Annotated in this window: 49 protein-coding genes, 1 rRNA gene, 3 pseudogenes and 1 riboswitch (1 of these 54 only partly in view); of the genes and pseudogenes, 31 read left to right on the forward strand and 22 right to left on the reverse strand. The window is 68.9% G+C overall.

Features of this window, described 5'->3' with window-relative positions; all coding sequences use genetic code 11:
- From rrf to ABZ854_RS02190, 11 genes are all read left to right on the forward strand, one after another.
- A 5S ribosomal RNA gene (rrf, locus tag ABZ854_RS02140) occupies positions 1–95 on the forward strand; the annotation flags it as partial.
- 107 nt (positions 96–202) lie between these two features.
- A complete protein-coding gene (locus ABZ854_RS02145) occupies positions 203–811 on the forward strand; it encodes a CDP-alcohol phosphatidyltransferase family protein (protein ID WP_361202817.1) in 609 nt (202 codons plus the stop codon).
- A 114-nt stretch (positions 812–925) separates the two neighbouring features.
- Positions 926–3,421 (forward strand): mannose-1-phosphate guanyltransferase, encoded by a 2,496-nt coding sequence (locus ABZ854_RS02150; protein WP_361202820.1) that lies wholly within the window; start codon positions 926–928, stop codon positions 3,419–3,421.
- Positions 3,422–3,541: 120 nt separating this feature from the next.
- Positions 3,542–4,459, forward strand: coding sequence for a DUF881 domain-containing protein (locus ABZ854_RS02155; protein WP_361202823.1), 918 nt, complete (start codon positions 3,542–3,544; stop codon positions 4,457–4,459).
- Positions 4,456–4,788, forward strand: a complete 333-nt coding sequence (locus tag ABZ854_RS02160; RefSeq protein ID WP_003988855.1) for a small basic family protein — start codon at positions 4,456–4,458, stop codon at positions 4,786–4,788. The genes ABZ854_RS02155 and ABZ854_RS02160 overlap by 4 nt, the downstream gene beginning before the upstream one ends.
- Positions 4,789–4,793: 5 nt before the next feature.
- On the forward strand, positions 4,794–5,687 hold the full coding sequence (locus ABZ854_RS02165; protein ID WP_361202826.1) for a DUF881 domain-containing protein: 894 nt from the start codon (positions 4,794–4,796) through the stop codon (positions 5,685–5,687).
- Positions 5,688–5,877: 190 nt separating this feature from the next.
- Positions 5,878–6,708, forward strand: a complete 831-nt coding sequence (locus ABZ854_RS02170; protein WP_361202829.1) for an FHA domain-containing protein — start codon at positions 5,878–5,880, stop codon at positions 6,706–6,708.
- A 41-nt stretch (positions 6,709–6,749) separates the two neighbouring features.
- Complete coding sequence (locus ABZ854_RS02175; protein WP_361202832.1) at positions 6,750–7,496, forward strand: MerR family transcriptional regulator; 747 nt, start codon at positions 6,750–6,752, stop codon at positions 7,494–7,496.
- 99 nt (positions 7,497–7,595) lie between these two features.
- The gene (locus tag ABZ854_RS02180; RefSeq protein ID WP_026253112.1) at positions 7,596–8,069 is read left to right on the forward strand and encodes a bifunctional nuclease family protein; all 474 of its coding nucleotides are present in this window, start codon (positions 7,596–7,598) and stop codon (positions 8,067–8,069) included.
- A gap of 220 nt (positions 8,070–8,289) precedes the next feature.
- On the forward strand, positions 8,290–8,934 hold the full coding sequence (locus ABZ854_RS02185; RefSeq protein WP_361202835.1) for a MerR family transcriptional regulator: 645 nt from the start codon (positions 8,290–8,292) through the stop codon (positions 8,932–8,934).
- Between the two features lie 54 nt (positions 8,935–8,988).
- Positions 8,989–10,437, forward strand: coding sequence for a DNA polymerase IV (locus ABZ854_RS02190; RefSeq protein WP_361202838.1), 1,449 nt, complete (start codon positions 8,989–8,991; stop codon positions 10,435–10,437).
- A 37-nt stretch (positions 10,438–10,474) separates the two neighbouring features.
- Here the strand turns inward: ABZ854_RS02190 and ABZ854_RS02195 are convergent, their stop codons facing one another.
- Positions 10,475–10,846 (reverse strand): PRC-barrel domain-containing protein, encoded by a 372-nt coding sequence (locus ABZ854_RS02195; RefSeq protein ID WP_361202841.1) that lies wholly within the window; start codon positions 10,844–10,846, stop codon positions 10,475–10,477.
- Between the two features lie 119 nt (positions 10,847–10,965).
- A riboswitch (glycine riboswitch) is annotated at positions 10,966–11,060 on the forward strand.
- 174 nt (positions 11,061–11,234) lie between these two features.
- Here ABZ854_RS02195 and gcvP point away from each other — a divergent pair.
- Complete coding sequence (gene gcvP, locus ABZ854_RS02200; protein WP_361202844.1) at positions 11,235–14,120, forward strand: aminomethyl-transferring glycine dehydrogenase; 2,886 nt, start codon at positions 11,235–11,237, stop codon at positions 14,118–14,120.
- Between the two features lie 77 nt (positions 14,121–14,197).
- Here gcvP and ABZ854_RS02205 read toward each other — a convergent pair whose 3' ends face one another.
- The 9 genes from ABZ854_RS02205 to ABZ854_RS02245 form a co-directional block, all read right to left on the reverse strand.
- A complete protein-coding gene (locus ABZ854_RS02205; RefSeq protein ID WP_129310472.1) occupies positions 14,198–14,617 on the reverse strand; it encodes a TOBE domain-containing protein in 420 nt (139 codons plus the stop codon).
- A gap of 28 nt (positions 14,618–14,645) precedes the next feature.
- Positions 14,646–15,761 (reverse strand): ABC transporter ATP-binding protein, encoded by a 1,116-nt coding sequence (locus ABZ854_RS02210; RefSeq protein WP_361202848.1) that lies wholly within the window; start codon positions 15,759–15,761, stop codon positions 14,646–14,648.
- A 1-nt stretch (position 15,762) separates the two neighbouring features.
- A complete protein-coding gene (locus tag ABZ854_RS02215; RefSeq protein WP_361202850.1) occupies positions 15,763–16,620 on the reverse strand; it encodes an ABC transporter permease in 858 nt (285 codons plus the stop codon).
- Entirely contained in the window at positions 16,617–17,435 is an 819-nt protein-coding gene (modA, locus tag ABZ854_RS02220) for a molybdate ABC transporter substrate-binding protein (RefSeq protein ID WP_361202853.1), read from the reverse strand. The genes ABZ854_RS02215 and modA overlap by 4 nt, the downstream gene beginning before the upstream one ends.
- Before the next feature lie 190 nt (positions 17,436–17,625).
- Positions 17,626–18,021 carry a helix-turn-helix transcriptional regulator gene (locus ABZ854_RS02225; RefSeq protein ID WP_361202856.1) on the reverse strand — a complete coding sequence of 132 codons (396 nt, stop codon included), beginning with the start codon at positions 18,019–18,021 and terminating at the stop codon, positions 17,626–17,628.
- Positions 18,022–18,087: 66 nt separating this feature from the next.
- On the reverse strand, positions 18,088–20,040 hold the full coding sequence (locus ABZ854_RS02230) for an amino acid transporter (RefSeq protein ID WP_361202859.1): 1,953 nt from the start codon (positions 20,038–20,040) through the stop codon (positions 18,088–18,090).
- Between the two features lie 336 nt (positions 20,041–20,376).
- Positions 20,377–20,907, reverse strand: coding sequence for a universal stress protein (locus ABZ854_RS02235; protein WP_361202862.1), 531 nt, complete (start codon positions 20,905–20,907; stop codon positions 20,377–20,379).
- A gap of 259 nt (positions 20,908–21,166) precedes the next feature.
- Positions 21,167–21,370, reverse strand: coding sequence for a DUF5999 family protein (locus tag ABZ854_RS02240; RefSeq protein WP_129312157.1), 204 nt, complete (start codon positions 21,368–21,370; stop codon positions 21,167–21,169).
- Between the two features lie 280 nt (positions 21,371–21,650).
- Complete coding sequence (locus ABZ854_RS02245) at positions 21,651–22,235, reverse strand: hypothetical protein (RefSeq protein WP_361202865.1); 585 nt, start codon at positions 22,233–22,235, stop codon at positions 21,651–21,653.
- Positions 22,236–22,799: 564 nt separating this feature from the next.
- On the opposite strand from ABZ854_RS02245, the gene ABZ854_RS02250 reads away from it, so the two are divergent.
- Entirely contained in the window at positions 22,800–24,317 is a 1,518-nt protein-coding gene (locus tag ABZ854_RS02250) for a glutamate--cysteine ligase (RefSeq protein ID WP_361202868.1), read from the forward strand.
- 317 nt (positions 24,318–24,634) lie between these two features.
- Entirely contained in the window at positions 24,635–25,420 is a 786-nt protein-coding gene (locus tag ABZ854_RS02255) for a type II CAAX endopeptidase family protein (RefSeq protein ID WP_361202871.1), read from the forward strand.
- A gap of 37 nt (positions 25,421–25,457) precedes the next feature.
- Here ABZ854_RS02255 and ABZ854_RS02260 read toward each other — a convergent pair whose 3' ends face one another.
- Positions 25,458–26,270: a PhzF family phenazine biosynthesis protein gene (locus ABZ854_RS02260; RefSeq protein WP_361202874.1), complete on the reverse strand. Its 813-nt coding sequence runs from the start codon at positions 26,268–26,270 to the stop codon at positions 25,458–25,460.
- A 173-nt stretch (positions 26,271–26,443) separates the two neighbouring features.
- Here ABZ854_RS02260 and ABZ854_RS02265 point away from each other — a divergent pair, with 173 nt between their 5' ends.
- The 5 genes and pseudogenes from ABZ854_RS02265 to ABZ854_RS02285 all read left to right on the forward strand — a co-directional run.
- The gene (locus ABZ854_RS02265) at positions 26,444–27,205 is read left to right on the forward strand and encodes a TnsA-like heteromeric transposase endonuclease subunit (RefSeq protein ID WP_361202877.1); all 762 of its coding nucleotides are present in this window, start codon (positions 26,444–26,446) and stop codon (positions 27,203–27,205) included.
- Positions 27,193–29,274 (forward strand): Mu transposase C-terminal domain-containing protein, encoded by a 2,082-nt coding sequence (locus ABZ854_RS02270; protein ID WP_361202880.1) that lies wholly within the window; start codon positions 27,193–27,195, stop codon positions 29,272–29,274. The genes ABZ854_RS02265 and ABZ854_RS02270 overlap by 13 nt, the downstream gene beginning before the upstream one ends.
- Entirely contained in the window at positions 29,271–30,302 is a 1,032-nt protein-coding gene (locus ABZ854_RS02275) for an ATP-binding protein (RefSeq protein ID WP_361202883.1), read from the forward strand. The genes ABZ854_RS02270 and ABZ854_RS02275 overlap by 4 nt, the downstream gene beginning before the upstream one ends.
- A 1,185-nt stretch (positions 30,303–31,487) precedes the next feature.
- The gene (locus tag ABZ854_RS02280) at positions 31,488–32,033 is read left to right on the forward strand and encodes a hypothetical protein (protein WP_361202886.1); all 546 of its coding nucleotides are present in this window, start codon (positions 31,488–31,490) and stop codon (positions 32,031–32,033) included.
- 285 nt (positions 32,034–32,318) lie between these two features.
- Positions 32,319–34,190 (forward strand): annotated as a pseudogene (locus ABZ854_RS02285) (class I SAM-dependent DNA methyltransferase); the annotation flags it as partial.
- 1,486 nt (positions 34,191–35,676) lie between these two features.
- Here ABZ854_RS02285 and ABZ854_RS02290 read toward each other — a convergent pair.
- The 3 genes and pseudogenes from ABZ854_RS02290 to ABZ854_RS02300 all read right to left on the reverse strand — a co-directional run.
- A pseudogene (locus tag ABZ854_RS02290) lies at positions 35,677–36,441 on the reverse strand (transposase family protein); the annotation flags it as partial.
- A gap of 126 nt (positions 36,442–36,567) precedes the next feature.
- Positions 36,568–37,326, reverse strand: coding sequence for a hypothetical protein (locus ABZ854_RS02295; RefSeq protein WP_361202889.1), 759 nt, complete (start codon positions 37,324–37,326; stop codon positions 36,568–36,570).
- 35 nt (positions 37,327–37,361) lie between these two features.
- Positions 37,362–38,540, reverse strand: a complete 1,179-nt coding sequence (locus ABZ854_RS02300; RefSeq protein WP_361203539.1) for a hypothetical protein — start codon at positions 38,538–38,540, stop codon at positions 37,362–37,364.
- Positions 38,541–38,573: 33 nt separating this feature from the next.
- Here ABZ854_RS02300 and ABZ854_RS02305 point away from each other — a divergent pair.
- A pseudogene (locus ABZ854_RS02305) lies at positions 38,574–38,761 on the forward strand (ISAzo13 family transposase); the annotation flags it as partial.
- A gap of 48 nt (positions 38,762–38,809) precedes the next feature.
- Here the strand turns inward: ABZ854_RS02305 and ABZ854_RS02310 are convergent.
- Both ABZ854_RS02310 and ABZ854_RS02315 read right to left on the reverse strand, forming a co-directional pair.
- Positions 38,810–40,042: a hypothetical protein gene (locus tag ABZ854_RS02310; RefSeq protein WP_361202892.1), complete on the reverse strand. Its 1,233-nt coding sequence runs from the start codon at positions 40,040–40,042 to the stop codon at positions 38,810–38,812.
- A gap of 277 nt (positions 40,043–40,319) precedes the next feature.
- Positions 40,320–40,484, reverse strand: coding sequence for a hypothetical protein (locus ABZ854_RS02315; RefSeq protein WP_361202895.1), 165 nt, complete (start codon positions 40,482–40,484; stop codon positions 40,320–40,322).
- Between the two features lie 119 nt (positions 40,485–40,603).
- Between ABZ854_RS02315 and ABZ854_RS02320 the strand changes: the two genes are divergently transcribed.
- The 3 genes from ABZ854_RS02320 to ABZ854_RS02330 are packed head-to-tail and all read left to right on the forward strand — an operon-like array spanning position 40,604 to position 44,482.
- Positions 40,604–41,971, forward strand: a complete 1,368-nt coding sequence (locus tag ABZ854_RS02320; protein WP_361202898.1) for a dsDNA nuclease domain-containing protein — start codon at positions 40,604–40,606, stop codon at positions 41,969–41,971.
- Positions 41,968–42,540, forward strand: a complete 573-nt coding sequence (locus ABZ854_RS02325) for a hypothetical protein (RefSeq protein ID WP_319717987.1) — start codon at positions 41,968–41,970, stop codon at positions 42,538–42,540. The genes ABZ854_RS02320 and ABZ854_RS02325 overlap by 4 nt, the downstream gene beginning before the upstream one ends.
- 1 nt (position 42,541) lies before the next feature.
- Positions 42,542–44,482, forward strand: a complete 1,941-nt coding sequence (locus ABZ854_RS02330) for a hypothetical protein (RefSeq protein ID WP_361202901.1) — start codon at positions 42,542–42,544, stop codon at positions 44,480–44,482.
- Positions 44,483–44,951: 469 nt separating this feature from the next.
- Here the strand turns inward: ABZ854_RS02330 and ABZ854_RS02335 are convergent, their stop codons facing one another.
- Positions 44,952–45,530, reverse strand: coding sequence for a hypothetical protein (locus ABZ854_RS02335; protein WP_361202904.1), 579 nt, complete (start codon positions 45,528–45,530; stop codon positions 44,952–44,954).
- A gap of 484 nt (positions 45,531–46,014) precedes the next feature.
- Here ABZ854_RS02335 and ABZ854_RS02340 point away from each other — a divergent pair, with 484 nt between their 5' ends.
- A complete protein-coding gene (locus tag ABZ854_RS02340) occupies positions 46,015–46,650 on the forward strand; it encodes a PadR family transcriptional regulator (protein WP_361202907.1) in 636 nt (211 codons plus the stop codon).
- 101 nt (positions 46,651–46,751) lie between these two features.
- Here ABZ854_RS02340 and ABZ854_RS02345 read toward each other — a convergent pair whose 3' ends face one another.
- The gene (locus tag ABZ854_RS02345) at positions 46,752–47,180 is read right to left on the reverse strand and encodes an SRPBCC family protein (RefSeq protein WP_361202910.1); all 429 of its coding nucleotides are present in this window, start codon (positions 47,178–47,180) and stop codon (positions 46,752–46,754) included.
- A 302-nt stretch (positions 47,181–47,482) separates the two neighbouring features.
- On the opposite strand from ABZ854_RS02345, the gene ABZ854_RS02350 reads away from it, so the two are divergent.
- The 3 genes from ABZ854_RS02350 to ABZ854_RS02360 all read left to right on the forward strand — a co-directional run bounded on the left by ABZ854_RS02350 (position 47,483) and on the right by ABZ854_RS02360 (position 50,186).
- Positions 47,483–47,974 (forward strand): Clp protease N-terminal domain-containing protein, encoded by a 492-nt coding sequence (locus ABZ854_RS02350; protein ID WP_361203502.1) that lies wholly within the window; start codon positions 47,483–47,485, stop codon positions 47,972–47,974.
- Positions 47,975–48,043: 69 nt separating this feature from the next.
- On the forward strand, positions 48,044–49,048 hold the full coding sequence (locus ABZ854_RS02355; protein ID WP_361202913.1) for an EamA family transporter: 1,005 nt from the start codon (positions 48,044–48,046) through the stop codon (positions 49,046–49,048).
- Positions 49,049–49,244: 196 nt separating this feature from the next.
- Positions 49,245–50,186: an EamA family transporter gene (locus ABZ854_RS02360; protein WP_361202916.1), complete on the forward strand. Its 942-nt coding sequence runs from the start codon at positions 49,245–49,247 to the stop codon at positions 50,184–50,186.
- 71 nt (positions 50,187–50,257) lie between these two features.
- Here the strand turns inward: ABZ854_RS02360 and ABZ854_RS02365 are convergent, their stop codons facing one another.
- The gene (locus ABZ854_RS02365) at positions 50,258–50,983 is read right to left on the reverse strand and encodes a pyridoxamine 5'-phosphate oxidase family protein (RefSeq protein ID WP_361202919.1); all 726 of its coding nucleotides are present in this window, start codon (positions 50,981–50,983) and stop codon (positions 50,258–50,260) included.
- Between the two features lie 35 nt (positions 50,984–51,018).
- Between ABZ854_RS02365 and ABZ854_RS02370 the strand changes: the two genes are divergently transcribed.
- Positions 51,019–52,350, forward strand: coding sequence for an aminotransferase class I/II-fold pyridoxal phosphate-dependent enzyme (locus tag ABZ854_RS02370; protein ID WP_361202922.1), 1,332 nt, complete (start codon positions 51,019–51,021; stop codon positions 52,348–52,350).
- Between the two features lie 77 nt (positions 52,351–52,427).
- Here the strand turns inward: ABZ854_RS02370 and ABZ854_RS02375 are convergent, their stop codons facing one another.
- Positions 52,428–53,366: a DMT family transporter gene (locus ABZ854_RS02375; RefSeq protein WP_361202925.1), complete on the reverse strand. Its 939-nt coding sequence runs from the start codon at positions 53,364–53,366 to the stop codon at positions 52,428–52,430.
- 74 nt (positions 53,367–53,440) lie between these two features.
- Here ABZ854_RS02375 and ABZ854_RS02380 point away from each other — a divergent pair, with 74 nt between their 5' ends.
- Positions 53,441–54,343, forward strand: a complete 903-nt coding sequence (locus tag ABZ854_RS02380) for a LysR family transcriptional regulator (RefSeq protein WP_361202928.1) — start codon at positions 53,441–53,443, stop codon at positions 54,341–54,343.
- A 34-nt stretch (positions 54,344–54,377) separates the two neighbouring features.
- Here ABZ854_RS02380 and ABZ854_RS02385 read toward each other — a convergent pair whose 3' ends face one another.
- Positions 54,378–54,848 (reverse strand): pyridoxamine 5'-phosphate oxidase family protein, encoded by a 471-nt coding sequence (locus ABZ854_RS02385; RefSeq protein ID WP_361202931.1) that lies wholly within the window; start codon positions 54,846–54,848, stop codon positions 54,378–54,380.
- Positions 54,849–55,063: 215 nt separating this feature from the next.
- On the opposite strand from ABZ854_RS02385, the gene ABZ854_RS02390 reads away from it, so the two are divergent.
- Positions 55,064–55,702, forward strand: a complete 639-nt coding sequence (locus ABZ854_RS02390) for a cysteine hydrolase (RefSeq protein ID WP_361202934.1) — start codon at positions 55,064–55,066, stop codon at positions 55,700–55,702.
- A 4-nt stretch (positions 55,703–55,706) separates the two neighbouring features.
- Here the strand turns inward: ABZ854_RS02390 and ABZ854_RS02395 are convergent, their stop codons facing one another.
- Entirely contained in the window at positions 55,707–56,210 is a 504-nt protein-coding gene (locus tag ABZ854_RS02395; protein WP_361202937.1) for a Rieske (2Fe-2S) protein, read from the reverse strand.
- A gap of 114 nt (positions 56,211–56,324) precedes the next feature.
- On the opposite strand from ABZ854_RS02395, the gene ABZ854_RS02400 reads away from it, so the two are divergent.
- A protein-coding gene (locus ABZ854_RS02400; protein ID WP_361202940.1) for a HipA family kinase crosses the window boundary here: on the forward strand, positions 56,325–57,081 show its 5' portion. 8 nt of this gene lie beyond the right edge of the window; only the first 757 of its 765 coding nucleotides appear in the window; the start codon lies at positions 56,325–56,327; its stop codon lies off the right edge, out of view.

The following is a 57,081-nucleotide window of genomic DNA, read 5'->3' on the forward strand; positions in this document are numbered from 1 at the left end:
AAACGCCCGGTTACATTCCGAACCCGGAAGCTAAGCCTCACAGCGCCGATGGTACTGCAGGGGGGACCCTGTGGGAGAGTAGGACACCGCCGAACTCCTTTTGAAGCTCCGGCTCTTGGGCACTGCCCAGGGGCCGGAGCTTTTTTGCGTTGAGGTAGGGTCGGGGAGCATCGTTGGCTCGTTTCGCACAGGAGGCCCCCGGGTGGAGGTCCAGGAGACCCGTGTCCAGACGGACCGGGTCCTCACCATCCCCAACATCCTCAGCATGGCACGGCTCGTCGGCGTACCCGTCTTCCTGTGGCTGATTCTCCGGCCGGAGTTCGGTGGCCCCAAGAGCGACGGCTGGGCTCTCCTCGTGCTGGCGTTCAGCGGGGTCAGCGACTATCTGGACGGCAAGCTCGCGCGCCGCTGGAACCAGATCAGCAGCCTCGGCCGGCTCCTCGACCCCGCCGCCGACCGGCTGTACGTCCTCTCCACGCTGCTCGGGCTCACCTGGCGGGAGATCCTGCCGCTGTGGCTGACCGCCCTCCTGCTCGCGAGGGAGCTGATCCTCCTGGTGATGGTGGGCATCCTCCGCCGGCACGGCTACCCGCCGCCGCAGGTGAACTTCCTCGGCAAGGCGGCCACGTTCAACCTCATGTACGCCTTCCCGCTGCTGCTGCTCAGCGACGGCACGGGCTGGATCGCGTCAGTCGCCGCCGTTTTCGGATGGGCGTTCGCCGGATGGGGTACAACCCTCTATTGGTGGGCAGGAGTGCTCTACGTGGTACAAGTCCGCCGTCTCGTTCGTGCGGACGCCATGGCCGATTGAGCTCGGCGATTGTCCGGACGTATCTCTCCGATGGCCTGCCGCGGAAAAGTGCGCGACAATCTTGACGGGTGAAGTCGGCTAGACCGTCGTCTCTTGGAGGAGGACGCTTCCGACATGAAGGCCGTCGTGATGGCCGGAGGCGAAGGCACGCGCCTGCGCCCCATGACCTCGAGTATGCCCAAGCCGCTCCTGCCCGTGGCGAACCGCCCGATCATGGAGCATGTGCTACGGCTGCTCAAAAGGCATGGGCTCTCCGAGACCGTTGTCACCGTGCAGTTCCTGGCATCGCTCGTCAAGAACTATTTCGGTGACGGCGAGGAGCTCGGAATGGAGCTCACCTATGCCAATGAGGAGAAGCCACTCGGTACCGCCGGAAGCGTCAAGAACGCCGAAGAGGCGTTGAAGGACGACGCTTTCCTGGTGATCTCCGGTGATGCCCTCACGGACTTCGACCTCACGGACCTCATCAATTTCCACAAGGAGAAGGGCGCGCTGGTCACCGTCTGCCTGACCCGCGTGCCGAATCCGCTGGAGTTCGGCATCACCATTGTCGACGAGGAAGGCAAGGTCGAACGCTTCCTGGAGAAGCCGACCTGGGGTCAGGTCTTCTCCGACACCGTCAACACGGGCATCTACGTCATGGAGCCCGAGGTGTTCGACTACGTCGAGGCCGACGTGCCCGTCGACTGGTCCGGCGACGTCTTCCCGCAGCTGATGAAGGAAGGCAAGCCGATCTACGGCTATGTCGCCGAGGGCTACTGGGAGGACGTGGGCACCCACGAAAGCTATGTGAAGGCGCAGGCCGACGTCCTCGAAGGCAAGGTCAACGTCGACATCGACGGATTCGAGATCTCGCCGGGCGTCTGGGTGGCCGAGGGCGCCGAAGTGCATCCCGACGCGGTACTGCGGGGGCCGCTCTACATCGGTGACTACGCCAAGGTCGAGGCCGGCGCGGAAATCCGTGAGCACACCGTCGTCGGATCCAACGTGGTCGTCAAGAGCGGCGCCTTCCTGCACAAGGCCGTCGTCCACGACAACGTGTACGTCGGACAGCACAGCAATCTGCGCGGCTGCGTCGTCGGCAAGAACACCGACATCATGCGTGCCGCGCGGATCGAGGACGGCGCCGTCATCGGCGACGAGTGCCTCATCGGTGAAGAATCGATCGTTCAGGGCAACGTCCGGGTCTACCCGTTCAAGACGATCGAAGCCGGCGCCTTCGTCAACACGTCGGTCATCTGGGAGTCCAGGGGCCAGGCCAACCTGTTCGGGGCTCGCGGCGTCTCCGGCATCCTGAACGTGGAGATCACGCCCGAGCTGGCCGTACGGCTCGCCGGCGCGTACGCGACGACCCTGAAGAAGGGCTCCACGGTCACCACGGCCCGCGACCACTCCCGCGGTGCCCGTGCGCTGAAGCGGGCGGTGATCTCGGCGCTCCAGGCCAGTGCCATCGACGTACGGGACCTGGAGAACGTGCCGTTGCCCGTGGCGCGGCAGCAGACCGCGCGCGGCAGCGCCGGCGGGATCATGATCCGTACCTCGCCCGGCGTCCCGGACTCCGTCGACATCATGTTCTTCGACGGCAACGGGGCGGATCTCTCCCAGGGCAGTCAGCGCAAGCTCGACCGTGTGTTCGCGCGCCAGGAGTACCGGCGGGCGTTCCCCGGTGAGATCGGTGACCTCTACTTCCCGGCGAGCGTCTTCGACTCGTACACCGGATCGCTGCTGCGGAACGTCGACATCACGGGGATCGCGGACTCCGGTCTGAAGGTCGTCGTGGACGCCTCCAACGGCAGCGCCGGCCTGGTGCTGCCCAGTCTGCTCGGCAAGCTCGGGGTGGACTCGCTGACCATCAACCCCGGCCTGGACGAGTCCAGGCCCACCGAGACGGCCGAGGTGCGGCGCAAGGGCCTGGTGCGGCTCGGTGAGATCGTGGCGTCCTCCGGTGCCGCGTTCGGCGTGCGGTTCGACCCCGTGGGCGAGCGGCTGTCGCTCGTCGACGAGAAGGGCCGGATCATCGAGGACGACCGGGCCCTGCTGGTGATGCTCGACCTGGTCGCCGCCGAGCGGCGCAGCGGACGGGTGGCGCTCCCGGTGACCACGACCCGGATTGCCGAGCAGGTGGCCGCCTATCACGGCACCCAGGTCGAGTGGACCACCACCTCTCCCGACGACCTCACGCGCGTGGGAGGCGAAGAGGGCACCATCTTCGGCGGCGACGGCAAGGGCGGCTTCATCGTCCCGGAGTTCAGCAGTGTGTACGACGGCACGGCGGCCTTCGTACGGCTGATCGGGCTGGTGGCGCGGACGCAGCTCACGCTGAGCCAGATCGACGCCCGGATCCCGCGGGCACACGTCCTCAAGCGGGACTTGGCGACGCCGTGGGCCGTCAAGGGTCTGGTGATGCGGCGCGTCGTCGAGGCGGCCGGGGACCGCTCTGTCGACACGACGGACGGCGTACGGGTCGTGGAGACCGACGGACGCTGGGTGATGGTGCTGCCCGACCCGGCCGAGGCGGTCACCCACCTGTGGGCCGAAGGCCCGGACGACGCGTCCGCGCAGGCCCTGCTGGACGAGTGGTCGGCCGTCGTGGACAGCGCCGGACGGTAAGCCCCGCACGGCGGGACGCCGAAACGTCTTCCACGCGCGCGTGCCGGACAAGTGCCCCCAAGGGGGCCTGTCCGGCATGCGGGTGGGGCCGTTCGGAGGTACTCCCGGCGACATGCGACGATGTGCGGCATGCCGCAGCAACCCCCCGTTCGGAGCAGCCCCACCCGGCCGCGGCGTCCGGACGCCTCCATGTCGTTGATCACCAACGTCATGGACCACAGCCTGGACGACGGGTATGCCGAGGCTGCCGCCCGGAAGACGTCCGAGGGCGGAGGCGGTCTGCCGAAGACCCTCAGGGCGAAGCTGGGCTTGGCCGTCGGTCTCGTCCTCACGGCGCTCGTCGTCACCGTCGGGGCGGCACAGGCGCACCACGCCGCGCCCGTGGTGGCCAAGGAGCGGACGGAACTGATCGACCGCGTCGACAGCGAGACGGCGTCGGCGGACAAGCTGCAGACCACGGTCGACAAGCTGCGTGACGACGTCAGCGCACAGCAGCGGGCGGCCCTGAAGCAGAGCGGCGGCAGCGCCCAGGCGGACCTCGTGGGCCTGTTGTCGGGCGCCACGGCCGTGCACGGCCCCGGTGTGAAGCTCGTCGTGAACGACGCCAAGGAAGCCAGCACCGGTGGCGACGGCACCAACCCGCGCGAGACGTCCGGGTTCTCCGACACCGGGCGGGTGCGCGACCGGGACATGCAGCGGGTGGTCAACGGGCTGTGGGCCTCCGGCGCCGAGGCCGTCTCCATCAACGGCCAGCGGCTGACGTCCCTGTCCGCGATCAGGGCCGCGGGAGACGCGATACTGGTCGACAACAGGCCGCTGGTGCCGCCGTACACGGTGCTGGCGGTGGGGGACGGGGAACGGCTGAGCACCCGCTTCCAGGACAGTGCCGACGGCCTCTACCTGCACGCGCTGGAGCAGAACTACGGCATCCGGGCGACCATCTCCACCGAGGGCGACGTCCGCTTGCCCGCGGCACCGAGCGTGATCGTACGCACCGCGCAGCCGACCACCGAGAAGACTGAGAAGGGCACATCGTGATCGCCGTACTGGGCCTCGTCGTGGGAGTCGTGGCCGGACTGTTGGTCCGGCCCGAGGTTCCGGCGGTCGTCGAGCCTTATCTGCCGATCGCCGTCGTCGCGGCGCTGGACGCCGTGTTCGGCGGCCTGCGGGCCATGCTCGACGGCATCTTCGACGACAAGGTGTTCGTGGTGTCGTTCCTGTCGAACGTGGTGGTGGCCGCGCTGATCGTGTTCCTGGGCGACAAGCTGGGTGTCGGCGCCCAGCTGTCCACCGGGGTCGTGGTCGTGCTGGGCATCCGCATCTTCTCCAACGCCGCGGCGATCCGCCGGCACGTCTTCCGGGCGTGAGGCCGATGAGCGAGAAGGACGAGCAGCCGGAGAACAGGCTGCGCAGGGAGCTGCCCGACGAGGTGCCCGCGCCCGCCCCGCGCGCCGAGGTCCCGCAACCGACCGGGGACGGGGACGACCGGGACACGCCCGGGGGACCCGGGAAGCCCGAAGGGGCGCCCGAGCCGGAGGAGACTCTGACCGGACGCGGACGGCTGCTGAAGGGCCTGTGGCCGCCGCGGCTCACCCGCGCCCAACTGATCGTCGCGCTCCTGCTGTTCGGCCTCGGCTTCGGTCTCGCCGTGCAGGTGGCGTCGAACAGCGACACCGACAGCGCGCTGCGGGGCGCGCGCCAGGAAGATCTCGTCCGCATCCTCGATGAACTCGACGACCGCACACAGCGTCTCCAGGACGAGAAGCAGGGACTCGATAAGCAACGCCAGGAGCTGCAGAGCAGCTCCGACCAGGCATCGGAGGCCCGCAGACAGACGGCCGAGAAGGAGAAGCAACTCGGCATTCTGGCGGGCACCGTGGCGGCGCAGGGTCCCGGCATCACGATGACGATCGAGGACACGAAGGGGACGGTCCAGGCGGACATGCTGCTCGACGCGGTCCAGGAGCTGCGCGCGGCCGGCGCGGAGGCGATCCAGGTGAACGGCGTACGCGTGGTCGCCGGCACCTATCTGACGGACTCCGGCAAGAGCGTGAGCGTCGACGGGAACAAGATCAGTGGCCCGTATCGTTTCAAGGTCATCGGGAAGCCGCAGGACCTGGAGCCGGCGCTGAACATTCCCGGAGGCGTGGTGCAGACGCTGGAGAAGGAGCAGGCCACGGTGACGGTCGAGCGATCGACCAAGATCGTCGTGGATGCCTTGCGGCAGGCGAAGCGGCCTGACTACGCTCGGTCGTCCTCCCCGTGACCCGCCGGTGCATGGGGGGTGTCCGGCAGGGGCATGAGGTTGCGGGGGGTCGGCGCACCGAAGAGGTGGTGCGTGGTGGAAACTGTTTGGCGGATACGGACGTTGTGAGGATGTCCGGGTCGGCCGGTGTAGGCAATCAGGGTTCGTCCTGCCCCACGGGCGGGTCTGTTTCGGTCAAGGGGAATCGCCCGTGAAGTTGTTTGCGAAGTTGTTCGGCAAGAGCGCGCGAGAGGACAGCGACAACGCGACCGCTCGTCATCGCGCACAGCCTGACGCAGAGGGGCAGCGCCCCCTGTTCCGCGACCAGGTCGCTGGTCCGGGCGGTGACATTTCCGGAGGTCGGGGCGCGGCGTCTGTTGACCCTGCGCAGTCCGGCGGCATAGGTTTCGGGCAACCGTCAACCTCAAGTACGGGTGGAGGGTTTGGTCCCGGCCCGTACGCGTCCAATGCCCCGGCGGGGCAGCCGCGGCAGGAGGATCCGTCCATGTCGGTCCTGGTGTGTACGAGGTGCGGTAACCGCAACGCGGAGAACGCCCGGTTCTGCTCCAACTGCGGTGCTCCCCTGCGGGCGGGGGCGACGCCGGAGCGGCCGTCCGAGACGACGTCGACCATCTCCATCTCCGGCCTCGAGGCGTACGACGCCGAGGTGACCGGTCAGACGCAGATGCCGATGCTCTCCCCGGAGGCGCAGGCGGCAGTGGACGCGCTGCCGCTGGGCTCGGCGCTGCTGGTGGTGCGCCGCGGGCCGAACTCGGGCAGCCGCTTCCTGCTGGACAGCGACCTGACCACGGCCGGCCGGCATCCGCAGAGCGACATCTTCCTGGACGACGTGACGGTGTCGCGCCGTCACGTGGAGTTCCGGCGCTCCCCGGACGGCTCGTTCACGGTGGCCGACGTGGGCAGCTTGAACGGCACGTACGTCAACCGCGAGCGGATCGACCAGGTCGCCCTGTCGAACGGTGACGAGGTGCAGATCGGTAAGTACCGGCTGGTGTTCTACGCGAGCCGGCAGGGCATCTGACCGTCCCCCGGACCCGGTTCGGGGGACCCGAGGGAAGGTCCATGCGGCGATCACCGAGCGGCGGTGCCGGAAGTGGTACCGCCGCCAGGGACAGTGGGCTGATGAGCATCGGCACGGTGCTGAACGTGCTGCGCGACGAATTCCCCGAAGTCACCATCTCCAAGATCCGTTTCCTGGAGTCCGAGGGGCTCGTCGAACCGCAGCGGACCCCTTCGGGCTACCGCAAGTTCAGCGCCCAGGACGTCGAGCGCCTCGGTCACGTCCTGCGGATGCAGCGGGACCACTATCTGCCGCTCCGGGTCATCCGCGAGCATCTGGACGCCATGGAGCGGGGCGAGGCGGCCCCGCTGCCGCTGGTGGGGCGACAGCGGACCGGTGAGGCCGTACCGGAACCGTCCGAGGCGCCCGTGGCGCCCGCGGTGGCCAGAATCGGGCGGGCCGACCTGCTGGCCGCCGCCGGCATCGACGAGGGCGCACTCCAGGAGTGGGAGTCGTACGGCCTCATCGCTCCCGTGCAGGACGGGGCGTACGACGCGGAGGCGGTCACCGTGGCCTCTCTCGTCGCCGAGCTGGGCCGCTTCGGGATCGAACCGCGCCACCTGCGGGTGATGAAGGCCGCCGCCGACCGAGAGGCGGGCCTGGTCGACCAGGTGGTGGCCCCCCTGAAGCGCCACCGCAACCCGCAGACCAGGGCTCATGCCGAGGAGCGGACGAAGGAACTGGCGGCGCTCGCCGTCAGGCTGCACGCGGCGCTGGTGACGACCGCGCTCGGGATCCGGCTGCCCTGACGAGGCCGCGGGGCCTATTCGTCCGCCCGCACGGCCGGATCGGCCACCTGTTCCCGGCCCGACTACCCAAACGTCCCGAGCACGGCCTAGGGTTGCTGTGTGAACGAGCTCGATGTCGTAGGTGTCCGGGTGGAAATGCCCTCCAACCAACCGATCGTGCTCCTGCGCGAAGTGGGAGGCGACCGTTACCTCCCCATCTGGATCGGGCCGGGGGAGGCGACGGCGATCGCCTTCGCCCAGCAGGGCATGGCCCCCGCCAGGCCGCTGACCCACGACCTGTTCAAGGACGTGCTGGAGGCCGTCGGCCAGGAGCTGACCGAAGTGCGCATCACGGACCTGCGTGAGGGCGTCTTCTACGCGGAGCTGGTGTTCGCCAGCGGGGTCGAGGTGAGCGCGCGCCCCTCCGACGCCATAGCGCTGGCCCTGCGGACCGGCACGCCGATCTACGGCAGCGACACCGTGCTCGACGACGCGGGCATCGCGATCCCGGACGAGCAGGAGGACGAGGTGGAGAAGTTCCGCGAGTTCCTCGACCAGATCTCGCCCGAGGACTTCGGCACCAGCAGTCAGTGAGGGACGCGGCGGCACACGCCGACGCGATGGCACATGCCGACGGTCTGTGAGAGCGTCCTACGGCCCCCCGCGAGCGCATTCGGCTAGCCTTTCCCCGCGGTGGGACACGGGAAACCACTCCTAGGGTGATTATCACTCGGCGTGCCGAGTGTGGCGATCGTTGACGCACCCCCGGTGACTGCCTACCGTCGAGAGGGCAGGTCAAGTGACGGAGGTCGGCGTGAGAAGCAGCGGCGACGGTACGGCTGGGGGTGCCCCCGGACGCGTATTCGGGGAGAGCGGTCCGTACCCGCTTCACGGCAACGCGGCCGATCACGCTCCGCAGCGACCGACGGCGGTGCCGAACGGCGGAGGGGCGGCGTCCATGACGTCCGAGCAGATCGGCTACCGGGGCCCCACGGCCTGTGCGGCCGCCGGCATCACCTACCGGCAGCTCGACTACTGGGCCCGCACCGGCCTCGTCGAACCGAGCGTACGGCCCGCGTACGGGTCGGGCACACAGCGTCTCTACAGCTTCCGGGACGTCGTCGTCCTGAAGATCGTCAAGCGGTTCCTGGACACCGGGGTCTCCCTGCAGAACATCCGGTCGGCCGTGCTGCACCTCAGGGAATGCGGCTTCCGCGACCTGGAGCGCATGACGCTGATGAGCGACGGCGCCACCGTCTACGAGTGCACGTCCCCGGACGAGGTCCACGCGCTGCTCCAGGGCGGTCAGGGCGTCTTCGGGATCGCCGTGGGCGTGGTCTGGCGCGACGTGGAGAGCGCCCTCTCCCAGCTGCACGGTGAGCGGATCGACACCGGGGAGACCCTCGTCGGGCCCAACCCGGCGGACGAGCTGGCCAGGCGGCGCAACCGGGCGGTCTGAGGGGCGCCACCCGGTACCGGGTCATTGTCAGTGGTGTGGTGCAGCATCGGAGATGTGAGAAACGCGCCCACGATCCTGCATCTCGACATGGATGCCTTCTACGCCTCGGTGGAGCAGGCGGCGAAGCCGAGCCTGCGGGGGAAGGCCGTCGTCGTGGGCGGGCTCGGGCCGCGCGGTGTGGTGGCCACGGCGTCGTACGAGGCGCGGGTGTTCGGGGTGCACTCGGCGATGCCCACGGCCCAGGCGCGGCGGCTGGCACCGAACGCCGCGTACCTCGTGCCGCGGTTCTCGGTGTACCGGTCGATCAGCGAGCAGGTGATGGCGCTGCTGGGGGAGCTGTCGCCGCTGGTGGAGCCGCTGAGCCTGGACGAGGCGTTCGTGGACCTGGAGGCCGCGGGAGCGGCCTGGGACGAGGAGTCGGCGCGGCGGACCGGGGTGAAGCTGCGGGCGGACATCCGGGCGGTCACCGGGCTCACGGGGTCGGTGGGGCTCGCTGCGTCCAAGATGCTCGCGAAGATCGCCTCCGAGGAGGCCAAGCCGGACGGGCTGATGCTGATCGAGCCGGGCTCCGAGCGGACCCTGCTCGGGCCGATGCCGGTGCGGACCCTGCCCGGCGTGGGGCCGGCGACCGGCGACCACCTGCGGCGGGCCGGGATCACCACGGTCGAGGAGCTGGCCGAGGCCGGTGAGGACGAACTGGTCCGGCTGCTCGGGAACGCGCACGGGCACGCGCTGTACGCGATGGCGCTGGCGCGCGACGACCGGCCCGTGGTGTCCGACCGGGAGACCAAGTCGGTGTCCGTGGAGGACACCTACGACGTCGACATTCACGACCGGCTGCGGGTCGGCATGGAGGTGCGGCGGCTCGCGGAGCGGTGCGTGCGGAGGCTGCGCGAGGCCCGGCTGTCGGGGCGGACGATCGTCCTGAAGGTGCGGCGGTACGACTTCTCGACCCTCACGCGGTCCGAGACGCTCCGTGGGCCCACGGACGATCCGGCGGTCGTCCGGGAGGCGGCCGCGCGGCTGCTGGAGTCCGTGGACACGACGGGCGGGGTACGGCTGCTCGGAGTGGGGGTGACCGGGCTCGCCGACTACACGCAGGAGGACCTCTTCGCCCAGGCGGCGGGGGAGGGCGGGGCGGAGCCGGCGGAGGAGGTCGTGGCCGAGCCCTCGGCGGCGGAACCGGAGTCGCCCGCCGAGCGTCACTGGCGGGCCGGGCAGGACGTGCGGCACGCGGAGCACGGCCAGGGGTGGGTGCAGGGCAGCGGCGTCGGCAGGGTCACTGTCCGGTTCGAGACGCCGTACTCGGGGCCGGGGCGGGTCCGGACGTTCCCGGCGGACGATCCGTCGCTCGAGCCGACGGAACCGTTGCCGCTGGTCCCGGCCCCCCTCGCCCCCTCACCTGCCCCTCTGTCGGACACCGGCCGCCACCGGACTCCACCCCGGACCCCGTCGGACCTCTCCGGGGAGCCGGCGACGGAAGTGTCCTCCAGGGCCCCTTAGGGGACTGGCCGGGTCGTGGGGAGCGGGGTAGGGGTGGTCAGGGGTTTTCCGGGCCTGCCAGTTTGCCGAAGGTGTGGTCCGGGACGGAGGGAGGTGGGGCCACGTCCAGGCCGTAGTGGTGGTACAGCTGGAGTTCCTGTTCGGGGGAGAGATGGCGGCCGACACCGAAGTCGGGGGCGTCCTTGATCAGGGCGCGGTCGAAGGGGACGTGCAGGGAGCCCTCGACCAGCTCGCTGGGCTCCAGGGGGACGAACGCGTCCCGGGAGAACAGTCCGGTCCGTATGGCCGCCCACTCGGGCACGCCGGTCGCGTCGTCGAGGTACACCTCGTCGATGGTGCCCAGCTTGGTGCCGGAGCTGTCGAACGCCTTGCGGCCGATCAGGTTGCGCGGATCGATGTCGGTCTGCACGGTCCCTCTCCCTCCACGTGGTCGCAACTCATCCGTAAGCACTACAAAAGAGCACATTCAAGGGCGCGGCCACTCGAAGGCTCGTGCGCCGCCCCCGCTGGTACCCTGGCAGCGGCTGCTGACCCCGCGCGGGAGAGTCCTCCGACCACTTCGGAGGCGCCGAAGGAGCAAATCCTCCCCGGAATCTCTCAGGCTCACGTACCGCACGGACGAGGTCACTCTGGAAAGCAGGGCGGGCGTCGACGGCTTCCGCTCTCACCGACGGTGAAAGCCGGGGCTCTCGGGCGCCCGGTGAAGCTCTCAGGTTGAGATGACAGAGGGGGAGGCCGTCGGGGTACCCGTGCCGGGGTGCCCCTCGAAGGTCGCGTCAGACCAGGAGGCCTCCGCAATGACCGCCCATCGCATTCCGCTCTCGGATCTCGAAGCGGGCATCCCCTTCGAGCAGCGCCACATCGGCCCGGACCACGAGGCGCGGGCCAAGATGCTCGCCCACGTCGGCTACGGCTCCCTCGACGAGCTGACCGCCGCCGCGGTCCCCGACGTCATCAAGAACGCCGACGCCCTGGACCTGCCGGGCGCCCGCACCGAGGCCGAGGTGCTCGAAGAGCTGCGCACGCTCGCCGACCGGAACCAGGTCCTCGGCTCTATGATCGGCCTGGGCTATTACGGGACGTTCACCCCGCCCGTCATCCTGCGCAACGTCATGGAGAACCCCGCCTGGTACACGGCCTACACGCCGTACCAGCCCGAGATCTCCCAGGGCCGCCTGGAAGCGCTGCTGAACTTCCAGACCGTGGTCGCCGACCTGACCGGCCTGCCCACCTCCGGCGCCTCCCTGCTCGACGAGGGCACCGCCGCCGCCGAGGCCATGGCGCTGTCGCGCCGCATGGGCAAGAACAAGAAGGGCCTGTTCCTGGTCGACGCGGACACGATGCCGCAGACCATCGCCGTGATCGAGACCCGCGCGGAGCCGACCGGCGTGGAGATCGTGGTCGCCGACCTCAGCGACGGCATCCCGGCCGACATCGCCGCACGCGAGATCAACGGCGTGCTGCTCCAGTACCCGGGCGCCTCCGGTGCCGTACGCGACCTCAAGCCCGTCATCGACCAGGCCCACGAGCTCGGCGCGCTCGTCACCGTCGCCGCCGACCTCCTCGCGCTCACCCTGCTGACCTCGCCCGGTGAGCTGGGCGCGGACATCGCCGTCGGCACCACCCAGCGCTTCGGCGTGCCCATGGGCTTCGGCGGACCGCACGCCGGCTACATGGCCGTGCACGAGAAGTTCGCCCGCAGCCTGCCCGGCCGGCTCGTCGGTGTCTCCGTGGACGCGGACGGGCACAAGGCCTACCGGCTCGCCCTGCAGACCCGTGAGCAGCACATCCGCCGCGAGAAGGCCACCAGCAACATCTGCACCGCCCAGGTGCTGCTCGCCGTGATGGCCGGCATGTACGCCGTCTACCACGGCCCCGAGGGGCTGCGGGCCATCGCCCGGCGGACCCACCGGTACGCCACGATCCTCGCCGCCGGTCTGCGGGCGGGTGGCGTCGAGGTCGTCCACGGCACCTGGTTCGACACCCTCACCGTCAAGGTCGGGGGCCGGGCCGCCGAGGTCGTCGACGCCGCACGCGCAGGCGGCGTCAACCTGCGCCTCGTGGACGGCGACCTCGTCTCGATCGCCTGCGACGAGACCACCACACGCGCCCAGCTCCGCGCCGTGTGGTTCGCGTTCGGCGTGGACGGCGCCATCGACGCGCTCGACGCCGCCACCGAGGAGGTGCTGCCCGAGGCGCTGCTGCGCACCGACGACTACCTCACGCACCCGGTCTTCCAGGAGCACCGCTCCGAGACCGCCATGCTGCGCTACCTGCGCAAGCTGGCAGACCGGGACTACGCGCTCGACCGCGGCATGATCCCGCTGGGCTCCTGCACGATGAAGCTCAACGCGACCACCGAGATGGAGCCGGTCACCTGGCCCGAGTTCGGCCAGCTGCACCCCTTCGCCCCCGCCGAGCAGGCGCAGGGCTACCTCACCCTGATCCACGAGCTGGAGTCCCGGCTCGCCGAGGTCACCGGCTACGACAAGGTGTCCCTGCAGCCGAACGCCGGTTCCCAGGGCGAGCTGGCCGGCCTGCTCGCCGTGCGCGGCTACCACCGTGCCAACGGCGACGAGCAGCGCACCGTCTGCCTCATCCCGTCCTCCGCGCACGGCACCAACGCCGCCAGCGCCGTGATGGCCGGCATGAAGGTCGTCGTCGTCAAGACCGCCGAGGACGGCGAGATCGACGTCGAGGACCTGCGCGCGAAGATCGAGAAGCACCGCGACGAACTCGCCGTTCTGATGATCACCTATCCGTCCACGCACGGGGTGTTCGAGGAGCACGTCGCCGACATCTGCGCCCAGGTCCACGAGGCCGGCGGGCAGGTTTACGTCGACGGAGCCAACCTCAACGCCCTGGTCGGTCTCGCCAAGCCCGGCCACTTCGGCGGCGACGTCTCCCACCTGAACCTGCACAAGACCTTCTGCATCCCGCACGGCGGCGGCGGCCCCGGCGTCGGCCCGGTCGCCGTACGGTCGCACCTGGCGCCGTACCTGCCGAACCACCCGATGCAGCCGGAGGCCGGCCCGGCCACGGGCGTCGGACCGATCTCCGCGGCCCCCTGGGGCAGCGCGGGCATCCTGCCGATCTCGTGGGCGTACGTCCGCCTGATGGGCGGCGAGGGCCTGAAGCGGGCCACGCAGGTGGCCGTGCTCTCCGCGAACTACATCGCCAAGCGCCTGGAGCCGCACTTCCCCGTGCTCTACACCGGCCCCGGCAACCTGGTCGCCCACGAGTGCATCATCGACCTGCGCCCTCTGACCAAGGCGACCGGCGTGAGCGTGGACGACGTGGCCAAGCGGCTCATCGACTACGGCTTCCACGCGCCGACCATGTCCTTCCCGGTGGCCGGCACGCTGATGATCGAGCCGACGGAGTCGGAGGACCTCGCCGAGATCGACCGGTTCTGCGACGCGATGATCGCCATCCGCGCGGAGATCGAGAAGGTCGGCGCCGGCGAGTGGCCCGCGGAGGACAACCCGCTGCACGGCGCGCCGCACACCGCGGCCGCGCTGGGCGACACGTGGGAGCACGCCTACACCCGCGAGGAGGCCGTCTTCCCCGCCGGTGTCTCGGCCGCCGACAAGTACTGGCCGCCGGTGCGCCGGATCGACCAGGCCTTCGGCGACCGCAACCTGGTGTGCTCTTGCCCGCCGCTGGACGCGTACGAGGACTGAGACGCCCTCCGCGCAGGCAGTTTGAACGGCCGTTCGAGGCCCCCGTCCGGATCCGCCGGGCGGGGGCCTCGCCCGTGTCAGGCGGTGGCCAGCGCCACCTCGGTCGACTTGATCAGGGCGATCACGGAGGAGCCCACGAAGAGACCGAGGTCCTCGGCCGCCTCCTTCGTGATCGCCGCCGTGACCTCGGTGCCGTCCAGAGCGATCTTCACCGTGGCCATCACCTCGCCGATGGCGAGGTGGGTGATCGCGCCGGACAGCCGGTTGCGGATCGACAGGCCCTCGACGGGGCCGGTGGCGAGGGACACCTCGGTGGACTTCACCAGGGCGCGGACGGCCGAGCCCGGGGTGAGGCCGAGGTCCTCCACGGCCTCCAGGGTGACGGCCGCCGTGAGGTCGTGGCCGGCCGCCAGACGGATCTTGACGGTGGCCATGACCTCACCGGGGTGTACGGCGGTCACGGTGCCGGGGAGCTGATTGCGGATGCTCAGGGTCATGGGCACCCACCGTAGAGCCCGTGTCCGGTCAGGCCGGGTATGCGTGCGTCTGCGTCGCCTTGACGGTCGCCCAGACCGACGCGCCCGGGTGCAGGTCCAGCTCGGCGGCGGCGACCGTGGTGAGGTCGGCGGCGAGGGGAAGACCGCCGGAGAGATCGGCGCGGATCTGGTCGCCGTGCGTCTCCAGGCCGGCGACCTCGCAGCGCCACAGGTTGCGGGCGCTCGCCCCGGTCGGCCGGTCCCGGAACAGGGTGACCGCGCCCGGCGGGAACGCCACGAACACCGGCCCGGACAGGTCCTCCGTGGTGGTGATCACGGGCCCCGCGTCCAGCCGTACCGTGTGCCCGTCGGCGTGCCCGCGGTACAGGTTGAGGCCGACGAGCTGGGCGATGTAGTCCGTGCGCGGGCGGCGGGCGATGTCGGACGGGACGCCCTCCTGCACGACGTGCCCGTCCTCGACCACGACGAGTCGGTCCGCCAGCACCATCGCGTCCAGCGGGTCGTGTGTCACGAGTACGGCGACGGCCTCGAACTCGGCGAGATGCCGGCGCAGCTGGGCCCGGACCTCCAGGCGCGTCCGCGCGTCCAGGGCGGCCAGCGGTTCGTCCAGCAGCAGCAGGCGGGGGCGGGTGGCCAGCGCGCGGGCCAGCGCGACCCGCTGCGCCTGACCGCCGGAGAGGCGGCGCGGCTTGGCGCCGGCGTGGCCGGCGAGGCCCATGCGCTCCAGCCAGACGGCGGCCTGCGCGCGGGCCTCGGCCTTCCCGGCGCCGTGGCAGCGCGGGCCGAAGGCCACGTTGTCCAGCGCGGACAGGTGCGGGAAGAGCAGATAGTCCTGGAAGACCACCCCGACCGGGCGGGACTCGGGCGGGGTGCGCTTCAGCGAGGCGCCGTCCAGCCGCAGATGGCCCTCCGTGAGCGGGACCAGACCGGCGAGCGCGCGCAGGGCGGTCGTTTTTCCGGCCCCGTTGGGGCCCAGCAGCGCGACCACGTCACCGGGGGCGGCGGCCAGGTCGACGTCGAGCCGGAAGGAGCCGCGCTCGACCACGAGCCGGGCATCGAGTCCCTCATTGCCGCATGCGGCGGCCGGGGCGCCGTTCGGGGGCGCGGCGTCCGGGGCGGACGTCACCTTGGGTGCGCGCGTCATGTCAGACCCCCGTCATCCAGCGGTCGCGCAGGCCCGCCAGCACCGCGATCGACACGGTGAGCAGGACCAGGCTGAGAGCGATGGCGGCGTCCGGGTCGTTCTGGAGGGCGAGGTAGACGGACAGCGGCATCGTCTGGGTGCGGCCGGGGAAGTTGCCCGCGAAAGTGATCGTCGCCCCGAACTCGCCGAGCGCGCGCGCCCACGCCAGAACGGCGCCCGCGGCGATGCCCGGCGCGATCAGGGGCAGCGTGACCCGGCGGAACGCGGTGAACCGGGAGGCGCCGAGCGTGGTGGCCGCCTCCTCGAAGCGGGGATCGGCGGCACGCAGGGTGCCCTCGACGCTGATGACCAGGAACGGCATCGCGACGAACGCCTCCGCGAGCACGACGCCCGTGGTGGTGAACGGCAGGGTGATCCCGAACCAGGCGTCCAGCCACTGGCCGACCACCCCGTTGCGGCCCAGGGCCAGCAGCAGGGCCACACCGCCGACCACCGGCGGCAGCACGAGGGGGAGAGTGACCAGGGCCCGCACGAGACCCCGGCCGGGGAATTCGGTGCGGGCCAGCAGCCAGGCGAGGGGCACGCCCAGGACGAGGCTCATCGCGGTCGCGGACGTCGCGGTGACCAGGGAGAGCCGGAGCGCCTGCCACACTTCCGCGCTGGTCAGCTGGTCCGGCAGGCTGTGCCAGGGCGCGCGGACGAGCAGCGCGACCAGGGGCAGCAGCAGGAACACCAGCGCCAGCACCCCGGGGAGCAGCAGCGGCAGCGGCACTCCGCGCCGGCCGCCGCGGCCACGTCGGCGCCGCGTCCCGCCGGGGAGGCGGCGGGCCGCGGCGCCGGGCTTGTCGAGCGAGGTCATGCCTTGAGGAATCCGTCCTCCGCCAGCACCTTCTGGCCCTCGGCGGAACGCACGAACGCGATGAAGGCATTGGCGGCCGCCGCGTTCTTCCCGTTCTTCAGCCGGGCGATCGGGTAGTCGTTGATCGCCTCGGCGGACTCGGGGAACTCCACGCCCTGCACCTTGTCACCGCCCGCCTTCACATCCGTCCGGTAGACCACGGCGGCGTCGGCCTCCTTCAGCTCCACCTTGGTCAGGGCGCTCTTGACGTCCTGCTCGTAGGAGACCGGCGTGAGCTTCAGGTGACTGGCGTCCAGGGCCTTCTGGGCGGCCGCGCCGCAGGGCACGGTCTTCGCGCACAGGACGACCTTGAGGCCGGACCCGGTGAGGTCCTTCAGGGAGGACACCTTGTGCGGGTTGCCGGGCACGGTGGCGATCTCCAGCTGGTTGCGCACGAACGGGACGGGAGCGCCGGCCGTGTCTTTCTTGCCTGTCACGATCGCCATCGTCTTCGGGCTGGCGGAGGCGAACACGTCGGCGGGCGCGCCGCTGGTGATGTTCGCGGCGAGGCTGTCGCTGCCGCCGAAGCTGAAGCTGACCCTGGTACCCGGGTGCTGCTTCTCGAAGTCCTTGCCCAGCGTCGTGAAGCCCTCCTGGAGGGAGGCGGCCGCGAACACGGTGACGGTGCCGGAGATCTTTTTGGAACCCGACGCGCCGGACGAGCCGGACGAGCCGGTGTCGTCGGAGGACGAGCAGGCACTGAGCGCCAGCAGGGCGGCGGCCCCGGCACCGGCCAGCTGCAGGGTCCGGATCCGGTGCACGGAACGGGTCGTCACGGAGGTACTCCTCGGCATGTAGGGAAACTGCGTCGCGCCCTGCCACGGCCGGGTGCCGGCCATGTGCCGATGATACTGCCGCATCTGCCAGCCAGAAGTCTGCTGTCCTATTGCATGAGCGATGTGCTGACGGGGGTGGGCTCGTATGTGCGTTTGTACGGCGTCGGGCCGAAGGTGGTGAGGGAGGTGCTCAGACCCGGTCGATATGTACGTTCGTCGACTTCACGCGGGCGGTGGCCTCCATGCCGACCTCCAGGCCGAGTTCCTCGACGGCCTCGCGGGTCAGCAGGGAGACCAGCCGGTGCGGGCCCGCCTGGATCTCCACCTGGGCGGCGACGTCGCCGAGTTTGATCGCGGTGACGATGCCGGGGAAGGCGTTGCGGGCGGAGGTGTAGGGGGCGTCCTCCTCGGTGCCGGCCGCCTTGGCCAGTTCGACCGAGAAGGCGGCGAGGTCGCCGCCGCCGATGAGGCGCCGCCCCGACTCGTCGCGATGCGTGGTCACCCGGCCGGCGTCGGCCCAGCGGCGGGCGGTGTCCGGGCTGACGCCGAGCAGCCGCGCGGCCTGACCGATGGTGTAGGACTGCATGCCGGACACGATAGGCGGCCGGGGCGGCACCCGCGGACCGGGGTGATCGAAAGATGTCGGACCGACTCAGCCGGTGTGTACCCGCGGCCGCCTCTCCCGGTCCGGCTCCGCCTCGCGCAGTACCTCGCGGGTGACCGGGGCGACCTCGCCCTGGCCGAACAGGAAGAAGCGCAGGAAGTTCCGGAAGGGGTTGCCTTCGGTCCACTCGAAATAGATGTGCGGGGTGCAGCCGGTGAGGTCCCGGACGTGCAGCAGGAGCGCGGCGAGGGCGTTGGGGATGGACGCGGACTCCACGGCCAGGATGCGGTAGCGCCCGTGCAGCACCTCGCCGCGCACGGTCAGGCACGCCTCGAACTCTGAGGGGTCGGTGACCGTGACCTCGACGAAGACGAAGTCGTCCTGCTCGGGCATGTCGTTGTCGGCCCGGATCTGCTCGATCTTGTCGCGGTACTCGGCCTTGTCGCGGTGGCCGGGGTCGTTGGCGATGAACCGCATCCGGCGGCTGGCCATGTCGCGGACGAAACGTTCCGCCATCGGGTCCATCGCCACGCTCGTCACCCGCAGCTCGAAGGCGCGGGCCAGCCGGGACAACAGGGAGACCAGGATGATGCCCGCGATGAAGCAGGCACCGATCTTCACACCGTCCGGGCGTTCGATGACGTTCACGACGGTGGTGTAGAGGAACACCGCCGAGATGACCCCGAATCCGATGGTCCAGCCCCGCTGCCGCGCCTTGCGGGAGGCGATGGTCACCGCGATCGCCGCCGAGCTGATCAGCACCAGCACACCGGTGGCGTAGGCGCCGCCCTGCTTGTCGACGTTGGCGTCGAAGATCCAGGTCACCAGGAAGGCGACCAGCGTGAAGACGATGACCATCGGGCGCACCGCCCGCGCCCAGTGCGGTGCCATGCCGTAGCGGGGCAGATAGCGCGGCATGAGGTTGAGCAGCCCGGCCATGGCGGAGGCGCCGGCGAACCACAGGATGGCGATGGTGGAGATGTCGTAGACCGTGCCGAAGGCGCTGCCGAGGTACTGGTGCGCCATGTAGGCGAGGGCCCGGCCGTTGGCCTTGCCGCCCGGCTTGAACTCGTTCTCCGGAATCAGCAGCGTGGTGATGAAGCTGGTGGCGATCAGGAAACAGCTCATGATCAGGGCGGCGGTGGTCAGCAGCTTCTTGGTGTCCCGGATCCGGCCCGCGGGACGCTCCTCGGTGTCGCCCTCGTCGCCCCGCACGTGCGGCATGACGGCGACGCCGGTCTCGAAGCCCGACAGGCCGAGGGCGAGTTTCGGGAAGACGATCAGGGCCACGCCGACCATCACGAACACGTTGCCGTGTTCCGTGGTGAGCGCGCTCGTCCAGTCGGTGACGACGTGCCCGGCGGTGAGCACGTGCCACAGCCCGTCGAGCACGACGACGACGTTGAGCGCGAGGTAGACGCCGACCAGGGCGACCGCGACGCCGACAGCCTCCAGGAAGCCCTTGAGGAACACCGCGCCGAGCAGCGCCACCAGGAACAGGGTGATCAGCAACTGTTTGCCCTGGAGGAGGTCCGTCAGATGCGGGTTCTCCACCAGGTGGGTGGAGGCGTCGGCGGCCGACAGGGTGATGGTGATCAGGAAGTCGGTGGCCGCGAAGCCCAGCAGGGTGAGGACGAACAGTTTGCCCTGCCAGAACGACAGCAGCCGCTCCAGCATCGCGATGGACCCCTCGCCGTGCGGGCTCTCCTCCGCCACCCGGCGGTAGACCGGCAGGGCACCGGCCAGGGTGACGATCACCAGCACGATGGTCGCCACCGGTGACAGCAGACCGGCCGCCAGGGCCGCGATGCCGGGCTGGTAGCCGAGGGTCGAGAAGTAGTCGACACCCGTCAGGCACATCACGCGCCACCAGCGCTGGCCCTGGTGCGGCGGCTCCGGCTCGGTGTGGGGGCCCGTGTGGCCGCCGTTCCTGCCCATGTCGGACAGCCCCTCCAGCATCCAGGCGCGCATGCGGCTGGGAGGGTGCTCGGTCGTGGCCATCGGCGTGCTCCTGGTGTGTGGCTCAGCTCTTTCCGGCCATCACACGGACGGCGGCACCAGCGTAAGCAGAGAGTGATGCGCGGGCCCATGGATCGGGGGCCCGGTGGGCGTCAATCCTGCGTTAAGAATGCCCCCGCACGAGGAGCGGCGCATCAAAGGCGAAGGTCGGGGCGCCGATTCCGGCGCGTACGACGGCCCGGCGGGCGCCTGAGCCCGGGCGCTGGCCGCAGACACCGAGTGTCATCGTCGGCGCGGCCGCCGCGCTCAGGCCTGGACACCGCGTACACGCCTGACGCGGCCGCCGGGTGGACCCGCACGGCGAGAACGGCGATGGCGTCACAGCTCCCGGGTGTCCATCCGCCGGTGCCAGGCGTTGCGCCGGTGGACGGCCATCAGGGCCGACGCCAGCGGGGACGGCGGTACCGCGAGGACCGGGCAGACGGCGTGCGCCAGGCAGTGCCGCGACACCCGGCCGGAGAAGGCGCGCCGCAGACCGCGCCGGCCGGCGCCCACGACCAGCAGGTCGGTGTCCCGGTCGGCCGTCGCCACCAGTGCGGGACCCGGCAGGCCGCGGACGACGACGGGGTGCGCCGTCACGCCCGGGCCGTCCTCGCCGAAGATCTCGTCGAGGACCGAGGCCAGCCGCTGTTTGGCGAGCCGCTGCCAGTCCTCGGTCAGCAGTCCGGAGGTGGCGGTGCGACGCGTGGCCGCCTCTCCGCCCGGCGGTTCCCAGGCCAGCACCGGCCACAGCTCGGCTCCCAGTCGGCGGGCCAGCGCGGTGGCGCGGCGCAGGGCCGTGACGCTGCCGAGGGAGCCGCTGACACCGACCACCACCCGGGCGGTCGGCGAGGTGCCGTAACCGGACATGACACCACCCGTTCCTCGCGCGGTCCACGGGCTCCTCCCGCGGACGGGCTGCCGCGGGGCCTGTCTCCCGTTCCCCCCTCCATCCCACTCCCGCGCGCCGGATCCGACCAGTCGACGGATCCAGTCGGCGGCGCTGCGACAGCGGACGGTCACGAGGCGTAGCCGCTCTCGGACATTCGTCGGGGCCGGTGCGCACCGATGGCGGTGCGGCCGGCCCCTTCGGATCACCGGGCGGAGCGGCGGACCGCCCGGGGCGCGCTCAGGCCGCCGTCATCACGTGCTCCGCGCCGAGCCGGTGCGGAGCGATGACCTGGCCGTCGGGCAGAAGCTCGCCGGTGTCCTCGAAGAGCAGGACGCCGTTGCACAGCAGACTCCAGCCCTGCTCCGGGTGGTGCGCCACGAGACGGGCGGACTCCCGGTCGGCGGATTCGGCTGGCGGGCACGGCGGCTGGTGCTGGCACATGGGTGGGATCTCTCGCTCTGTCGTGGTCATGTCCGTCCCCCGTTGTGATAAGTCGGTCGGAACCCAGTGTTGCCCTCAGGGCGTCATTCCGCAGGGATTTCGCAGCACCGCTCCTCACAGGTTCATGACGCGTCACCCGCGCGGACGGTTCAGTACAACTGCACTGTCCCTTTGGGTGGTTCGGGGTGACCGGAAAGGGCTAGTCCACCCGGGCCCGGCGCACGTGTACCCCGCATCCCTCCCGGGAGGCGGGGTACACGCGTCGTCCGGACGGTCGGGGTCAGGCCGGCGAACCGAGGAGAGGGGCGGGAGTGGCGCGGAGCGTGAGCACCGGCAGCAACTCGGCGACGTGGTGCGGGCGGTGGGCGAAGATGCCGGGCGGCGCGGGGGCGAGCGGGACGAGCAGGTCGGTGGCGGCCGGATGGCCCTCGGCGGCGTCCGCGGTGATGTCACCGTGCAGCCAGAGGGTGAGCATGTACAGGCCGGGCACCGACAGCAGCCGCGGCTGGTACGGCAGCGGCAGCGACTCGGCCTGCTGGAGGGCGCGCTCGGTCGACGCCAGGTACGGGCCCTCGAAGAAGTGGGAGAACGCCCAGCCGTCGGGCGTCAGCATGGTCTCCGCCGCGGCCACGGCACGGTCGCCGCAGCGGATCAGGAAGCGCCAGCCGGCCAGCCGGGTCGCGGACAGACCCTGTGCGGTGATCCGGTCCAGCACGTGCACGGGCAACGGGAGTTCGGGTGTCACGGGTCCCTGGGCTGCGCGCAGGGAGGGAGTTCGGGCCTCACGGACCGCGGTGGGGGAACCGAGGGCCGTACGGACGGAGCGCAGTGCGGGCGCGGGAGCAGGGGGCACGTGCAGCGGCATGGTGGGTCGCCTCTCGTTCGACAGGCGCGGCGGCGCGAGGAGGGTGGGGCGGACGGCGCTGTCAGCTCACGGGGAGGTCAGAGAGGCGGGGCCCGGTCGGAGAACGAGGGTGCGTCGGGGGGCCCGCCGTCCGTCGTCCGACGGCGGGAACGCGGCACGGCCAGGACCGGGGGCGCCAACCTTTCTGCCTTCCGAAGTTTATACGACACGTGTTCAGGCCCTGTTTCGTCTACCGGATTCCCGTGCACCCGGCAAGGGTCTATTCGGTCGCCGATTCGCGTTCCTCGTCCCGATTTCCCGACCCACGCCGCACGGTTGACCTCGGAATATGCTGCCGCCGCGGTCGGCCGAATGTCGTCGGCGTTTTTCACGAGACCCACGGGGCACCCGAAGATGCGTGATGCATCATGCCTCGTGAATGTGCCCCGCGGCACATTCCGACAGACTAGCGGGCACCGGGTCCGCGCGGGACGTTATCGATCGCATTCGCTGGGCATCATCCCACCGGACCCGGGACCCCGGCGGCCGGACAAGCGGCTCGCCCAGCCGAGGAGGGACACGTCGATGGGCGAGAAGGTCGTGGCAGGCGAGTTCGACCTGTCCGATCGCGGGCGGTACCGCGAAAAGCTCCGTAAGTGCCTGACGGGGCTTGAGCGCCTGCTGGTCGAGAAGCGGTTCGACCGCCCGAGGAACCTCATGGGAGTCGAGATCGAATTGAATCTCGCCGGTCTCGACGGCATGCCGAAAATGTTGAACGGCGAGGTACTGGAGCGCATCGCGAGCCGGGATTTCCAGACAGAACTCGCCATGTTCAACCTCGAAGTCAACATCGCCCCCCACCCGCTGGGCGGCCGGGTATTCGACCGGCTCGCCGAGGAGATGCGCACCGCGCTCGCCTACGCCGACCGGAAGGCCGGGGAGGTGGACGCCGGCATCGTCATGATCGGCATTCTGCCCACTCTGGACCGGGACGACCTGGTCTCCTCCAACCTGTCCGAGGTCGACCGCTACACCCTGCTCAACGACCAGATCGTGGCCGCCCGCGGAGAGGAGTTCCTGCTCGACATCGAGGGCGTGGAGCACCTCACCTGCACCTCGAAGTCGATCGTCCCCGAGGCCGCCTGTACGTCCGTGCAACTGCATCTCCAGGTCACCCCCGGCCGGTTCGCCGACGTGTGGAACGCGGCGCAGGTGGCCTGTGCCGCGCAGATCGCCGTCGGCGCCAACTCGCCGTTCCTGTTCGGGCGCGAACTGTGGCGCGAGTCGCGGCCGCCCCTGTTCCTGCAGTCCACCGACACGCGGGCGCCGGAACTCCAGGCGCAGGGTGTACGGCCGCGGACCTGGTTCGGGGAGCGGTGGATCACCTCCGCGTACGACCTGTTCGAGGAGAACCTGCGCTTCTTCCCCGCCCTGCTGCCCATCTGCGACGACGAGGATCCGCTGGACGTCCTCAACGCCGGCGGCATCCCCTCGCTCGCCGAACTCGTCCTGCACAACGGCACGGTGTACCGGTGGAACCGGCCCGTGTACGGCATCGCGGACGGCGTGCCGCACCTCAGGGTGGAGAACCGGGTGCTGCCGGCCGGGCCTACCATCACCGACGTCATCGCCAACGCGGCCTTCTACTACGGCCTGGTCCGCGCCCTCGCCGAGGAGTCGCGCCCGGTGTGGACCCGGCTGCCGTTCCAGGCGGCCGAGGCCAACTTCGACGCGGCGTGCCGGTACGGCATCGACGCCCGCTTCGTCTGGCCCCGGCGAGGACGCCACGGCGGTACGGCCGAGGTCGACGCGGTGACCCTGGTCCGCGACGAGCTGCTGCCGCTGGCGTCCGCCGGGCTCGACGCGTGGGGGATCGAGGCCGCCGACCGGGACCTCTACCTGGGCGTCATCGAGGAGCGGTGCCGCCGCCGGGCCAACGGAGCGTCCTGGCAGGCCGCCACGTTCCACCGCGCCCTGGAACAGGGCCTCGGCCGGGACGCCGCCCTGGCCGCCACGACCCGTAGGTACGCCCAGCTGATGCACACGGGGGAGCCGGTCCACACGTGGCCCGTGGGACTCCCGGAGCCGGCACCCCTGGGTTGAGACACCGCAGGCCGGGACCGACGCCCGGTGCCCGGCGTCGTGGCCCGACTGCCGCCCTCCGGGCGCGGAGCCGTACCGGCGGACGGGGCAGCCGGACGCCGTGGAGACCGCCGGCCCGCACCGCGGGGGGTGAGCGCCGTCGCGGCGGGCCACAGGGGACCGAGGGACGGTCGGGCTGAGGTGGTGGTTGCGGCGCTGTGCCGCCGGGGCCCGTGACGGTACGCCGCTGGGCCCCGTCTCCGTACCCGGTGCGTTCGTCACGGGGCTTGTTCTGGGATCCTTGCGGGCAAGGTCGGGCGGGTCGGCGGGAGGTTGTGGTGCAGGTGGGCGAGTCGGCGCTGGTGGAGAGCCCGCCGCGGCGGGTGCTGCGGGACGAGACGTTGCTCGTGCTCGGGCTCTCGCTCGGGGCGAGCGGGGTGTCGGCGCTGATCAGCTTCATCGGCTCGGTCACCAAGCCCGGCGGCCTCAAGGACCAGGCGGCCACCCTCAACGCCTCGGCCGCGCCCGGCCGCCCCTGGCTCGACCTGGCGTGGCAGCTCTTCGGCATCGCCACCGCACTGATCCCCGTCGCCCTCGTCGCCCACTTCCTGCTGCGCGAGGGCGGCAGCCTCCGCACCCTCGGCTTCGACCGCACCCGTCCCCGGCCCGACCTGGCCCGCGGAGCCTGCGTCGCCGCCGTGATCGGCAGCACCGGCATCGCCTTCTACCTGGCTGCTCGCGGCCTCGGCTTCAACCTCACCGTGGTGCCCGAGGCACTGCCCGGCGTGTGGTGGAAGTACCCGGTGCTGATCCTGAGCGCCGTGCAGAACGCCGTACTCGAAGAGGTCATCGTCGTCGGCTATCTGCTGCGCAGGCTCGGCCAGTTGGGCTGGACGCCGGGAACCGCGCTCGTGGCCAGCGCGGTCCTGCGCGGGTCGTACCACCTCTACCAGGGCATCGGCGGCTTCGTCGGCAACATGGTGATGGGCGTGGTCTTCGTGTACCTGTACCGCCGCTGGGGCCGCGTCGGCCCGCTCGTCGTCGCGCACTCACTCCTCGACATCGGCGCGTTCGTCGGCTACGCCCTGCTGGCCGGCAAGGTGGGCTGGCTGCCGACGGCCTGAGCGGCGGACCGGCAGGTCCGCCGCCCGGTGAGCGCGGTCAGGCGCGCAGTTCGCCGTCGAGCACCGTGACCGCGTACCCGGTGAGGAGCGTGCGGTTGCCGCGCAGGCCGGTGCGGACCAGCCCGGTGCGGCGGGAGGCCTGCAGGCCGGTGAGGTCGTCGCGGCCCAGGCGGCCCGCCCAGTGCGGGGCCAGGGCCGTGTGGGCGCTGCCGGTGACCGGGTCCTCGTCGATGCCGACGTTCGGGAAGAAGCATCGGGAGACGAAGTCGTACCCCCGGGACGGGTCCTCGGCCCGGGCGGTCGCGATGATGCCGCGCGAGGAGTAGGCGGCCAGCGCCTTGTGGTCGGGGGAGAGGCCCAGCACGGTCTTCTCGTCGGCCAGTTCGATCAGCAGGTCACCGACGTGCGGCCCGGTGTCGAACGCGGCGACCGGCTCCGCGCCCAGCGCGTCCGCGACGCCGGCCGGCGCCTCGACCGGGGTGAGCGGGGCGGTCGGGAAATCAAGGGTGAGCCGGCCGTCGGTGCCGGGCGTGGAGGTGAGCACGCCGCTGCGCGTGGCGAACCGCACCGGACCCTCGTGAGCCCCGGTGGTGTGCAGCACGTGCGCCGCGGCGAGTGTGGCGTGCCCGCACATGTCGACCTCGGTGACCGGTGTGAACCAGCGCAGCGCCCAGTCCGCCTCGCCTCCGCCGGGCAGTCGGTGGGCGAACGCCGTCTCGGCGTGGTTGACCTCCATGGCGACGTTCTGCAGCCAGTCGTCGTCGGGGAAGGCGTCGTCCAGGAGGAGGACCCCGGCCGGGTTGCCGGCGAACGGGCGGTCGGTGAAGGCGTCGACGATTCGGATGCGCATGGACGCGACGCTAGCGGTGCCCGCGGTCGGCGGACCAAGGCCAATGTGCAGGTCCTGGCCCGTTTCGCGGTTGACCTGTGACAGTGATCGTTGATCGATTGCCAGTGAAGGATGATCAACGCTAGTTTGTGCCACCGCAGGTTGATCATTCGGCGTACAGGTAAGCGGGGGACGTGGTGGGGGCACCTCTTGGCGTGTTCGAAGAGGCTGCCCTCACGTCCTTTGACCTGGCCTTTTCCGTCAATGGGGCGCTCGTACGTCGATCGCTTGGGTCTAGCTGGGATACGCCGTTCGAGGCTGTGGACCCGGTGCGGGAGTTCAGCTGGCACAAAGGCGGTCACGGGTTCGCCGGCTGGTACTACTCGGCGACGCTGCGGGATCACGTGGGCTACGAGTCGTGGCTGGAGCGGGACCGGCTGATCTTGCTGGACCGTGATCCGCAGGTGGTCGCGATCGCCTCGCAGCCGTTCTGGCTGCACTGGCGCGACGGCACACGCAAGCGCCGGCATGCCCCTGACTACTTCGTCCGGCTGTCCGACGGACGTGCCCGTCTCGTTGACGTCCGTGCTGCGGACGAGATGGACGGGGCGACGCGAGAGGCGTTCGAGGCGACCGAGCATGCCTGCAGGGCCGTGGGATGGGAGTTCGAGCGGGTCGGGCGGCCCGAGCCGGTGTTCATGGCGAACATCCGCTGGCTGTCCCGATATCGGCGGGCCCGCTGCGGCCGACCGGTGGCGGTGAGGAATGGCCTCTTGGAGGTCTTCCGCGAACCGATGGGGCTATGGGAGGGCGCTGGGCTGGTCGGAGACCGGTTGCAGGTTCTGCCGGTGCTGTTCCATCTGTTGTGGTCCGGCGCTCTGAGGACCGATCTCGCGGGAGGACTGATGGAGAGCGACAGTCTCGTCTGGACGGAGGGAATCCGATGGGCAGCTTGAAGCGGCCGCCGGCCTTGGTGGTCGGCCAGAGGGTCCGGTTCGAGGGCCAGGTGAGGAGTGTTCTCGAGGTCACCGCACGGGCGGCGGTGCTGGAGGACGCCGAGGCACCGCACCGCGTTGTCGCTCTGATCGACCTGTTCGAAACCGCGGACTTCGAGATCCTGTTCCAGCCCGAACGCATGCCTCTGCCCCAGTCCGGTCTGTTGGAGACCTTCGCACCCGAGGTGATGAAGCGAGCACTGTGGTGGGAAGGACACGTCCTTGAGGTTCTGCACGGGCTGCCGCCAGGCACCGAACCGGGTACACCACCGCGACCGGGCTACGGACCGGGCACATCGGTGACCTCGCGCCAGAAGGCCAAGGCGGCTGAACTCGCCGCCCTCGGCCATGAGATCAAGACCGGAGCGGTGGGCCTCCGGCGACGCCGTTACACGGAGGAAGGCCTGGTCGGCCTGGCTCGGCTGGTCGATCACCGCTCGGTCCGCAAGCGCAAGGAGTTCGGTGACGTGCCCGACGCCATCGTCGAGGCGATGCGGCAGGCGATCAAGGAGGGCGTCGAGACCTCGACACGCAACGGGGCCTACCTGATCTGGAGGACCGGGGAGATCATTCGGGAGAATGGCGGGAACCTGGCCGAGCTGCCCTCGCGACGGACTCTCTACCGACTGGTGGCGAAGCTGACGGCAGGCACACATGCGACCGGGTCGGCCGTCACACGCAGGTCGAAGGCCCATGGGGCCGCGGCCCCGTTCGGTGAGTTGACAGTGTCGGCTCCGGGTGAAGTCATGCAGATCGACTCCACACCGTTGGACGTCATGGTCCGCCTCGACAACGGAGTGGTCGGCAAGGTCGAACTCACCGGCATGATCGACGTCGCCACCAGGACACTGGCCGCGGCGGTGCTCAGGCCCACGACGAAGTCCGTCGACGCCAGCGTGCTGCTGGCCCGCACGGTCACCCCGGAGCTGATGAGACCAAGCTGGGTCGACGCGCTGAAGATGTCCCGCTCTGTGCTGCCGCATGCCCGGATGCTGACCCTCGATGAGCGTCTGGAGCACGCTGCAGCCAAGCCGGTGATCGTCCCGGAGATGATCGTCTGCGATCACGGCAAGGTGTTCGTCTCGCGCAACTTCCGAGCCTCCTGCCGGTTCCTGGAGATCGACTTCCAGCCCACGCACAAGGGCTCGCCCTTCGAAAAGGGCCACATCGAGAAGATGCTCGGCTCCGTCGCCACGATGTTCGCCCAGTTCCTCCCCGGCTACACCGGCCGCAACACCGACCACCGTGGCCGTCACCCGGAGCGCGAGAACCTGTGGGCTCTGCCCGAACTGCAGGAACTACTGGACGAGTGGATCGTCGCCCACTGGCAGAACCGCCCTCACGAGGGGCTGCGAGATCCCGACCATCCGGGCCGGCTGTTCACGCCGAACCAGAAGTACGCCGCGCTGGTCGAGGCCTGCGGTTACGTCCCGGTCGCTCTCAGCGGCCAGGACTACGTCGAACTCCTCCCAGCGGCCTGGCGGGCCGTCAACTCCTACGGAATTCGGATCAACAACCGCACCTACGATGCCCCCGAGCTGGGGCCGATGCGACGGCGCGACTCAGGGGTCACCGCCAAGCGTGGGCTCTGGGAAGTCCACCGTGACCCCTACGACGTCTCCCGCGTCTGGGTACGCAACCACCGCGGCGAAGGCGAGTGGATCCAGGCAACCTGGAAGTACTTGAACCGCGCGCCCGTTCCCTTCGGTGACCTCGCCTGGGACCACGTCAGCCACCAGTTGCCCAAGACCACGGAGGAAGAACTCGCCGAGGCCGTCTCCGCCCTACTGACCCGCGCCCACGCCGGCCCTGAACAGCCGGCGGCAAACAACCGGAAGGCCAAACGGTCCAAGGCGGACCGTCGTGTCACGGCCCGGACCAAGGCCACTACACCGGCAGCAGCCATGCCTCCGCCGCGACCGGAGACGCAACCCTCGCTGGAGCCGCCGGCGGAGGACGAGGAAACGATGGCCGAAGTGATCCCGCTGGGCATCTTCGACCCGCTTGAGGACCCCTGGAGACGTTCGTGAGCACGCCGCTGGCAGACCAGCCGGAAGACGATTTCGGCCGCTACCTGACAGCCCTCCCCGGCTGGCGCGAGTTCATCGCGGGGGCGATCAACGAGCCGATGGCCATGGTGACGCAAGACGAGTACGACGCCCTGACCAAAGAGGACACATACCAGTATGACGAGGACCGGCTCGACCACCATGCCCGCCTGCAAGTGGTCGCTACCTCAACCGTCCGGCACACCGTCACCTGCGGACGCCGCCTGGTCATCCTCAACCGCGGCGCCATCAGCGCGCGCCGGGGCCTCATCGTCACCGGCCCGGCCAACACCGGCAAAACGATCGCCCTGACCCAGCTCGGGCTGGCGCACGAGTTGCAGGACCGTCGCCGGCACCCTGACCAGGACGAGCGCGTACCGGTCATCTACATCACCGTCCCACCCGCCGCGACACCCCGCATGATCGCCGCGGAGTTCGCCCGTTTCCTCGGTCTCCCGGTCCTGAGAAGCTTCAACATCACCGACCTCACCGAAGCCGTGGTCGGCGTCTGCATTAAGGCCCGCACCGGTCTCGTCCTGGTCGATGAGATCCACAACATCTCCCTGCACACCCGCACGGGAGCCGAGGCGTCCGACACACTCAAGTACTTCTCCGAGCGCATCCCCGCGACGTTTGCCTATGCCGGCATCGACATCGAGGGCAGCGGCCTGTTGTCCGGCACCCGCGGCGACCAGATCGCCGCCCGCTTCACCTCGGTGGCCACCCACCCCTTCCCCTACAACAAGGAGTGGAAGGGCTTGGTCGCGCAGATGGAGGCGAACCTCCTGCTGCACCAGCACACACGTGGCACCCTGTCTCGCTTGGACCGCTTCCTGCACACCCGAACGGGCGGCATGATCGGCACCCTTTCCCATCAGGTCCGCGGAGCTGCCGTGGATGCCATCCTCACCGGCGCCGAGAAGATCACCAAGTCCGGCCTTTTGGCAGTCGACCTGGACATCGCCTCCCGTCGCAGGCACCCCGGCGGCCTCTCGGAAGCGGACAAGTGACCCACCCCACCGTGGACAGCGAGCCGATCACCAAGCTTCCCTTCCAGGTCCGGCCGATTGCCGGTGAAGGCTGCTACCCCTTCGTCGCCCGCCTTGCCCGCGCCAACTTCCTTCCGCCCGCCTACCTGCGGCGCTTCCTCGCAGGACCGCCCAGGTATCAGGGCCGTCCAACTTGGGCACGGATCGCCGCCGTCACCGGCCGTGACCCCGAACAGCTACGGAAGACGCTTGACACCGTCAAGTGCAAGAGATGCGGCTCCGACTTCGCGGTCACCCGCACGTTCGGCGTCATGCCCGTTTACTGCTCGACTCGATGCCGCGTCCCCCAGAAGCATCCAGTCATGGAACCCTGCCGAATCTGCCGGCAGCCGATGAAGATCCAGTTCGGTCAACGTCACCGGCTCTGTTCCTCTGCCTGCCGCAGAGTGGCCTACATCGAACGTCGTTCCCGCGAAGAGGACGCGGCTGACCAGCAGCCATTCCGCGATTGCGCCGCTTGCGAAGGCCCCATGCCGCTGGCCCCTCAAATCGCCAAGCGCACCTGCTCGGAGACATGCGAACTGCAGGTCTCCCGCTGGGACCTGCTGATCGAGAGGGACGGGCTTCCCTTGCCTTCCAGGACATGCGTGTTCTGCGGCATCCCGATAGAAGCGAAGTCGCTAGCCGATCCCCCTCGCCGCTGGTGCAGCCGCCGTTGCCGAACATGGTCGTCTGGGGGTACTGACCCATCCATCTTCTTTGGGCCGGTGTCGTGCGGCCAGTGCCAGAAACCCATTGACCGCCGCAAGGACGGCTGGACTCGGCGATGGTGCTCGCGCAAGTGCTACCGGTTGTCCCGCGGCTGGCCTGAGCAGCCGCGACGAAGTTAGGCCGTGCTCTGAACGTGGCCAGATGACCTCGCTTCGCGCAGACCTGAGCGGCCGGTTGCACGAGAGCGATGCAGCCATGGGGTTACCACAGGCTTGAACGGGGCAGCGCCGTCTCAGGCTCGCGCAGTGGCTTTCCAGGCGGCGGTGACACACCCTTCTTCCCAGTGCCACCACTCCTTTGTCTCTCCGTGTTTTCCTGCCTACAAGAGCGCTGTTCGTGACGTCCGCCTTGGGCTGTGACTGGGGACATCCCGACCTCGTTTGCCGACCGGCGTCGCGATGTTGGCGATGTCAGCTCAGTCGGCATGGAGGTCACGTGGCACAGAGACTGGCACTCGGTCAGCTCCGGGTGGAGAAGGTGCGGCACCGGGACGGCCGCTGCTCGTACACCGTCTTCGACTCGGCGAGCGGGCTGCATTCCGGGGCCGACTGGTACCTGTCGAAGTACGCGGGCACGGGTTCGGACAGGACGTATGCATACCTGCTCGTCGATCATCTGCGGTGGCATGAGGGGCTAACGCCCGAGAGCGTGGTCTTCCGCGATCTCAAGCGGTACATGGGGGCCGTCGGGGCGAAGATCCCGATGCCCTACGGAGCCCCGTGGCGGGTGGGTAAGCGCCCCTACCAGAACGACGCTCTGCGCGGGGCGGCCACCTGTCTGAAGGGCTTCTACCTGCGGCAGGCTGAGCTCGGCATCAACACAGCGCTCGTCCAGGAGCTGAACCTGAAGCGGATGCCGACGCAGCAGGACAAAGGACCGCGTCCTGCTCGGACACCTCAAGCGGAGCATGGACGCGAACCCGCTCGCGCCGAAGGAACTGAAGCGCCGGCACAAGAAGATGCTGCCGGACGGCGCCCGTGAGGTCCTGTTGGAGGAGGTAAACGCGGCCCGCGACCGGGTCGTCGTCGAGTGGCTGAGTGACGGCGGCTTCCGCATCGGTGAATTGTGGGTCTCAACCGTACGGACGCCCCGTGAAGCATGAGGACCTTGACTCGGTGCGTAGGAGCGAGGGATCGGAGCGCTGCTTCTCCGAACTGAGGCTGGGCACAGTGCCCCATGAGCGGCTTGTTGGCAGTTCTTGCCCCTCGCACTGCTCGCCCATGGGACGATTCTCCTTGAACATTGGCTATCTGTTCGGGGGCTTCAGTGAACGACGGCGTGCAGCACCTAACTGGTTTGGTCTGGTCCGTCGCTGACCTTTTGCGCGGTGACTACAAGCAATCCGATTACGGGAAGGTGATCCTGCCGTTTACTGTGTTGCGCCGACTGGAGTGCGTACTAGAGCCAACGCGCGACAAAGTTGCGGATCTCGCTGACCAGTATGAGGACAGCGAGATCGCGCCGAAGGGTCTCCTTCAGCGTGCCTCTGGACACGTCTTCTACAACACGAGTCACCTGACGCTGAGGGGAATCGCCTCAGATCCGGCGAACACGGCGAAAAATCTTCAAATCTACGTCAGAGCGTTCTCGGACGAAGCTCGCGAGATTCTGGATCGCTTTGATTTCGACGGGCAGACCCGACGGCTGGACGGCGCTGGACTGCTCCAACATGTGACCGGTAAATTTGCCGATCTCGATCTGCGCCCTGATGTTGTTCCCGACCACAGAATGAGCCCTGTATTCGAGGAGCTCATTCGCCGGTTCGCTGAGCATTCTAATGAGACGGCCGGTGAGCATTTCACCCCACGTGACGTCATCAGGCTGACAGTCACTCTTTTGGTTCCCCCGGATAGCGATATCGTCACTGCTCCAGGCGCTATCCGCACCGTCATGGACCCGGCATGTGGCACGGGCGGAATGCTTAGCGCCGCCGAGGATCACATTAAGGCGCTGAATCCAGATGCGACCGTCGACGTGTACGGGCAGGAGCTAAACCCAGAGTCGTGGGCTCTCTGCCAGTCGGATTTCTTGATCAAGGGAAAGAGTCCAGGTAATATTGCGTTCGGCAATTCCCTAACCGATGACGGGCATGCGCTGCGAAAGTTCGACTACCTCCTTGCTAATCCTCCATACGGCATAGAATGGAAAAAAGCAAAGGCAGAGGTTGAGCGGGAGCACCAGGACCTCGGCGCGTCCGGCCGCTTCGGCGCCGGACTGCCGCGTATCAACGACGGCTCGCTTCTATTTCTTCAGCACATGATCTCCAAAATGAAGCCGGTAGACGCGAACGGAGAGGGGGGTTCCCGTGTCGCGATTATCTTCAACGGATCACCTCTGTCAAATGGTGCGGCCGGATCGGGCGAATCTGAAATCCGGCGATGGATACTAGAAAACGACTGGCTAGAAGGAATCATCGCCCTTCCCGAGCAGTTGTTTTACAACACTGGCATTTTTACATACCTCTGGATTCTCACGAATCGCAAGACATCTGACCGTAACGGCCGAGTGGTCTTGCTGGATGCGCGTGACGAGTGGCAGAAGATGCGCAAGTCCCTGGGGGATAAGCGTCGGGAAGTAGGCAACGAGCACGTCCGTGCGATCGCTGAGCTTTACGAACAGGCGCTGCAGATTTCGCAAGACCCCAAGAACCCACGTCATGCCAAGGTGAAGGTCCTCCCCAACGAATACTTCGGGTACCAGCAGATCACGGTAGAACAGCCATTGAAGTTCCGCTTTGAGGCCAACGACGAAACACTTGCAGCGCTGGCAGCGGCGAAGCCGGTACAGAGGCTTGAAAAGAGTGAGCAGTTCGTGGCGGCCGTGAGGAAACTGCGGGGCTCATCCTGGGACACGCAGGCGCAGGCGCTGACGGCGATGAAGAGGGTCGTGGCGGCGGCTGGCCTGAGTTGGCCCACAGGAGGACCGTGCGCCAAAGCAGTGCGTGACGCGATTGGTGTACGAGACCCAAGAGGCGAAATTCAGCGAGTGAGGGGGCTGGTAGAGGCAGACGCGAAGTTGCGTGAGTACAAGAGGATTCCCCTGGGCGCGGATGTCGATGACTATCTCGCGCGCGAGATCAAACCGAAAATTCCGGACGCATGGATCGACCAGGCCAAGACCAAGACGGGCTATCAGATCAGGCCGGAACTGTTTTTCGCGGCCCGACTCAAGGCTACCTTTGCACCGCTCGAAGATTTCTGTCGCCTTGTGACTGAGAGAATTGATCCCCAAAACAGCGAAACCGAGGAGTCACTCGAGGACGCAAGCTCCTACTTGAAGGAAAAGCTCCGCTGTCTGCGAGCTCAAGATCTTCACGTGGTTGATTCCGCTCTGGAGCTTCCTTCTCCGCCTGAAGGAACAACTGCGCTGACGCCGTGCGCCGGCGGTGACATCGTGGGACGGTCGGGAAGCTGGCGTCTTCTACCTCAACTCTTCGGCCAAGCTGTCACATCCCTGATCGTCCTCCACCCTCAGGATCCAAGGACCGGTAGAGCCCTCTGCGAGTGGCTAAATTCCCCAGCAGCTACGAAGGAGTTGCCAGCAGGAGCTGACCTGATGATGCTGCCGGTTCCTGTCGACGTTGTCGGGGCCGAGGAATTTGATGATCTCCTTGAGAATGTGCAGTCCGCCCGACACAGGCTCCGAGCCGCGACATCTGACCTGCTGCCGAACGTATTCTCAGGAACAGACTCAAATATTCAAGAACTGCGCAGGACCATACAAGCGGCTGATGCTGAGGCACTATTGATTGGTGGACTGACGCAGGCACTCGAAGATCCAGTATCGCGGGCAGAATGGAGCTACCCATTTCATGTGGCAGCACTGGCCCGAAGGTACCGAATCAGCAGTATTGCGCCAAGTACCCATCCGGCGGAGCGAATGGATTCCCTGCTGAAGCTCGGGGAAGGCATCGCGCGAACACTCGGGATCATCGCCCTGGCAGAGCTGGCTCAGGCTGACAGGGAAGAGTTCCTCAAGACTTTGAGGCAGAAATTTCGATCCGGCGCCACCTTCGGCACATGGACGACGATTCTTGGCTGGCAGGCCGCGCCAGGGTGGGCGATCCTAGATCCTGACGCTCGCGGGGATGCACACTTGCTACTTAGAGGTATCAAGGAATTCAGAAATAGTGGGTCAGCCCATGCTCATGGCGTGCGTGAAATGCACGAGATCGGCGACGCTGCAGATGAACTTGAACACCTCGTCCTGCGGACCCTTAGATCGGTATCTTGGCTCGCCACTACGCATTGGGATTGGGTCGAGCGGTGCGAGTACCTCGATACGGCCTCTTTCAACCTTGTAAAGCAGCGTCTCCGTGGGAGCCACCCGGCTTGGGAACCTATTGAGGAATCCAGTCAACGCCCGTTGAGACCCAAGCACATCTACGTAGGGAACGGCCCTAGGAAAGCCCCGCTCGACCTTTGGCCCCTGGCGTCCGTGGACGTATGCTCCGGTTGCAAGACTCGTGAGCTATTTCTTGTCGATAAAGTAGAACAGGGCGTGCTGACGCTGAAGAGCCTGAGGGATCACCCCAAAGAAATTACGTATCCAGATCTCTAAAGGGTGTTGCACAAGGCCGTGATTGTGCAGGCCAGAGGTTTTGATCGCGGTCTTGTGGTCCTGATGCGAGGGCGAGGTTGTGCATGTTGGCGACGGCCTGGACAGCGTGGTGGAGGCCGTCGCCGTGCTGCCGGCAGTCGCGGAGGATCTTGTATTTCTTCATCCGGCCGATCACATGCTCCACCCGCGCATGCACCTTGCGGTGGGCGGCGTTGTCGTCCTCCTCGCCCGGCAGCAGGGGCCGGCGGGGGCGTTTGCGGTGCGGCACGACCATCCCGCAGTTGAGGTAGGCGCCGTCGCCCAGGACGGCCACGCCCTGGCAGTACGTGCTTAGCCCGGAGGCCCGCCAGGCACGGGCGTCCGCGGTGGTACCCGGCACCGGGCGGGCGGCAGCGATCACAGGACGGGTGTCGGGCATCGAGGACGACCTGCACGTTCGTCGAGAACCGGTAGTTGCGTGACGAGGAGCCGACGGTCCGGTCACGGACCGGGACCAGGGTGCCGTCCAAGATCCACAACCGTTCCGCCGCATCGGCCGCGCGGGAGGCAGGCTCGAGTGCCAGCAGCGGGCCCAGCCCCTGGATGACACGGCGGGCCGGGGAGGACGAGACACCGAACAGCGGGCCCAGCTGCCGCATCGTCAGGTTCGTCCGGTAGTAGACCGCGACCATGAGAACCCGCTCGGCCAGCGGCAACGACAACGGTCGGCCCCGCAGCGTGCCGTCACCGCCCCACTCCCGCGCCACCTGCAACAGACTCGAAACTGCGTCACCCGCAGCCCCGAAAACGTCTCCACCCACACCCGCTCAGCCCTCAACACCCCGGCCATACAACGGAGATGCCCAGTTCAGAGCCTTGCGCAACACCCTTTAGACAAACCTCATTCTCGCTGGTCAGAGGCGTTCTTTGTTTGTGTGACCGCCTGCCGGACGGCCCCCTTCATGAAAGCGCGAGGTTAAGCGGAAGGCTGACCACCGAGATAGTTCCACCAGGCCAATACCAGACTGCGGACGAAAGCCTCGCCCTCGGCCAGGGTCATCGTCCGTTTCGGAAGTCCGGTCCCGGTAGCTCTTGCATGACGCGCCTCGCTGCCACTCACATCAGGTCGATTAGCTGATGCCGTAAACGCAGACAGATCACCACTGGACACCCACTGCGTCGCCTTGAGTTGCTTATCGCCTCCCACGTTGCCACGCACAATCTCATAGACCTTGTACAGATCAACCCAGGTTAGTGAAACGCTTGACCTGCCCAGGATTTCCAGAGTCTCGGCCACATCGACGCTGCTCGACGCCAACTGCATGTACGGCGGTCCTTCTGGCGGTGATGGGGGCGGGGGTTGAGATGGTGGCGACTGTCCATCACCCACCGACAGAACTACGCCGTACGCCTTGGACCGAACCACAGCGGTGTCAGCCTGCACAATATGGTGACGCCGCCTGTTACCCGTGCCGTCATCCTCCACGAAGATGCCGGGCAGACTGACGGGCCGAAAGCTGCTGTCCAGGACACGTGCCACCCCTGTCACTCGCTGGAGAAGGTTAGTAGCTGCCTCGAACAACCGCCCACCGTTGTCCATGAGGCCGCCCAACTCAGCCGAGTTCAGGTAGTAGCCGCCCTCCTCCTTGCTAACCCTCGGGTCGCCCTCGCGGAAGAGTTCCACCAAGGCATCCAGATCGAAGGTATGACCCTCTAGCTTTGCCTTTACCGCCATGCCACCTCTTCCCACAATCCATTTTGCGCTGGCCACTACAGCTTATCGATGCACTCCCGTAGCAGCGCGTTTAGGTAAGCCCCGAAGGGCAACAGGTCGTGCATGGCGATGACGTCCTTGCTAGGGCGGATCCGCCGGTGAAGTACATCATCCGCCTGGTTCTTGAATTCCAGCAAACGGGTCATGTACTTCTTGTCGGTCCGGGTCCACTTGTAGTTACTGACTGCTGACTCAAAGGAGTTGGCACCAAGAATCGGCGGGACATGGTCGATGACTGCCCTTACCAGTGCGTGGCAGGCATAGACATGATCTTCCGCGTAACAATCGTTCAGCTCGCGCAGCAACTGCAACAGCTTGTCGAGACTCCAGGCGGTCTGACCCTGCTTCTGCTCCAGTTCTTCAATGAGTCCAGCGTTGACGTAGACTGGAAATCTGATGGTAGGAGAAGCTGTTGGCGCCAGGCCCTCCGGCGCGCCTACGATGATGTTCTGTGCATATTGAGTCACGGAATTGGTTGCCTCAAATAGAAGTTGCTCCTCAAGCAGGATTTCAGTGACCTTTGAAACATATTCGCTGAGGTTGCTGACATTCCGATACTTGACGAGTTCTCGGTTCAGCTCAAACCGCCAGCCGTTGCTGGTGCCCCACGTCGAGTAGCCGCTCCGCAATACTGGTTCGTGGCGGAAGATGCCAGGCAGCGCCCTCAAGAACTCAGGCGTCGCGGCGGAGAAGTCCCTTCGGATGTCGTCCGACGTTACATATGCCTTCTCTACCTTGTCCGGTGAGGGAGTCATGGCCTGCTGATGCTTAATCAGGTACTGCAAGATGGTGATGAAATGATCGCCGAAGACGCGCTCAAGTTGGGGAGCATGGAGGCCAGCGGCGACGGTAAGAACTGGGCGGCTATCGTCGGCAAGCTGGTTCCGGTCGTACCACGCCAGTCCGTATGAACGCTGCCCGATGAGCGGAGACCCCACGCTCGGCAACGACTTAAGAACCGACGCAGCATCCAGACCCTGGCGGTCGAGCTGAGCCTCGACGTAGTGCCAGACCGGCCACTGCCCCTTCTTGAGGTAGGGCTCAGCCATAGTGGTCATCAGGGCAAGCTGGCCGTCATCAAGCTGAGCCGTCAACGCTGACATGGTTCGTCCGATCTTGGAATCATCCGCCTGGATGGCCCCGTATCGTACGCGCCCTGAGCGGTCATCAGCCACGGCTTTCACGCTGGTCAGGCAAGCCGGATCTTCCTGGTCGCCGAACCCCTCGCCGTACTGTTCGCTACCAGCCGCACCGCCATCGCACGCTCCTGAAGAACAGGCGGTTGCTCAAGGCACACGGCATCGTCATTCTGCCCGCGCCGACCCCATCGGCCGCCCAGGCTCGGGCCCACGCCCAAACGAGCACACCCAGCAACAAGATCAAGACGACACGTTAATGATCTGTAAGCCCTTAGACCTATTCGTGCTCCAGCCGTCGCGCTTGCTCACCAATCTTCTTCCGGGGCTTCGGTACGCGATTCAATGCCCGCCGTGACGATTTCCCCGCGGTTGCTCAGGGAGAGGCCGCAGAAGGGGCAGGAGAAAGACTCGACCGTTCCGACGTCGACAACCCCGCCAGGGTGGATACACGACTGCGCCCACGCATCGCAGCGGCAGGGTACGGGGCTGAGGTCCCCGTACACGTTGCCGGCGTAACCGCAAGCCGGGCATTCACGCCACCACACGTGGTCACCGCTTGACCGACTACTTATCAGGCAGCCTCTTTGGTCGAGGTGGATCAGAATGTCAACTAGGGGCATATCGCGGTGGCGACCCTGAACGTCGACGAGTCCAGCGATGACACCTGAAGCAATCATGACCTTGACCGTTACAGCAGTATGGGACCGCTGCAGGACGCCAGGGTCCTCATGGGAGGACAGCGACGCAGGGAGCGGGAGCACTCCGTACTCTACGAGCAGCCTCTCGGCGGCTTGCCCGGCTTGGGATCCCTCGATCCGCAGTGCAGTGACCAGTGCAGCATCCAGCGCAGTGCGGGTGACGTCCCCTTCGAGCTCGCTGGACATTGTGGCCTCGTCCCAGGAGGCGGCTTCAAGGCCTGTATTGAGGGCTACCGAGACAGCCGAGCGGGCACGCTCGCGCGCGGCGAACGCAAGTTGTTGGGCGAAGGGTTCCAGAAGAGGTCGCTTGTCCGGTCCTGCGGGGGCGGGCACGGAGGCAACCTGGCTCAGATCTGCGAAGACGTTCGTGTATTCGCCCCAGAAGCCAGCTGGGTCCAGGCCTAGCTCGGCACGGACAGACTCGACGACCTGGACACCCGTCTCGATGACCTTCCTGACGGCCATGTCATCGAGGTAGGCAGAGTGCGCGACGCCGTTGCGGGAGTCGGCGAACGGCCGAAAAGTCCGTTCATCCACTGGCATACGGCCGCGCATGAAGACGGCTGCAGTCTTGAAGGCTTCGAGTATGCCGATGGTCCTTGCCTCAGAGAGAGGCTTGACGCCGTTCGCGTCCCCGTGGCCAAGAGAGTGAAAACGGAAGGACTGGTCACCCTTCTCAGCGATCAACAAGGGGTTGTGACGGCACAGCAAGGCCTTGAGTATGTGCTCGCATCCGACACCAGCGTGTAGGACAGCAAAGGCGTGGTTCCCCTGGCGCCACGAGTCCAGGGATGCGCGCAGGAACCGGCTCGCCATCTCGGTGAAAGTCTTCTCGTTCAATTTTTCCCTCCCCCTCAACTCGATCTTGACTCAGTGGTCGCACCCTCGTCCAGCACGGGTCCTGTTGAACATCCGGGGGGCATCCCAAGTCGAGGGTCAGCGTCGTGGACATTGCGTGGGATTACACCTCGTCGGCACGTCGTCCGTGAAGTCGCCGGCCGCGCGCCGGGGCCAGGTCGGCGGACGGGTCAGCCACAGGGCGCAGCGGTGCGAGCGCAGCATCGGGAGGGGGTGGTGGCGGAAGATCCGGCCGGGACCGGAGCTGACCGGTTCGCGCCTACCCATCGTCTTCCTTGTCCGCCAGTACGGCCTTCACCCGCTCCTCCAGGGCGCTCTGTCGAGCCTGCTTCACCAGCGCCCCTTCGTAGGCGCCGAGGAAGTCCGCGTGGCGCAAGCTTCTTGATCGCTGGGGCGAGCGAAATGACATCTCCCACACGATCACGCGACGGACAGTTACGCGGCGACCCTGGAGTGTGATACGGGTGGGGATCTTCACGTCTGCTGGCGGAGCAGACGTGGAAAGGAACGCGCTCTCATACGGGGCCGGAGCGGGGGACGTTGATGGTCGACGCGTCGGGCGGAGCCACCAGGGCCGAGCGCCCTGCAACTGCCACTGGTCCGGACGGTTCGACGCACGCGATCTTCAGGCTCGCCCCGGGCGAAGACAGCGGCTCGGATACGTTGGGCCGCTATCGCTACCAAGCGGAAGTAGCCGCGCGGGACTGTCTCGCCATGCTCACGCAAGACGCGATCGACTTCATCGTCTGTGAATGGCACGAAGACTTCGTCGTGGCATTCACCGACGGCTCCGTGGAACTCGTATCGGTCAAGCACCGCGAAGAGAACCAAGGCACCTGGACACTCGTCAAGTTGTGCAAGAGCGGCGGTCTTACTCATCTCTTCGACCGCTGGTGCGCCTGCGAGTGCGCCGCGAACGTGCGGCTCCGGCTGGCCACCAACGCGGCCATGAGCCCAGCCAAGGACAATGCCGACCTCCTGACTCGGATGTGCGGGCCGGGGCCTGAAATCACCGACGGCCTGTCGGCCATGGTCGACACGATCGCCCGCCAGATGTTGAAGGTGCGCTGGGAAGAGCCCTATGACAACGTCCCTGAAACGCCCAAAGTGCCACTCGCGGACATCCAGATACCGGCAGGCTTCGCGGACAAGGTCAGACAGTTCCTCACGGTCCTAGAGATCTCGTGTGATCCGCCGCAGCGCGCGTACATCACCGACGTCAACATTCAGAGCCTTCTGGTACCCGCCGTCGAGCAACTGCAGCTGGCGCACGTCGACACGGAGGCCACCTACCGGAACATCGTGGACCGGATCGAGAGAGCCAACCGTGATGAGAGCGACCGCGGCCAACTTGCCGCCTACATCGCCGATCCGAGCCGCGTCCGCTACAGCACGCAGATGCAGCAGCGCATTGGGCGCCGGAGCATCACCCGCGACGTCCTCCGTGCAGAGATGGCGTACGCATCGGCCCAACTAGCAGCGTTCCCACGGGGCCCGGTCCCCCTGGTGGCACCGGGGGGCGCCAAGCTCAACCGCAAGCTGCTGCGCGGCCTGGTCCCCTCGGATGAAGCGGCGTTCGCGGAGCGGCTCCGCTCAGCGTGGTACGCCACATGGTCCGAGCGGCGCTCCGGCCTGGCCGGAGATGACACCGATCTGCTGAACTTGTCCACGGACGTACTGGAAGTCGTCTTCGAGTGCAAGCGCCACGCCCGCTCACAGACCCAGGACGGCAGCGCGTACGGCAGCACGATGAATGACCTGCTCACCCAGCGACTCAAAGTCGACGGGCTGTCCACGCCGCCGCCATTCCTGGTGAAAAACCAGCATCTGCTGGGGCTGGCCTATCAGCTGTGCGACGAATGCCTCTTCTACTTCTCCGAGAACTTCGATGCGGACGGTGAAGCGTCATGACGCCGAGCGCCGACTTCGAGGCTGCGGCAGTCCGCATGCGCACCCGGCAGCGGCAGGCCGAGCAGCGCGAGAGCCAGTATCACGAAGCGCGAGTTCTCCTGCTCATTGCGCAGTTCACCACCGCCAAGAGCTGCCTCGCGGGTCTGACTAAGCTCGCCAAACTCGACTTTCTGCTGCGCTACCCGGCCATGCTGGAGCGTCTCTTGCCAGCCGGTCAGGCCTCCTGGCCCGAAGGAACCGCCCCGTCCCCGGAGGAGCGTCTGGCGGTGGAGAGCCGGATGACCCGCTACAAGTACGGGCCCTGGGACCAGCGCTACTACAGCATCCTGGGCTCCCTCGCCGCCCGCGGCCTGATCACCTACGGCGACACGGCCCGAGCCGAATTCCGCGTCACCGAGCAAGGCTCCTCTGCCGCTGCCGCCCTGGCCTCCACGCCGGAATGGGCAGTAGTCGCCAGCCGGATCAAGCTACTCAAGAAGCATTTCAACAAAACAGGATCGGCTTTGAAGAACCTCATCTACGACCGCCTGCCCGACGCGGTGGACCGACCCTGGCGGACGGAGATCTGACGTGGCCGTCAACCTGCGCATCCTCTCCCTGACGGTCACCACCGCCGAGACGGAGAAGACCTACCGCTTCAACCGCCCGGCCACCGTGATCACCGGCCCCATCGGGACCGGGAAGTCCAGCCTGCTGATGCTCTTCAAGCACGCCCTCGGCGGCACCGCCATGCTCACCCCGGCCGTCCGCGACCACGTCCTGTCCGTCCAGGCCGAGGTCGTGGCCGGCACCGAACGCATCGTCCTGCGACGCACCATCGGGGGTGACACCGCCGACACCGTCGACCTCCTTGACCCGAACTTCCTCGCCCTTGAGCGCACCCTGCCCCTGCGCAACACGGATAGCGGTGGAACAACGCTCTCCGACCACCTGCTGGACGCTCTTGGCTTTCCCCGCGTACAGATCGCTGCGCGCCGCGAGGGAGTAGCGCGGCAGCAGAACCTCACCTTCAACGACCTGTACACCTACGTCTATCTCCAGGCGCGCGAGATCGACCGCCAGGTCGTCGGCCACCTGGACTCCTGGTTCGAGCCCAAGCGCAAAGAGCTCTTCCGGTTGATGTTCGCGCTGACCGACAGCGTGCTGCTGGAGCTCAAGCGCACCGCGGGCCAGCTCACGGACAGGCTGAAGGCCCGAACCGCCGAGCACGACAACGTGGGCCAGTTCCTGGCCGCCTCCGATCCCCGCAGCGACGACGAGCTGCGGGCCGAGCTCGCGCAGCTGCGCGACACTCTGGGACGGGCCGAGTCCGCGCTGGCGAGTCTCCGCACCGAACTGGAGGAACAGACGGCCGCCGACAGCGCACTGCGGGAGGAACTGCAGGCCGCGATCCACGCCGCACGGCAGGCCGAGGAGGAAGTCTCCGCGGCCGCCGACCTCGTAGAGGCACGACGGGCGGTGGTCGCCCAGGTCCAGCTCGACCTATCCCGTCTCGCACGGTCGGCCACCGCCATCGACCAGCTGTCCCCGTTCGAATTCGTCGTCTGTCCGCGCTGTATGCAGTCCCTGACCACACGGACCGTGGCAGACGACCACTGCATCGTCTGCCTCCAGCCCGAGCCCGCCGAGGCCGATGTCGACCCGGCGGCCATCGAAGAAACACGCACCGTCCTGCAGCAACAACTTGAGGACGCGCGGCACATCGAGCAGTCGGACGAGGCGCACCTGCACGCCTCACGGCAGCGGTCGCAGCAGCTCAACTTCGCTGTCACCAGCTTGCGTCGGCAGCTTGACGCCCAGACCCGCGATGCGGTCGCTCCACGCTTCGACGCAATTACCGATGCGAGCACGCGCGTTGCCACGCTCAAAGCCAGTATCGACGCCATTACCCAGCTGCGGGATTCCTGGACCCGGGTACGCGCCATCGACAAGGACATCCGCGACATCAGAGCGGAGCGGCGGCAGGTCAACAAGGACATTAAGGAAAAGTCGGAGCAGCTCAAGGCCAGCCAGACACTGCTGGGTGACCTCAGCACCGAATTCGGGCAACTGCTCACCAGCTGGAACCTGCCGTGGGTCGACACGGCCGTCATCGACCGCGACACCTACCTGCCCGTGGTCAACGGACAACCCTTCGAGAGCCTGCAGGCCTCCGGCGGCGGCATCGCCACTTCCGTCAGCCTCGCCTACAGCCTGACTCTTCTTGCCTTCGGTCTCGACCACGCCGACGTCCTCGTGCCATCCCTCCTTGTTATCGACTCGCCCCGCAAGGCCTTCGGCAACAACGACTCCGACCGGCAACGCGCTACAGATATCTACAGCCGCTTTCGGACGATGGCCGACGCATACGGTGAGCGCCTTCAACTGATCATCGCCGACAACGACCCTCCGCCAATCACCAGCGACTCTTTCGGCAAGGTGGAGTTCGACTACGAGAACCCCATGGTGCCCGGCGTCGATCATCCGGGCCCCGATCGTGTGACCCGCATCGAAAACCAGACGCAGGACTGACTTCGCGTCCAAGGCTCGGCCCCGGCACCGGGCGCAGACACTCAGCCGAGCGAACGGACGTGCGGCGCCGAAGAGACCGGTATCGGTGGGCGGGTGCGGGCGGCGGCAGACGCACCGGCGATCCCATGCCGGCTCGGCAACACCTGATGGATACTTCCGGCATGGACACGGGCACCCCCGGCGAGTCGGCAAAACCAGGCGACGTACTCCGGGCACGCTACCGCCGCCGCTTGCCCGAACGGCTCACAGCCTGACAGGCCCCACCTGTGGGGTGGTGGCGCTTTCCCTGTAGGTGTCCTGGTCTGGCCCGACCGGAAACAGCAGGAGTCGCGGAGCCAGCACGGAGCGTCAACAACAGGCGATCCCGGGACACCGGGTGACGTCGCATTGCCTATCGGCGGACTCCCTCGCCCGCCCAGGGTCGTGCCTGTACGTCCGCGTTCCGCCGGGAAACGGCAGGAGAAGGCGCTCAGGTCCGGCGTGGCAGTCTCGCCTGTGGCCAATCTGCTTCTAGAAGGAGGTCGAGCTTCTCGGCGTACGCGAAGAGCAGCCTCGCATCCTCCTCGAGGTCCTCAAGGGTGCAGACGATGTTGGCGCCATCCTGCTTCCTGAAGAAGCGGGAGCGCATGACGCCCACGCCGTCCCAGTTCCACCAGGACGCGTGAACGGCATCGTCGCGGCGGCGCTTGAGCTCGTTGACCTCGCCCCACTCAAGGATCTCGGCGAGTGCGGTGGCCTGTGGAATGCTCCTGCGGGATTGCGCCACCAGCAGTTTGTGAAGGTCGGACCATGTTTTGTCGACGAGCGAGAAGCCGCCCTGCTCGTCTCTCAGTAGCAGTATGAGCCGCTTCATGGCCGCCTCGACATGGCCGCCGGCGACCACGATGGCGCCGATCAGCCCGTAGAGGCGTTCACGGTAAGCGAGGTCGGCTTCGTCCGGGCCTCCGTGGCGCCCGACCCTGAAGGTGGAGATGTCCACGCTCGACCGGGCTCTGGGAGTGGTGATGTCCAGGTCGAAAGACGGTCCACCGTCCAGATGGGTGCTCATCCGGTAATAGAAGGAGTGCCCGGGCGGGGGCCATTCATCTGACATACCTGGATCCTGTCGGTTCTGGCTCCCCGGAGCCACCGCTTTCTGCTCCGCCGCAAGGGCCAGCGCGCGCCTCGCCGACAGGCAGGGTCCAAGTGATCGGCTTCTAAAGCACGGCTTAGCAGGCGTTCGACCACGGTCCCAGACGGTCGCCGAGGCGATCAACCTTCACCGAGAGAGGTCAAACACGCAGCGGTCAGCCTGAGCTGACACAAAAAGCCATGTGGTCACTCATCGCTGACATAAACGAACTTTGATCAACTCTTTCTGGCAATCGATCAACGATCGCTGTCACAGGTCAGCGGTGACACGACGGAAGGGGCTTGCCAGGCGATCGCGTTCGATATATCGTTGAGGCATCGCGAACGGTACGCGATACGACACGACTGATCACCGAATCGGTGACAGTCCTCACACACACCACGGAAATGGAGTGATCACGATGCGTACGCACGGATACGAGCACGGACATCGTCACGAGGGCCCCGGGGCGCATGGCCACCACGGCTTCGGCGGCTTCCCCGGTTCCGGTGGCTTCGAGGGCCGGCGGGCCGCGTTCGGGCCTTTCGGCCCGGGTGGTCCAGGCTTCGGGCCCGGCGGACCCTGGGGGCCGCGAGGGCGCGGCGGACCGAGGGGGCGGGCGCGGCGCGGTGACGTGCGCGCCTCGATCCTGGCCCTGCTGAAGGAACGGCCCATGCACGGCTACGAGATGATCCAGGAGATCGCCGAACGCAGCGGCGGCGCTTGGAAGCCGAGCCCCGGCTCGGTGTACCCCACCCTCCAGCTGCTGGAGGACGAGGGCCTGATCGCCAGCGAGAGCGAGGGCGGCAAGAAGCTGTTCTCCCTCACCGAGAGCGGCCGCAGCGCCGCCGAGGAGAGCCCGGAGGCCCCGTGGGAGGAGGCCACGCGCGGGGTGGACTGGGAGGCCCTGAGTGAGATCCGGCAGGCCGGCTCCGGTCTGATGGAGGCCTTCGGCCAGGTCTGGAAGACGGGCAGCAAGGAACAGCGCGAGAAGGCGCTGACCGTCATCACCGACGCCCGCAAGAAGCTGTACCTCATCCTCGCCGACGAGGACTGAGCCGTACGCCGGGTCGGCCCGCAGAGATGCCGGCCCGTACGACGGCGATGGCGCCCCGTGGAATCCTCCGCGGGGCGCCTTCGGCTGCAGGGCCCGGAGCCTCAGGCCACCAGGCCGTCCAGCTTCCGCAGCGACTCGGTCAGCGCGGCCGTCGCCGAGTCCTTCAGCTTGCCCGCCATCAGCGAGACCGCCGCGCCGGTGAACTCGCCGTCGATGCGGACCGTCGTGGCCTCGCCGTCGGGCGTGAGCGTGTAGCGGGTGGCGACGGTCACCGCCATCGGGCCCTTGCCGCGGATCGCGAACACCCGCGCCGGCTCCAGCTCCTCGATCGTCCAGTCGACCTCCGCCGGGAAGCCCATCAGCTTCATGTTCTCCTGGAAGGTCCCGCCCACCGCCAGAGCCTCAGGGCCGCCCTTGGGGAAGCTGGTGTGGGTGGCGTTCCACTCGCCGTACGCCGACCAGTCGGTGAGCTGGGCCCACACCTTCTCGGCCGGCGCCTGGATGCGTGCCTCCGCGCTGACTTCGGCCATGCGACCACCCCTTCGTCTCCGGCTACGCTGTCGCGGAACGTAGCCGCAGGGCCTCGAACATTCAATACTGATGAACTGTCAGGAAAGGGCGGATGGGTCGGATCTCCTCCCTGAGGATGAGATCCCTGACAAGGTTGTCCACTTCCTGCGGGACGCCAAGATGGTTCCCCTCGCGGATGACCGGGACGGCCGGGGCTGATGGGGTGGAGTACGTGCAACGCCGTACAGCCCGCCCGGCCGCCCGCGACCAGGGCGGCCTCCGCCCCGATGACGATGCCGCGCTCAGCGCCGAGCTGGCGGCGGTGGTCGCCGGTGCCCGCAGGCGGGCCGTCCGGGACGGGGACCGGCAGGTCGACACCGCGCACCTGCTGCACTCGCTGCTGGAGACCGACCCGCAGGCCCGCGCCCTCGTCGGCGGCGCCCCGCAGCTCGCCCGCCTGCTCGGCTACCTCGTGCAGCGCAGCATCGGGTACGGGCTGCGCTGGCAGAGCGGAGTGGAGGACTCCGGCGCGATCAGGGTCGTACCCGATCGGGACCCGTACGGCGGTGAGGTCAAGGACGCCGGGGACTGGTCCCCGGTGGCCGCGGCCGCCATGACGGACGCACTGCGGCGCGCCGGGCAGCGCGGCGAGCCCCGCGCCTGTGGCACCGACCTGCTCGCCGCGCTCGTCGCGGACCCGCAGTCCCGTGCCGTCGAGGTGCTCGAACACACCGGTGTCCCGGCCGACGGTCTGCGTGCCCGGCTGGACGCCCTCGCCGTGGAGTACGCCGACGGCGGCCGGCCGACCTGCTGAGCGCTGCCCCGTCCACCACCTGAGACAGGTGTCAACGGGGATGACGCTCATGTCGTCCCCTGTCATCATGTGCCGGTGCGTACGTCTGAAACCAGTCAGGGCAGCCACGGCAAAGGCGTCGGGCTCGGGCTCGCCCTCGTGTCGGCGCTCGCCTTCGGCGGGTCCGGGGTCGCGGCCAAGCCGCTGATCGAGGCGGGCCTCGACCCGCTGCACGTGGTGTGGCTGCGGGTGGCCGGCGCCGCCCTCGTCATGCTGCCGCTCGCCGTGCGGCATCGCGCCCTGCCGCGCAGCCGGCCCGCCCTGCTGGCCGGATTCGGGCTGCTCGCCGTGGCCGGGGTGCAGGCCTGCTACTTCGCCGCGCTCTCCCGCATCCCGGTCGGCGTGGCCCTGCTCGTGGAGTACCTCGCCCCGGCGCTGGTGCTCGGCTGGGTGCGGTTCGTGCAGCGGCGGCCGGTCACCCGGGCCGCCGCGCTCGGTGTGGTCCTCGCGGCCGGGGGACTCGCCTGCGTGGTGGAGGTGTGGTCCGGGCTGAGCTTCGACGCGCTCGGCCTGCTGCTCGCCCTCGGCGCCGCCTGCTGCCAGGTCGGCTACTTCGTCCTGTCCGACCAGGGCAGCGACGCGGGCGACGAGGCACCGGACCCGCTGGGCGTGATCGCGTACGGCCTCCTCGTCGGCGCGGCCGTCCTGACGGTCGTGGCCCGGCCCTGGAGCATGGACTGGTCGGTGCTGGCCGGTTCCGCCCGCATGAACGGCACCGCCGTCCCCGCCGGGCTGCTGCTCGCCTGGATCGTCCTGCTGGCCACCGTCGTCGCCTACGTCACCGGCGTGCTCTCCGTGCGCCGGCTCTCCCCGCAGGTCGCGGGGGTCGTCGCCTGCCTGGAGGCGGTGATCGCGACCGTGCTGGCCTGGGTGCTGCTCGGCGAACACCTGTCCGCGCCGCAGATCGCCGGCGGCGCGGTCGTCCTGGCCGGAGCCTTCATCGCCCAGTCCTCGGCCCCCTCCCGGAAGGGACCGGATCCGGTCGCCTCGGGCGGCGCGGAACGCGAGTTGTCCGCCCGCGGAACGGCGGCATAGGGTGGCCTCCATGCCGTCGAACGCACTCGTCCTCCCGCCTCCGGCCGCCTGAGGCGGGCCTCCGGGGTCCCTGCCCGCGCACTCATCCGATGCCGGGCCGGGCGGTGCTGCCCGCAGACGAAGTCCGTGCGTCCCGCCCGAGCGGGACGCCCCCGAGCTTCCGCACCCGACGGTGCGTTTCTGCGGAGAGAATCCCTTGTCGAACGCTGTTTCCGGCCTGCCCGTGGGGCGTGGCCTGCTCTATCTGATCATCACCGGTGCCGCCTGGGGCACCGCCGGGGCCGCCGCCTCGCTGGTCTACCGCACCAGCGACCTGGGCGCCCTCGGCCTGTCCTTCTGGCGCTGCGCGCTGGGCCTGCTCCTGCTGCTGGCCGGCCGGGGGCTGCGCCCGCGCGTGCGTCCGGCGGCCGCCGAGCCCCTGGGCCGCCGGATCGGCCGGGCCGTGGCCACCGGCGTGGGCCTCGCCGTGTTCCAGACCGCCTACTTCGCGGCCGTGGAGTCCACCGGACTCGCTGTCGCCACCGTCGTCACCCTCGGCGCGGGGCCCGTCCTCATCGCGCTCGGCGCGCGACTGCTCCTCGGCGAGCGCCTCGGCAGAGGGGGCGTGGCGGCCGTCGCCGGCGCGCTCGCCGGGCTGGCCGTGCTGACCCTCGCCGGTTCCGCCACGACGGTCCGCCCGGCCGGAGTGCTCCTCGCGCTCCTCTCCGCCGCGGGCTACGGGGCCATGACCCTGCTGACCCGGTGGTGGGGCCGGGGCGGCGGCGCGGACGCCTCCGACACCACGGTCGGCGCCTTCGCGGTGACGACCCTGCTCCTGCTGCCGTTCGCGCTGCACGAGGGCCTGCTCCCGCACACCGGCCACCCGGCCCGGCTGCTGTGGCTGCTGCTCTACATCGCTGCCGTGCCCACGGCCCTCGCCTACGCGCTGTACTTCGCGGGCGCCGCCGTAGTCCGGTCCGCCACCGTCTCCGTGATCATGCTGCTGGAGCCGGTGACCGCGGCCGTGCTCGCCGTCGTGCTGCTCGGCGAGCACCTCACGGCCGCCACCGTGACCGGCACCCTGCTGATGCTCGGCGCGGTGGCCGGCCTAGCGGTCGGCGAGGCCCGCGCGAACGGCCGGGAACCGGCCCCGGTGTGAGGGAACCGGCCCCGGTGTGACGGGGGCCGGCCCCGGTCGGGCGGGGGTCGGCCCCGTGTGACCGGTGGCGGTCAGCGCGCCGCCGTCAGGTAGTCCGGCAGTTCGATGCCGGGCGTCAGGTCGGGGTTGGCGACCGGGGTGTCGTAACCCTTGCGCAGCGGCACCACACCGGCCCAGTGCGGCAGGGCCAGGTCCTCGGGCTCGTCGTTGGCGCCGCCCGTGCGGACCTTGGCGGAGACCTCGTCGAGATCGAGGCGGATCACCGCGGTGGCCGCCAGTTCCTTGCGGTTGGCCGGCCGGGAGTCGGCGGCCCGGCCCGGCACGACGTGGTCGACGAGCGCGTCCAGGGCGAGCCGCCGCTCCTCGGGGTCCGTGACCTGGTGGGCGACGCCGTGCACCACCACCGAGCGGTAGTTGATCGAGTGGTGGAAGGCGGACCGGGCCAGCACCAGGCCGTCGACATGGGTGACCGTCAGGCAAACGGGAAGGCCCGGGTCCGCGTCGCCGGTCATCCGCAGCGGACGCGAACCGGTGGAGCCGTGGACGTACAGCCGCTCGCCGACCCTGCCGTACAGCGTGGGCAGTACCACCGGGGCGCCGTCGCGCACGAAACCGAGGTGGCACACGTAGCCCTCGTCGAGTATCGCGTGCACCAGCTCGCGGTCGTACGACGCCCGGTCCGCCGAACGGGTCGGCACGGTGCGGTCGGTCGGGGTGTAGGCGGCGGCGGACGGCGGCGGCGTTTCCCGACTCGCTTCCGCAGTCGCGTCCCGGGTCGTCTCCTGGGTCCCCTGCATGGCGTTCTCCATTGCACTAGTGCATAATTGTCTTTGTGCTAGGAGAGTATCGGATCGAAGGTCGGGGCGCAGCCGAGATCGCGGCCAGCGTGGAGCGCGCGGTGGGCGCGGGGGAGCTGCGGCCGGGCCAAGGGCTGCCGCCCATGCGGGAGTTGGCGGACCGGCTGGGGGTGAACCCCAACACGGTCGCGGCCGCCTACCGCACCCTGCGGGAACGCGGCGTCATCGAGACCGCCGGGCGCCGGGGCAGCCGTATCCGCCCCAAACCGGCCACCACCGGGCGCGACCAGGTCCGCCTCGACGTTCCGGACGGCGTGCGGGACGTGTCCGACGGCAACCCGGACCCGGCGCTGCTGCCCTCCCTCGCGGAGGCGTTCGCGGCCGCCGCCGCGCAGAGCGAGGGTGATCCCGTGCTGTACGGCGCCGACCCCGTCGAACCCGAGCTGGCCCGCCTCGCCCGCGCGGCCCTGGACGCCGACGGTGTGCCGGACGGCCCCGTCGCCGTCGCGTCCGGCTCCCTCGACGCCGTCGAGCGGGTCCTCCTGGCCCATCTCAGACCGGGCGACACGGTCGCGGTCGAGGACCCGGGCTGGGGCAGCCTGCTGGACCTGGTCCCGGCGCTCGGGCTGCGCACCGTCCCGGTCGGTGTCGACGACGAAGGGCCCGTTCCCGGCGACGTGCGGCGCGCGCTGGCGTCCGGCGCCCGTGCCCTGATCGTCACCGACCGGGCGCAGAACCCGACCGGTGCCGCACTGACCGGGGACCGGGCGCACGCCCTCCGCGCGGTGCTCGGCAGCCACCCCGAGGTCCTGCTGATCGAGGACGACCACGGCCACGGCATCGTCGACGTGCCCCTGCACCCCCTCGCCGGCGTCACCCGCCACTGGGCCTTCGTCCGTTCCGTCGCCAAGGCCCACGGCCCCGACCTGCGTCTCGCCGTGTTCACCGGGGACGCCACCACCGTCGACCGGGTGCGCGGCCGCCAGCGACTCGGCCCGGGCTGGGTCAGCCGGCTGTTCCAGCGGGCCGTCGTACGGCTCTGGACCGACGGCGCGGTCGACACCCCCGCGGTGGCCGCCGCCTACTGCATCCGCCGGGAAGCCCTGATCCGCGCGCTCGCCGGGCACGGCGTCCCGGCGCACGGCCGCACCGGCCTGAACGTCTGGGTCCCGGTCCCGAACGAGACGTCGGCGGTGGCGCGTCTCCTGCACGCGGGTTGGGCGGTGGCCCCGGGCGCCCGCTTCCGCCTGAAGTCCGGCGAGGGCATCCGCATCACGGTCGCGGGGCTGGCTCCGGAGGAGGCGGGCCCCCTGGCGGAGGTGGTCGCGGCGGCGGTGGGACCGGCGCCGGTACGGACGTACGTGTAGCGGCCGGCCACCGTTCGCCGACCGCCACCGTTCGCCGCTCGCCCACAGTTCGTCGGCCGGCTGGCCGCCTTCACCGGTCAGCCGCCCCGCCGGACCTGGGTCAGCGCCGCCCCGGCGATGACGATCACGGCGCCCACCGGTGTGGTCCAGTGCAGCGACTCCCCGAGCACCGCCACTCCCGCGGCCGTCGCGATGACCGGAATGAAGTAGGTGACCATCTGGGCCGTGGTGGGGCCGACCTCCGCCACCAGCCCGTACTGGATCAGCACCGCGAGTCCCGTGCCCAGCGCGCCGAGCGCGGCGACGGCCAGCAGCGGCACCACGGCGAAGTGCGCGGGGAAACTCGTGAACAGCGGGGTCACCACGGCGAGCTGGACCGTCGCGAGCAGCAGCTGCGCCCCCGTCATCGACAGGTGGGAGTTCCCGGTGCCGGCCAGCGTCCGCCGCACGTAGATCCAGCCGACCGGATAGCTCAGCGAGGCCAGCAGCGCCATGCCCGTCCCCGTGGCGTCCAGGCCCTGGAATCCCTGCCACGCGCCGAGCACCGTCAGCACCCCGAGGAAGCCGAGGCCGAGGCCCGCCACCCGCACCCGGGTGGGCCGGTCCTCGGACAGCGCGACCAGCGAGAGGATCATGCCCCACAGCGGTGACGTGGCGTTGCAGATGCCGGCCAGCGTGGACGGGATCGTCAGCTCCGCGAAGGCGAAGAGGGAGAACGGCAGGGCGTTGAGGAAGAACGCGGCGACCGCCATGTGGGCCCACGTCCGCCCGCCGCGCGGCAGACGCTCCCGCTTCACGGCCATCGCCGCCGCCAGCACCGCCGTACCGAAGACCAGTCGCCCGAGGGTGACCTGGAACGGCGCGTAGCCCTCCGTCCCCACCTTGATCAACAGGAAGCTGAAGCCCCAGATCAGGGACAGCGCGCCGAAGCGGAGACGCCAGTCGAGGCGAGGGCCGGAGGCGGCGGGGGAGGGGGACCGGGGCGGGGCGGAAGAGGTGACGGTGCTGCTGCTCATGGCCTCAACGATGCGGCAGGCAATCTCGTAGCACAATCGAGATTTCCCACCGGATACCTCTTAGAATCACTTACATGTTGAACCTGGAGCGCCTGCGCACCCTCGACGCCCTCGCCCGGCACGGATCGGTCAGCGCCGCCGCCGAGGCGCTGCACGTCACCACGTCCGCGGTCTCGCAGCAGCTCGGAAAGCTGGAACGGGAGGTCGCCCAGCAGCTCCTGGCCAAGAACGGGCGCGGCGTGCGGCTCACCGACGCCGGGCGGCTGCTGTCCGAGCACGCGGCCCGCATCCTCTCGCAGGTGGAACTCGCCCAGTCCGACCTGGAGGCGCACCGCGGACAGGTCGTGGGCGAACTCCGGCTCTCCGCGTTCCCCACCGCCGCCCGCGGCCTCTTCCCCACCGCGCTCGCCGGGCTGCGCGCCGAACACCCGGGGCTGCGGGTGCGCTCCAGCGAACTGGAACCGGAGAACGGCATCGCCGGCGTCGTGCGCGGCGACCTCGACCTCGCGGTCGTCCTCGACTGGTACAACAAGCCGATGCCCGTGCCCGACGGCCTGGTCAAGGCGCCCCTGCTGGACGACCCGGCCGACGTCGCCCTGCCCGTGGGGCACCGGCTCGCGCACCGGGAGGAGGTGGACCTCGCCGAGTTCGCCGAGGACGAGTGGATCACCTGGGGCGAGGGCGAGTTCTGTCACGAGTGGCTCATCTTCACCCTGCGCTCGAAGGGCGTCGAGCCGATCGTCGGCCACCGGGCCGGCGAGACCCACACCCAGCTCGGCCTGGTCGCCGCGGGACTGGGCGTGTGCATCGCCCCGCTGCTCGGGCGCGACCCGGTGCCGCCGGGCGTGGTCATGGTCCCGCTCGCCCAGCGCGTGCGCCGGCACGTCTACGTCGTCTGGCGGGCCGACGCCGACCGCCGCCCCTCCATCCGCGCCGCCGTCGGCGCCCTCAGGGCGGCGGCCCGGCAGTTCGGCTGAGGCCCACGGGCCGCCGGCGTCAGGTGCCGCAAGATCACGGCGCGCCCAGCTTCCGGAAGTCCCAGGAGACGATCTTCTCCGGCGTGAGCCGCACCCAGGCGTGCCGCCCGTCGTGCGGCATCTCGTCCAGGCCGAAGTTCTTGCGCGTGAACAGCGTCTCGGCGGTGTCCAGTTCGGCGCACAGCTCCCCGGTGCGCGGGGCCTCGCCCACGAACTCCACCCGCCCGGACAGCTCGACGCCGCACAGCTGGTCGTACTCCTCGCCCGAGTCGACCACGACCGCCACCCGCGGGTCGCGGCGCAACTGCGCCCAGCGCCTGCTGCGCACCACCGAGTACAGCCACAGCGAGGCGCCGTCCCAGGCGAACCACAGCGCGCTGACGTGCGGTGCGCCGTCCGCCGAGACCGTCGCCACCCGGCAGGTCCGCTGCGCGGTGAGGAACGCGTCCAGCTCGCCCGGCGTCATCATGATCTTCCGGCCCCGGCGCTGTTCGGTGACGGTCATGCGGTCCCTCTTCTCCCACGTCGTGCCAGAGGACTTCCCTTGACTCCCGTACCGGAGCTGATCCTCTGACATCACGTCAGAAAAGGGAATGGGTCGTCTTCCCCTCGAACGCCCCGCTGGTTAAGCTCGCCGCCCGCACCGTGTGGACGAGCCCGCGTGGACGAGCCCGTGCGGGCAGGCCCGAGTGGACAAGACCGTTCGGACAAGGGGGCGTCATGCCGTCGTACGACCGCCTCGGCGAGCTGCTCGATCCCGCCGGCACCGTCTTGCTCACCGTCGAGTGCCAGCAGGGGGTGGTCGGCCCGGACGGCGCACTGCCCGACCTGGCCCGCGCGGCCCGCGACGCCGTGGGCAACGTGGCCCGGCTGGTCGCCGCCGCGCACGCGAGCGGGCTCCAGGTGATCCACGCCGTCGCCGAACGCCGCCCGGACGGCCGGGGCGCGAGCCGCAACGCCCGCCTGTTCCGCGCTGCCGAGAGGTTGCCGGTGCGGCAGCTGACCGGCACCGCCGCGGTGCGCGTCGCACCGCCCATCGAGGTCGCGCGGGAGGACATCGTCGTACGACGGCTGCACGGCCTCTCCCCGGTCCAGGGCACCGAGGTCGACGCCCTGCTGCGCAACCTCGGCTGCCGCACGCTGATCGTCACCGGTGTCTCGGCCAACGTCGCGATCCCCAACGCCGTGTTCGACGCCGTCAACGGCGGCTACACCGCCGTCGTCCCGGCCGACGCCATCGCGGGCGTGCCCGCCGACTACACCGACGCGATGATCCGCAACACCCTCGCGCTGGTCGCCACGGTGACCAGCACCGACGAGGTGCTCGGTCATCTCCGGCGGTGGCGCGGGACGGCCTGAAGGCTCAGGCCAGCGCGATCTCGTCGCCGGACACGGTGATCTTCTCGGCCGGCAGCGCCTGGGTCGCGGGACCCTGTTTCACACTGCCGTCCTCGACCGAGAAGTGGCTCTTGTGGCACGGGCAGATGATCGCGCCGTCGGCGATCGTGGTCACCGCGCAGCCCTGATGGGTGCACTTCGACGAGAAGGCCTTGAACGTGCCCGCCGTGGGCTGGGTGACCACCACGCCGTGATCCTTGAAGATCTTGCCGCCGCCCTCCGGGATGTCCGAGGTCTTGGCGAGCGAGGTGCTCCCCGCCGCGCCATCGCCCTGCGCCCCTGTCGAACCCGACGACCCCGTCGAGCCGGAGGACCCGGACGAGCCCGAGCCCGTCGTGACGCTGTTCGACGAGTCGGCGCCCGACCCGCACGCGGTCAGCGCGGCGGCGAGCCCCGCCGCTCCGGCCGCCGCCGCGACGACGGTACGGCGGGTCGGTCCCGGCGTGGGACGGGGCGATGCGCTGCTCATGACGGCTTCCCTTCGCGGAGCTTCCTCGTGATCCGCCCAGGGGTACGGGCCACGGGCGCCACCCGTTCAGCGAGGCCCCCGGATGCGCGTCCCGCACACCAGTAACCTGGGGCGATGCTCAAGGAAGTCACCGTGACCCGCTACATCACGCCCCTACGTGAGGGCGGCTCGCTGCCGGGACTCGTCGAGGCCGACGACTTCGGGACCTACGTCATCAAGTTCACCGGCGCCGGACAGGGCCGCAAGACGCTCGTCGCCGAGGTGGTGTGCGGCGAACTCGCCCGCCGGCTCGGCTTCCGGATGCCCCGGCTGATCACCCTGCACCTCGACGCCGTCCTCGGACTCGGCGAGCCCGAACAGCAGGTCCAGGAGCTGCTCAGGTCCAGCGGCGGCACCAACCTCGGCATGGATTTCCTCTCCGGCGCCCTCGGCTTCGACCCGCTGGCCTTCCCGGTGGATCCGGCGGAGGCCGGGCGGATCGTCTGGTTCGACGCGCTCGTCAACAACGTCGACCGCTCCTGGCGCAACCCCAACCTGCTGGTGCACCGCGGCGAGCTGTGGCTCATCGACCACGGCGCCACGATGATCTGGCACCACAACTGGCCCTCCGCCGACGCCTCCGCGGCCCGCCCCTACGACGCCTCGGACCACGCCCTCGCCCGCTGCGCACCCGACGTCGCGGCCGCCGCGGCCGAGCTGGCACCCCTGGTCACCGAGGACCTGCTCGCCGAGGTCACCGCCGCGGTCCCCGACGCCTGGCTCGCCGACGAACCCGGCTTCGCCGGCCCCGACGACCTCCGGCGGGCCTACGCGCGGCCGCTCCTCGCACGGGCCGCCGTCGTCCATGAGCGCATCACCGGGATCGAGGAGG

The organism is Streptomyces sp. NPDC047028 (genome assembly GCF_040644095.1).
In the GTDB taxonomy this organism is placed as follows: domain Bacteria; phylum Actinomycetota; class Actinomycetes; order Streptomycetales; family Streptomycetaceae; genus Streptomyces.

Bases quoted from the DNA above. Each gene is read 5' to 3' on its own strand.
- ABZ854_RS02150 (WP_361202820.1), top strand. From the start codon at position 926: ATGAAGGCCGTCGTGATGGCCGGAGGCGAAGGCACGCGCCTGCGCCCC.
- ABZ854_RS02155 (WP_361202823.1), top strand. From the start codon at position 3,542: ATGTGCGGCATGCCGCAGCAACCCCCCGTTCGGAGCAGCCCCACCCGG.
- ABZ854_RS02165 (WP_361202826.1), top strand. From the start codon at position 4,794: ATGAGCGAGAAGGACGAGCAGCCGGAGAACAGGCTGCGCAGGGAGCTG.
- ABZ854_RS02175 (WP_361202832.1), top strand. From the start codon at position 6,750: ATGCGGCGATCACCGAGCGGCGGTGCCGGAAGTGGTACCGCCGCCAGG.
- gcvP (WP_361202844.1), top strand. From the start codon at position 11,235: ATGACCGCCCATCGCATTCCGCTCTCGGATCTCGAAGCGGGCATCCCC.
- ABZ854_RS02205 (WP_129310472.1), bottom strand. From the start codon at position 14,617: ATGACCCTGAGCATCCGCAATCAGCTCCCCGGCACCGTGACCGCCGTA.
- ABZ854_RS02210 (WP_361202848.1), bottom strand. From the start codon at position 15,761: ATGACGCGCGCACCCAAGGTGACGTCCGCCCCGGACGCCGCGCCCCCG.
- ABZ854_RS02215 (WP_361202850.1), bottom strand. From the start codon at position 16,620: ATGACCTCGCTCGACAAGCCCGGCGCCGCGGCCCGCCGCCTCCCCGGC.
- ABZ854_RS02225 (WP_361202856.1), bottom strand. From the start codon at position 18,021: ATGCAGTCCTACACCATCGGTCAGGCCGCGCGGCTGCTCGGCGTCAGC.
- ABZ854_RS02230 (WP_361202859.1), bottom strand. From the start codon at position 20,040: ATGGCCACGACCGAGCACCCTCCCAGCCGCATGCGCGCCTGGATGCTG.
- ABZ854_RS02235 (WP_361202862.1), bottom strand. From the start codon at position 20,907: ATGTCCGGTTACGGCACCTCGCCGACCGCCCGGGTGGTGGTCGGTGTC.
- ABZ854_RS02240 (WP_129312157.1), bottom strand. From the start codon at position 21,370: ATGTGCCAGCACCAGCCGCCGTGCCCGCCAGCCGAATCCGCCGACCGG.
- ABZ854_RS02245 (WP_361202865.1), bottom strand. From the start codon at position 22,235: ATGCCGCTGCACGTGCCCCCTGCTCCCGCGCCCGCACTGCGCTCCGTC.
- ABZ854_RS02250 (WP_361202868.1), top strand. From the start codon at position 22,800: ATGGGCGAGAAGGTCGTGGCAGGCGAGTTCGACCTGTCCGATCGCGGG.
- ABZ854_RS02260 (WP_361202874.1), bottom strand. From the start codon at position 26,270: ATGCGCATCCGAATCGTCGACGCCTTCACCGACCGCCCGTTCGCCGGC.
- ABZ854_RS02270 (WP_361202880.1), top strand. From the start codon at position 27,193: ATGGGCAGCTTGAAGCGGCCGCCGGCCTTGGTGGTCGGCCAGAGGGTC.
- ABZ854_RS02295 (WP_361202889.1), bottom strand. From the start codon at position 37,326: ATGGCGGTAAAGGCAAAGCTAGAGGGTCATACCTTCGATCTGGATGCC.
- ABZ854_RS02320 (WP_361202898.1), top strand. From the start codon at position 40,604: ATGGTCGACGCGTCGGGCGGAGCCACCAGGGCCGAGCGCCCTGCAACT.
- ABZ854_RS02325 (WP_319717987.1), top strand. From the start codon at position 41,968: ATGACGCCGAGCGCCGACTTCGAGGCTGCGGCAGTCCGCATGCGCACC.
- ABZ854_RS02335 (WP_361202904.1), bottom strand. From the start codon at position 45,530: ATGAGCACCCATCTGGACGGTGGACCGTCTTTCGACCTGGACATCACC.
- ABZ854_RS02340 (WP_361202907.1), top strand. From the start codon at position 46,015: ATGCGTACGCACGGATACGAGCACGGACATCGTCACGAGGGCCCCGGG.
- ABZ854_RS02345 (WP_361202910.1), bottom strand. From the start codon at position 47,180: ATGGCCGAAGTCAGCGCGGAGGCACGCATCCAGGCGCCGGCCGAGAAG.
- ABZ854_RS02365 (WP_361202919.1), bottom strand. From the start codon at position 50,983: ATGCAGGGGACCCAGGAGACGACCCGGGACGCGACTGCGGAAGCGAGT.
- ABZ854_RS02375 (WP_361202925.1), bottom strand. From the start codon at position 53,366: ATGAGCAGCAGCACCGTCACCTCTTCCGCCCCGCCCCGGTCCCCCTCC.
- ABZ854_RS02380 (WP_361202928.1), top strand. From the start codon at position 53,441: ATGTTGAACCTGGAGCGCCTGCGCACCCTCGACGCCCTCGCCCGGCAC.
- ABZ854_RS02385 (WP_361202931.1), bottom strand. From the start codon at position 54,848: ATGACCGTCACCGAACAGCGCCGGGGCCGGAAGATCATGATGACGCCG.
- ABZ854_RS02390 (WP_361202934.1), top strand. From the start codon at position 55,064: ATGCCGTCGTACGACCGCCTCGGCGAGCTGCTCGATCCCGCCGGCACC.
- ABZ854_RS02395 (WP_361202937.1), bottom strand. From the start codon at position 56,210: ATGAGCAGCGCATCGCCCCGTCCCACGCCGGGACCGACCCGCCGTACC.